The organism is Buttiauxella sp. B2 (genome assembly GCF_006376615.1).
GTDB lineage: Bacteria > Pseudomonadota > Gammaproteobacteria > Enterobacterales > Enterobacteriaceae > Buttiauxella.
Genome location: NZ_VEXQ01000020.1, coordinates 1 through 57,423, shown reverse-complemented (window position 1 = coordinate 57,423; position 57,423 = coordinate 1). Strand labels below are relative to the sequence as shown.

The 57,423-nt window shown below is 48.3% G+C and carries 55 protein-coding genes (1 of these 55 only partly in view); 40 read left to right on the top strand and 15 right to left on the bottom strand.

All coding sequences use genetic code 11. From position 1 onward, the window contains the following. Positions 1-213: the 5' portion of a peptidoglycan meso-diaminopimelic acid protein amidase gene (dpaA, locus tag FH968_RS18715; RefSeq protein ID WP_139882262.1), read on the bottom strand. The gene continues 525 nt to the left of window position 1, outside the view; the window shows 213 of its 738 coding nt (coding positions 1-213); the start codon lies at positions 211-213; the stop codon falls past the left edge of the window. Between the two features lie 484 nt (positions 214-697). On the opposite strand from dpaA, the gene FH968_RS18710 reads away from it, so the two are divergent. From FH968_RS18710 to dinB, 8 genes are all read left to right on the top strand, one after another. Further along, on the top strand, positions 698-2,041 hold the full coding sequence (locus tag FH968_RS18710; RefSeq protein ID WP_139882261.1) for a Na(+)-translocating NADH-quinone reductase subunit A: 1,344 nt from the start codon (positions 698-700) through the stop codon (positions 2,039-2,041). Positions 2,042-2,044: 3 nt separating this feature from the next. After that, positions 2,045-3,283, top strand: a complete 1,239-nt coding sequence (locus FH968_RS18705; RefSeq protein WP_139882260.1) for an NADH:ubiquinone reductase (Na(+)-transporting) subunit B — start codon at positions 2,045-2,047, stop codon at positions 3,281-3,283. Then, positions 3,276-4,070, top strand: coding sequence for a Na(+)-translocating NADH-quinone reductase subunit C (locus FH968_RS18700; protein WP_139882259.1), 795 nt, complete (start codon positions 3,276-3,278; stop codon positions 4,068-4,070). The genes FH968_RS18705 and FH968_RS18700 overlap by 8 nt, the downstream gene beginning before the upstream one ends. After that, a complete protein-coding gene (locus tag FH968_RS18695; protein ID WP_081908371.1) occupies positions 4,063-4,701 on the top strand; it encodes an NADH:ubiquinone reductase (Na(+)-transporting) subunit D in 639 nt (212 codons plus the stop codon). Before FH968_RS18700 ends, FH968_RS18695 begins: the two co-directional genes overlap by 8 nt. A gap of 6 nt (positions 4,702-4,707) precedes the next feature. After that, entirely contained in the window at positions 4,708-5,304 is a 597-nt protein-coding gene (gene nqrE, locus FH968_RS18690) for an NADH:ubiquinone reductase (Na(+)-transporting) subunit E (protein ID WP_139882258.1), read from the top strand. Positions 5,305-5,316: 12 nt separating this feature from the next. Continuing rightward, positions 5,317-6,540, top strand: a complete 1,224-nt coding sequence (gene nqrF, locus FH968_RS18685) for an NADH:ubiquinone reductase (Na(+)-transporting) subunit F (protein WP_139882257.1) — start codon at positions 5,317-5,319, stop codon at positions 6,538-6,540. Positions 6,541-6,551: 11 nt separating this feature from the next. Continuing rightward, entirely contained in the window at positions 6,552-6,776 is a 225-nt protein-coding gene (gene nqrM / locus FH968_RS18680) for a (Na+)-NQR maturation NqrM (protein WP_139882256.1), read from the top strand. A gap of 108 nt (positions 6,777-6,884) precedes the next feature. After that, a complete protein-coding gene (gene dinB, locus FH968_RS18675; protein ID WP_139882255.1) occupies positions 6,885-7,940 on the top strand; it encodes a DNA polymerase IV in 1,056 nt (351 codons plus the stop codon). A gap of 44 nt (positions 7,941-7,984) precedes the next feature. Here dinB and pepD read toward each other — a convergent pair whose 3' ends face one another. Continuing rightward, positions 7,985-9,442: a cytosol nonspecific dipeptidase gene (gene pepD / locus FH968_RS18670; RefSeq protein ID WP_139882254.1), complete on the bottom strand. Its 1,458-nt coding sequence runs from the start codon at positions 9,440-9,442 to the stop codon at positions 7,985-7,987. Positions 9,443-9,707: 265 nt separating this feature from the next. Here pepD and gpt point away from each other — a divergent pair, with 265 nt between their 5' ends. From gpt to crl, 3 genes are all read left to right on the top strand, one after another. Continuing rightward, positions 9,708-10,166, top strand: a complete 459-nt coding sequence (gene gpt, locus FH968_RS18665; RefSeq protein WP_139882253.1) for a xanthine phosphoribosyltransferase — start codon at positions 9,708-9,710, stop codon at positions 10,164-10,166. Positions 10,167-10,300: 134 nt separating this feature from the next. Continuing rightward, positions 10,301-11,548 (top strand): esterase FrsA, encoded by a 1,248-nt coding sequence (frsA, locus tag FH968_RS18660; protein WP_139882252.1) that lies wholly within the window; start codon positions 10,301-10,303, stop codon positions 11,546-11,548. Positions 11,549-11,605: 57 nt separating this feature from the next. Next, positions 11,606-12,007 (top strand): sigma factor-binding protein Crl, encoded by a 402-nt coding sequence (gene crl / locus FH968_RS18655; protein WP_139882251.1) that lies wholly within the window; start codon positions 11,606-11,608, stop codon positions 12,005-12,007. Positions 12,008-12,053: 46 nt separating this feature from the next. Here the strand turns inward: crl and ompC are convergent, their stop codons facing one another. Then, on the bottom strand, positions 12,054-13,154 hold the full coding sequence (ompC, locus tag FH968_RS18650; protein ID WP_139882250.1) for a porin OmpC: 1,101 nt from the start codon (positions 13,152-13,154) through the stop codon (positions 12,054-12,056). Between the two features lie 295 nt (positions 13,155-13,449). Between ompC and proB the strand changes: the two genes are divergently transcribed. Then, positions 13,450-14,553 (top strand): glutamate 5-kinase, encoded by a 1,104-nt coding sequence (gene proB / locus FH968_RS18645; protein ID WP_139882249.1) that lies wholly within the window; start codon positions 13,450-13,452, stop codon positions 14,551-14,553. 10 nt (positions 14,554-14,563) lie between these two features. Next, positions 14,564-15,817, top strand: coding sequence for a glutamate-5-semialdehyde dehydrogenase (gene proA / locus FH968_RS18640; protein WP_139882248.1), 1,254 nt, complete (start codon positions 14,564-14,566; stop codon positions 15,815-15,817). 158 nt (positions 15,818-15,975) lie between these two features. Here proA and ampH read toward each other — a convergent pair whose 3' ends face one another. Together ampH and FH968_RS18630 are read right to left on the bottom strand one after the other, a co-directional pair. Continuing rightward, positions 15,976-17,127 (bottom strand): D-alanyl-D-alanine-carboxypeptidase/endopeptidase AmpH, encoded by a 1,152-nt coding sequence (gene ampH, locus FH968_RS18635; RefSeq protein ID WP_223271341.1) that lies wholly within the window; start codon positions 17,125-17,127, stop codon positions 15,976-15,978. Positions 17,128-17,304: 177 nt separating this feature from the next. Continuing rightward, on the bottom strand, positions 17,305-17,592 hold the full coding sequence (locus FH968_RS18630) for a hypothetical protein (protein WP_139882246.1): 288 nt from the start codon (positions 17,590-17,592) through the stop codon (positions 17,305-17,307). Between the two features lie 431 nt (positions 17,593-18,023). Here FH968_RS18630 and lpxP point away from each other — a divergent pair, with 431 nt between their 5' ends. The 3 genes from lpxP to sbmA all read left to right on the top strand — a co-directional run bounded on the left by lpxP (position 18,024) and on the right by sbmA (position 20,844). Next, entirely contained in the window at positions 18,024-18,950 is a 927-nt protein-coding gene (lpxP, locus tag FH968_RS18625; RefSeq protein WP_139882245.1) for a kdo(2)-lipid IV(A) palmitoleoyltransferase, read from the top strand. A gap of 56 nt (positions 18,951-19,006) precedes the next feature. Next, on the top strand, positions 19,007-19,528 hold the full coding sequence (locus tag FH968_RS18620; protein WP_139882244.1) for an isochorismatase family protein: 522 nt from the start codon (positions 19,007-19,009) through the stop codon (positions 19,526-19,528). Positions 19,529-19,626: 98 nt separating this feature from the next. Further along, a complete protein-coding gene (sbmA, locus tag FH968_RS18615) occupies positions 19,627-20,844 on the top strand; it encodes a peptide antibiotic transporter SbmA (protein ID WP_139882243.1) in 1,218 nt (405 codons plus the stop codon). A gap of 38 nt (positions 20,845-20,882) precedes the next feature. Here the strand turns inward: sbmA and FH968_RS18610 are convergent, their stop codons facing one another. Genes FH968_RS18610 through FH968_RS18600 form a run of 3 tightly spaced genes read right to left on the bottom strand, consistent with a single transcriptional unit; the run spans position 20,883 to position 24,087 of the window. Next, on the bottom strand, positions 20,883-22,418 hold the full coding sequence (locus FH968_RS18610; protein WP_139882242.1) for a DHA2 family efflux MFS transporter permease subunit: 1,536 nt from the start codon (positions 22,416-22,418) through the stop codon (positions 20,883-20,885). Positions 22,419-22,428: 10 nt separating this feature from the next. Beyond that, positions 22,429-23,607 (bottom strand): efflux RND transporter periplasmic adaptor subunit, encoded by a 1,179-nt coding sequence (locus FH968_RS18605; RefSeq protein ID WP_139882241.1) that lies wholly within the window; start codon positions 23,605-23,607, stop codon positions 22,429-22,431. Between the two features lie 24 nt (positions 23,608-23,631). Next, positions 23,632-24,087: a MarR family transcriptional regulator gene (locus FH968_RS18600; protein ID WP_139882240.1), complete on the bottom strand. Its 456-nt coding sequence runs from the start codon at positions 24,085-24,087 to the stop codon at positions 23,632-23,634. A 386-nt stretch (positions 24,088-24,473) separates the two neighbouring features. Here FH968_RS18600 and FH968_RS18595 point away from each other — a divergent pair, with 386 nt between their 5' ends. After that, entirely contained in the window at positions 24,474-25,586 is a 1,113-nt protein-coding gene (locus FH968_RS18595) for a DUF1615 domain-containing protein (protein ID WP_139882239.1), read from the top strand. A gap of 54 nt (positions 25,587-25,640) precedes the next feature. Here the strand turns inward: FH968_RS18595 and FH968_RS18590 are convergent, their stop codons facing one another. Further along, positions 25,641-25,967 (bottom strand): DUF2755 family protein, encoded by a 327-nt coding sequence (locus FH968_RS18590; protein WP_370451534.1) that lies wholly within the window; start codon positions 25,965-25,967, stop codon positions 25,641-25,643. Between the two features lie 272 nt (positions 25,968-26,239). Here FH968_RS18590 and FH968_RS18585 point away from each other — a divergent pair, with 272 nt between their 5' ends. Further along, positions 26,240-26,470 carry a DUF2754 family protein gene (locus tag FH968_RS18585; protein WP_139882238.1) on the top strand — a complete coding sequence of 77 codons (231 nt, stop codon included), beginning with the start codon at positions 26,240-26,242 and terminating at the stop codon, positions 26,468-26,470. A 3-nt stretch (positions 26,471-26,473) separates the two neighbouring features. On the opposite strand, the gene ddlA is transcribed toward FH968_RS18585, so the two are convergent. Further along, positions 26,474-27,574, bottom strand: coding sequence for a D-alanine--D-alanine ligase (ddlA, locus tag FH968_RS18580; protein WP_139882237.1), 1,101 nt, complete (start codon positions 27,572-27,574; stop codon positions 26,474-26,476). A 363-nt stretch (positions 27,575-27,937) separates the two neighbouring features. On the opposite strand from ddlA, the gene FH968_RS18575 reads away from it, so the two are divergent. The 4 genes from FH968_RS18575 (at position 27,938) to adrA (ending at position 31,322) form a co-directional block, all read left to right on the top strand. Further along, positions 27,938-29,158, top strand: a complete 1,221-nt coding sequence (locus FH968_RS18575) for a multidrug efflux MFS transporter (protein WP_139882236.1) — start codon at positions 27,938-27,940, stop codon at positions 29,156-29,158. 178 nt (positions 29,159-29,336) lie between these two features. Next, positions 29,337-29,597: an anti-adapter protein IraP gene (gene iraP / locus FH968_RS18570; protein WP_139882235.1), complete on the top strand. Its 261-nt coding sequence runs from the start codon at positions 29,337-29,339 to the stop codon at positions 29,595-29,597. A 189-nt stretch (positions 29,598-29,786) separates the two neighbouring features. Further along, positions 29,787-30,104: a PsiF family protein gene (locus FH968_RS18565; protein WP_139882234.1), complete on the top strand. Its 318-nt coding sequence runs from the start codon at positions 29,787-29,789 to the stop codon at positions 30,102-30,104. A gap of 150 nt (positions 30,105-30,254) precedes the next feature. After that, complete coding sequence (gene adrA / locus FH968_RS18560) at positions 30,255-31,322, top strand: diguanylate cyclase AdrA (protein WP_255431563.1); 1,068 nt, start codon at positions 30,255-30,257, stop codon at positions 31,320-31,322. 34 nt (positions 31,323-31,356) lie between these two features. On the opposite strand, the gene proC is transcribed toward adrA, so the two are convergent. Then, positions 31,357-32,166, bottom strand: a complete 810-nt coding sequence (gene proC, locus FH968_RS18555; RefSeq protein WP_139882232.1) for a pyrroline-5-carboxylate reductase — start codon at positions 32,164-32,166, stop codon at positions 31,357-31,359. A gap of 158 nt (positions 32,167-32,324) precedes the next feature. On the opposite strand from proC, the gene FH968_RS18550 reads away from it, so the two are divergent. The 5 genes from FH968_RS18550 (at position 32,325) to ppnP (ending at position 34,991) form a co-directional block, all read left to right on the top strand. Beyond that, the gene (locus FH968_RS18550; protein ID WP_139882231.1) at positions 32,325-32,786 is read left to right on the top strand and encodes a YaiI/YqxD family protein; all 462 of its coding nucleotides are present in this window, start codon (positions 32,325-32,327) and stop codon (positions 32,784-32,786) included. A gap of 113 nt (positions 32,787-32,899) precedes the next feature. Further along, positions 32,900-33,424 carry a shikimate kinase AroL gene (gene aroL / locus FH968_RS18545; protein WP_139882230.1) on the top strand — a complete coding sequence of 175 codons (525 nt, stop codon included), beginning with the start codon at positions 32,900-32,902 and terminating at the stop codon, positions 33,422-33,424. Between the two features lie 44 nt (positions 33,425-33,468). Further along, positions 33,469-33,660: a YaiA family protein gene (locus FH968_RS18540; protein ID WP_139882229.1), complete on the top strand. Its 192-nt coding sequence runs from the start codon at positions 33,469-33,471 to the stop codon at positions 33,658-33,660. 279 nt (positions 33,661-33,939) lie between these two features. After that, a complete protein-coding gene (locus FH968_RS18535; protein ID WP_139882228.1) occupies positions 33,940-34,617 on the top strand; it encodes an AroM family protein in 678 nt (225 codons plus the stop codon). A gap of 80 nt (positions 34,618-34,697) precedes the next feature. Next, positions 34,698-34,991, top strand: a complete 294-nt coding sequence (gene ppnP, locus FH968_RS18530; protein ID WP_139882227.1) for a pyrimidine/purine nucleoside phosphorylase — start codon at positions 34,698-34,700, stop codon at positions 34,989-34,991. 42 nt (positions 34,992-35,033) lie between these two features. Here ppnP and rdgC read toward each other — a convergent pair whose 3' ends face one another. Continuing rightward, positions 35,034-35,945: a recombination-associated protein RdgC gene (gene rdgC, locus FH968_RS18525; protein ID WP_139882226.1), complete on the bottom strand. Its 912-nt coding sequence runs from the start codon at positions 35,943-35,945 to the stop codon at positions 35,034-35,036. 125 nt (positions 35,946-36,070) lie between these two features. Here rdgC and mak point away from each other — a divergent pair, with 125 nt between their 5' ends. Next, positions 36,071-36,982 (top strand): fructokinase, encoded by a 912-nt coding sequence (mak, locus tag FH968_RS18520; RefSeq protein ID WP_139882225.1) that lies wholly within the window; start codon positions 36,071-36,073, stop codon positions 36,980-36,982. Between the two features lie 64 nt (positions 36,983-37,046). Here the strand turns inward: mak and sbcC are convergent, their stop codons facing one another. Further along, a complete protein-coding gene (gene sbcC / locus FH968_RS18515) occupies positions 37,047-40,202 on the bottom strand; it encodes an exonuclease subunit SbcC (RefSeq protein ID WP_139882224.1) in 3,156 nt (1,051 codons plus the stop codon). After that, entirely contained in the window at positions 40,199-41,416 is a 1,218-nt protein-coding gene (gene sbcD / locus FH968_RS18510) for an exonuclease subunit SbcD (protein ID WP_139882223.1), read from the bottom strand. Before sbcD ends, sbcC begins: the two co-directional genes overlap by 4 nt. 188 nt (positions 41,417-41,604) lie before the next feature. Between sbcD and phoB the strand changes: the two genes are divergently transcribed. The 4 genes from phoB to proY all read left to right on the top strand — a co-directional run bounded on the left by phoB (position 41,605) and on the right by proY (position 46,809). Further along, entirely contained in the window at positions 41,605-42,294 is a 690-nt protein-coding gene (gene phoB, locus FH968_RS18505) for a phosphate response regulator transcription factor PhoB (RefSeq protein ID WP_139882222.1), read from the top strand. A gap of 22 nt (positions 42,295-42,316) precedes the next feature. Then, the gene (gene phoR, locus FH968_RS18500; protein ID WP_139882221.1) at positions 42,317-43,624 is read left to right on the top strand and encodes a phosphate regulon sensor histidine kinase PhoR; all 1,308 of its coding nucleotides are present in this window, start codon (positions 42,317-42,319) and stop codon (positions 43,622-43,624) included. Between the two features lie 408 nt (positions 43,625-44,032). Then, positions 44,033-45,355, top strand: a complete 1,323-nt coding sequence (brnQ, locus tag FH968_RS18495; protein ID WP_139882220.1) for a branched-chain amino acid transporter carrier protein BrnQ — start codon at positions 44,033-44,035, stop codon at positions 45,353-45,355. A gap of 71 nt (positions 45,356-45,426) precedes the next feature. Beyond that, positions 45,427-46,809, top strand: coding sequence for a proline-specific permease ProY (proY, locus tag FH968_RS18490; protein ID WP_139882219.1), 1,383 nt, complete (start codon positions 45,427-45,429; stop codon positions 46,807-46,809). 50 nt (positions 46,810-46,859) lie between these two features. Here proY and FH968_RS18485 read toward each other — a convergent pair whose 3' ends face one another. Next, positions 46,860-47,153, bottom strand: a complete 294-nt coding sequence (locus FH968_RS18485; RefSeq protein ID WP_139882218.1) for a YicS family protein — start codon at positions 47,151-47,153, stop codon at positions 46,860-46,862. A gap of 185 nt (positions 47,154-47,338) precedes the next feature. On the opposite strand from FH968_RS18485, the gene malZ reads away from it, so the two are divergent. The 8 genes from malZ (at position 47,339) to FH968_RS18445 (ending at position 56,846) form a co-directional block, all read left to right on the top strand. Continuing rightward, on the top strand, positions 47,339-49,156 hold the full coding sequence (gene malZ / locus FH968_RS18480) for a maltodextrin glucosidase (RefSeq protein ID WP_139882217.1): 1,818 nt from the start codon (positions 47,339-47,341) through the stop codon (positions 49,154-49,156). 841 nt (positions 49,157-49,997) lie between these two features. Then, on the top strand, positions 49,998-50,540 hold the full coding sequence (locus tag FH968_RS18475; protein WP_139882216.1) for a fimbrial protein: 543 nt from the start codon (positions 49,998-50,000) through the stop codon (positions 50,538-50,540). Positions 50,541-50,724: 184 nt separating this feature from the next. Continuing rightward, positions 50,725-51,366, top strand: coding sequence for a fimbria/pilus periplasmic chaperone (locus FH968_RS18470; protein WP_370451536.1), 642 nt, complete (start codon positions 50,725-50,727; stop codon positions 51,364-51,366). Positions 51,367-51,452: 86 nt separating this feature from the next. After that, positions 51,453-54,029 (top strand): fimbrial biogenesis usher protein, encoded by a 2,577-nt coding sequence (locus FH968_RS18465; protein WP_223271340.1) that lies wholly within the window; start codon positions 51,453-51,455, stop codon positions 54,027-54,029. Then, positions 54,029-55,063 carry a fimbrial protein gene (locus FH968_RS18460; protein ID WP_139882213.1) on the top strand — a complete coding sequence of 345 codons (1,035 nt, stop codon included), beginning with the start codon at positions 54,029-54,031 and terminating at the stop codon, positions 55,061-55,063. Before FH968_RS18465 ends, FH968_RS18460 begins: the two co-directional genes overlap by 1 nt. Positions 55,064-55,077: 14 nt before the next feature. Beyond that, positions 55,078-55,605, top strand: coding sequence for a fimbrial protein (locus FH968_RS18455; RefSeq protein ID WP_139882212.1), 528 nt, complete (start codon positions 55,078-55,080; stop codon positions 55,603-55,605). Between the two features lie 10 nt (positions 55,606-55,615). Beyond that, a complete protein-coding gene (locus FH968_RS18450) occupies positions 55,616-56,155 on the top strand; it encodes a fimbrial protein (protein ID WP_139882211.1) in 540 nt (179 codons plus the stop codon). Beyond that, entirely contained in the window at positions 56,148-56,846 is a 699-nt protein-coding gene (locus FH968_RS18445; RefSeq protein ID WP_139882210.1) for a fimbria/pilus periplasmic chaperone, read from the top strand. The genes FH968_RS18450 and FH968_RS18445 overlap by 8 nt, the downstream gene beginning before the upstream one ends. The last annotated feature ends 577 nt before the right edge of the window (positions 56,847-57,423 follow it).

The following is a 57,423-nucleotide window of genomic DNA, read 5'->3' as shown; positions in this document are numbered from 1 at the left end:
ATAGCTGTCGAGCAGTTGATACTGTTCGCCCATCTTCACATATAACTCTAGCGTGCGCTCTTCCTTAAATATCTGAATATAAACAGGAGAGCCCATAAGTTGTTGCTTGAATTCTTTACTGACAGGCGCGGCTGACGTGTTGCCGCTCAATAAGCTGGCAAACGACATGAACGGCATCAGAAGCATCGCAATAACGAGTGCGATCTTACGCATACTGCTTTATTCCTTGATAAAACTTATACCAAATGCCAGGACGGCAAAAAGAGACCCGAAATCAGAATACTCTGGATTAGGAGCGCTCACATTAGCATCGTTCTGAATTTTCGCAAGCTTGAATAGAAACGTTTTCAGACATATTTAGCAGTTAGGTAATATGTAAGCAAACCACAAGAGTCAGCTTTTTGCGTAACAGCTCGCATTGCTGCATATCACTGTGCTGATTTCTGCCACTTTTGAGGCCTAATGATGCTAAAATCCTCTGCGAATGTTGACCTGCGGATAAGAATGGAAACTTTCCTTAAGTCAGTTGTCCCGTTGTTCTGGGCGACTTAACTCTCCCTCTCGCAATAGTGAATGGATGCGTTTCCTTTTTTCATCTGCCTTATATGTCACATCGGTTGAACCGTGTTTCGACCCATCCGTTGTCGGCTACAGTTTTTGTCGGTATGTTTAAGCCAATTTTAAACGTGATAACCTTATGATAAAAATCAAAAAAGGTCTGGATTTGCCTATTGCCGGTCTGCCGGAACAGCAAATCCATGACGGTCCAGCGATACCTTTAGTGGCTCTACTCGGTGAAGAGTATGTCGGTATGCGTCCCTCCATGCTGGTGCAGGAAGGCGACAAGGTATTGAAAGGTCAGCCTCTCTTCGAAGATAAAACAAATCCAGGTGTGTTCTTTACCGCACCTGCAAGTGGAACGGTGGCTGCGATTAATCGTGGTGAACGTCGTGTACTGCAATCTCTGGTTATAGAGGTTCAAGGTGATGAGCAGGTCGTTTTCGAACGTTTTGCTCCGGAAAACCTTGCCAAGTTGGCACGTGAAACCGTTCAGGCGCAATTGTTGGCTTCTGGATTATGGACAGCGTTTCGTACACGGCCTTTCAGTAAAACTCCGCAACCTGCCAGTGTTCCTGCCGCTATTTTTGTCACGGCGATGGATACCAATCCACTGGCCGCCGATCCGCAACCGATTATTCGCGCACATCGCGAAATGTTTGATGCGGGCTTAATGTTGTTATCCCGACTGACCGACGGAAAAGTCCATGTTTGTCAGGCTGGTGGCGGTAAGTTGGGCGGCCATAGTGCAGGGCAAGTCGCTTTTAATGAATTCGCAGGCCCTCATCCTGCTGGCTTAGTGGGTACACACATCCATTTCCTGGAGCCAGTCAGCCTGCAAAAAACCGTATGGCACCTTAACTACCAAGATGTGATTGCCATCGGGAAACTGTTTGTTGAAGGTGAATTGTGGACTGAACGTGTCATTGCGTTAGCCGGACCACAGGTTAAAAAACCACGTCTAATTCGGACTCGTTTAGGCGCTTCGCTGGAAACGCTTACGGCGGGTGAACTCGAAGACGGTGAAAACCGTGTCATTTCTGGTTCCGTGCTAAGTGGAACAATTGCTGCCGGCCCACGGGCCTGGCTCGGTCGTTTCCATTTGCAGGTCACCGTTCTGAAAGAAGGGCGTGAAAAGGAATTGTTTGGTTGGGTAATGCCTGGCGCCGATAAATATTCGATTACGCGTACCACTATCGGTCACTTCCTGAAGCATAAATTATTTAACTTCTCAACAGATACCAATGGCGGTGAGCGCTCCATGGTGCCAATCGGCAACTATGAACGTGTTATGCCACTGGATATTCTGCCAACGATGTTATTGCGCGATTTACTGGCGGGAGACACAGACAGCGCTCAGGCGTTGGGATGTCTGGAGTTGGACGAAGAAGATTTGGCGCTTTGTACCTATGTTTGCCCTGGGAAATATGAGTATGGCCCGGTGCTACGCGAGGTATTAACCCGCATCGAGCAGGAAGGATAAGTCATGGGCTTGAAGCATTTATTTGAAAAACTAGAGCCGCACTTTACACAAGGCGGAAAGCTAGAAAAGTATTACCCGCTCTTTGAAGCGACGGCGACACTGTTTTACACGCCAGGCATCGTAACGCCTGGAGCCTCCCACGTTCGTGATGCAATCGATTTGAAACGCATGATGATCCTGGTGTGGTTTGCGGTGTTCCCAGCCATGTTCTGGGGCATGTACAACGTCGGTTTACAAACCATTCCTGCACTGAACAAAATGTACGCTGCAGAGCAGCTCCAGCAGGTTATTTCATCTGACTGGCACTATGTTGTGGCTCAGTGGCTAGGGGTGAACTTCACACCTGATGCTGGTTGGCTAAGCATGATGACCCTGGGAGCTGTTTTCTTCCTCCCTATCTATATCACTGTATTTTTGGTGGGTGGTTTCTGGGAAGTCTTGTTCGCCATCATCCGCAAACATGAAGTCAACGAAGGTTTCTTCGTTACCTCTATTTTGTTTGCGCTGGTAGTTCCTCCAACGTTGCCTTTGTGGCAAGCCGCACTTGGTATCACTTTCGGTGTGGTCATTGCTAAAGAGATCTTCGGCGGTACGGGTCGTAACTTCCTGAACCCTGCCTTGGCTGGCCGTGCATTTCTGTTCTTCGCATACCCGGCACAAATCTCTGGGGATTTAGTCTGGACTGCGGCTGATGGTTTTTCTGGCGCAACACCACTTTCCCAATGGGCGAACGGTGGAAGCGAAGGTTTGGTCAATGTTGGTACTGGCCAACCGGTCACCTGGATGGATGCTTTCCTTGGCAATATCCCGGGTTCTATCGGTGAAGTTTCAACACTGATGATCCTTATTGGTGGTGCGATTATCCTGTTTGGTCGTGTTGCTTCCTGGCGCATCGTTGCGGGTGTCTTGCTCGGTATGATTGCCACTGCGACCCTGTTTAACTTCATTGGTTCTGCAACAAATCCTCTGTTTGCAATGCCGTGGTATTGGCACCTGGTGCTGGGTGGTTTTGCCTTTGGCATGATGTTCATGGCTACAGACCCCGTTTCTGCCTCGTTTACCAATAAAGGTAAATGGTGGTACGGAGCACTCATCGGCGTGATGTGTGTATTGATTCGTGTTGTAAACCCGGCCTATCCAGAAGGGATGATGCTGGCGATTCTGTTCGCCAACCTCTTTGCACCATTGTTCGATTACCTGGTGGTGCAAGCCAATATTAAGCGGAGGAAGTCGCGTGGCTGAAGTAAAAAGTAACGATAGCATCGGCAGAACACTGCTGGTGGTGCTGGTGCTTTGCCTGGTGTGCTCAGTCGTGGTGGCGGGTTCAGCTGTTGGGCTTAAAGCTCGCCAGCAGGAGCAAAAAGCACTCGATAAGCAGCGCAATATCCTGGATGTTGCAGGCTTAGCAACACCTAAAATGACCGGTGAAGATGTCAAAGCAATCTATCAATCACGCATCACTCCGCGTTTGTTAGATCTTAAAAGTGGTGAGTTGCTGGATAAGGACTCGTCTAAATTTGACCAGGCAGCAGCACTGCGTGACCCTGAACAGAGCGTGACTCTTTCCTCAAGTGAAGACCGTGCCGGGATAAAATATCGCAGCAATATCGTCGAAATTTATCTGGTTCGTGATGAGCAAAACAAAGTGCAGGAAGTTGTATTGCCTGTGTATGGCAAAGGTTTGTGGTCGATGATGTATGCCTTTGTTTCCCTGCAAACTGATGGCCGGACGGTAAAAGGCATCACTTACTACGATCAGGGTGAAACCCCAGGTTTGGGTGGTGAAATTGAAAATCCAAACTGGCGCGCTCAGTGGATTGGCAAAAAGCTAATTGATGATAGCGGGAAGCCTGCAATCCGCGTTGTAAAAGGTGGTGCGCGTCAGGGAGATGAGTACGGGGTAGATGGTTTATCCGGTGCCACACTGACTGCAAACGGGGTACAACACACTTTTGATTTCTGGATGGGCGAGCTCGGTTTTGGACCCTTCCTGAAACATGTTCGTGAAGGAGCGCTCAACAATGGCTGATATTTCAGACATGAAAGAGGTTAAACGGGTACTGGTTAGCCCGTTGGTGGATAACAACCCAATTGCCTTGCAAATACTCGGTGTCTGCTCGGCGCTGGCGGTGACGACGAAACTGGAAACGGCCTTCGTAATGACTATTGCGGTGACCGTGGTAACAGCGTTTTCCAGCATGTTTATCTCAATGATCCGCAACCTGATTCCAAACAGTGTCCGAATCATCGTGCAGATGGCGATCATTGCTTCATTAGTTATCGTAGTTGATCAGATTCTGCGTGCTTACGCTTACGAAATTTCCAAGCAACTGTCGGTATTCGTTGGCTTGATCATTACTAACTGTATCGTAATGGGGCGTGCAGAAGCCTACGCCATGAAGTCACCGCCACTGGCAAGCTTTATGGATGGAATTGGTAATGGCTTGGGATATGGCGTAATTCTGCTGTTGGTTGGCTTCCTGCGTGAGCTTATCGGTAGTGGTAAATTGTTTGGTATCACGGTGTTAGAAACGGTACAGAACGGTGGCTGGTATCAGCCAAACGGGATGTTCCTGCTGGCACCGAGTGCGTTCTTTATTATCGGCCTGTTGATATGGGCCCTGCGCACGCTGAAGCCTGCGCAGCAGGAAAAGGACTAACTGACTATGGAACATATGATTAGTCTGTTTGTGCGTGCCGTGTTTATTGAAAACATGGCACTCGCGTTCTTCCTTGGCATGTGTACCTTCCTTGCAGTTTCCAAGAAGGTTTCTACTGCATTTGGTTTAGGTATCGCGGTTACCGTTGTTTTAGGGATTGCCGTTCCGGCGAATAACCTGGTTTATAACTTGGTGCTTCGTGACGGTGCGTTGGTAGAGGGGGTTGACCTTAGCTTCCTCAACTTTATCACCTTCATTGGTGTTATTGCCGCACTGGTACAAATCCTTGAAATGATCCTCGATCGTTTCTTCCCGGCACTTTACAACGCGTTGGGTATCTTCCTGCCGCTTATCACCGTTAACTGCGCAATTTTTGGTGGCGTGTCGTTCATGGTGCAGCGCGATTATAGCTTTGGCGAATCAATTGTTTACGGTGTGGGGTCCGGTGTGGGTTGGATGCTGGCAATTGTCGCGTTGGCAGGTATCCGCGAGAAAATGAAATATGCCAATGTGCCCGCAGGATTGCGAGGCTTAGGCATTACCTTTATCACCACTGGATTGATGGCACTGGGCTTTATGTCATTCTCCGGTGTGCAGCTATAAGGGCGAAAACGTATGGAAATTATTCTTGGCGTGGTGATGTTCACGCTGATTGTTTTGGCTCTGGCTCTATTGATTTTGTTTGCCAAGTCAAAGCTTGTGAACTCCGGCGATGTGCTGATTGAGATTAACAACGAAGCAGACAAACAGTTTCATGCTCCGGCGGGTGACAAGCTGCTCAATACGCTCTCAAACCAGGGGATTTTTATCTCCTCTGCTTGTGGTGGTGGTGGTTCGTGCGGGCAGTGCCGTGTGACGGTTAAAGAAGGTGGTGGCGATATTCTTCCTACCGAACTTTCGCATATCACCAAACGTGAAGCGAAAGAGGGCTGCCGTCTTGCCTGTCAGGTTGCAGTTAAGCAGGACATGAAAATTGAGCTGCCAGAAGAGATCTTTGGCGTCAAAAAATGGGAGTGTGAAGTTATCTCCAACGATAACAAAGCCACTTTCATTAAAGAGCTCAAACTGCGTATTCCTGATGGCGACGTGGTGCCGTTCCGTGCGGGTGGTTATATCCAGATTGAAAGCCCGCCTCATGAAGTTAACTACCAGGACTTTGATGTTCCGCAGGAATATCGAGGAGACTGGGATAAGTTTAATATCTTCCGTTTCAAGTCTGTGGTTAAAGAACCCTGCGTTCGTGCCTATTCCATGGCGAACTATCCGGATGAGAAAGGCATTATCATGCTGAACGTGCGTATTGCTACACCGCCACCGAATGTGCCGGATGCACCTCCTGGCATCATGTCCTCGTATATCTGGTCGCTGAAAGCGGGCGACAAAGTGACGATTTCGGGGCCGTTTGGTGAATTCTTTGCCAAAGATACGGACGCAGAAATGGTGTTCATTGGTGGAGGCGCAGGTATGGCTCCAATGCGTTCACACATCTTCGACCAGTTCAAACGCCTTCATAGCACGCGTAAAATCAGTTTCTGGTATGGCGCTCGATCTTTGCGTGAGATGTTCTATGAAGAAGAGTTTGAAAAACTGGCACAGGAAAACCCGAACTTTACGTTCAATGTGGCGCTTTCTGATCCACAGCCAGAAGATAACTGGACGGGTTATACTGGCTTCATTCACAACGTATTGTTGGAAAACTATCTTCGTAACCATCCAGCGCCAGAAGACTGTGAGTTCTATATGTGTGGACCACCGATGATGAATGCTGCCGTTATCAAAATGCTTAAAGACCTGGGTGTTGAGGATGAAAACATCATGCTTGACGACTTTGGCGGCTGACGGGAGCGCTTATGCTGACAGTATTTTTAGCCACTTTCGTTATTTTTCTTCTGGTGATATTGGGTATGTCACTGGGCTTTATCGTGAAGCGCAAAACGCTTCAGGGTAGCTGTGGTGGCATTGCTGCACTTGGCATGGAGAAAGTTTGTAATTGCCCTGAACCGTGCGATGCACGCAAAAAACGCATCGCGAAGGCTGAGCGGCAGGAAAAACTTCAGCAAAACCGCATCTTGTAAGACTCTAAAAACCTCCCGTATTGTCGGGAGGTTTTCTTTTCTGAATACTTTCCTCTCGCAATAATTTAACTGTATACTTATCCAGTAATGTAACTGGTGTGAACAAGTATGCGTAAAATCATTCATGTCGATATGGACTGTTTTTTTGCAGCTGTAGAGATGCGTGATAACCCGGCGTTGCAGGATGTCCCACTGGCAATTGGTGGCAGTGCACAACGCCGTGGTGTCATCAGTACCGCAAATTACCCGGCCCGGAAATTTGGTGTGCACAGTGCTATGTCGACTGCGATGGCCCTCAAACTGTGCCCGCACCTGACGCTTTTGCCAGGGCGCTTTGACGCATACAAAGAAGCTTCAAATCACATCCGTGAAATATTTAGCCGCTACACTACACTTATCGAGCCACTGTCATTGGATGAGGCCTATCTGGATGTCACCGATAGCCTGAACTGCCAGGGTTCTGCAACGCTAATGGCGAAGGAAATTCGTCAAATTATTTCAGATGAACTTAACCTCACCGCTTCAGCGGGTATCGCGCCGGTAAAATTTCTCGCCAAAATCGCTTCTGACCTTAATAAACCCAATGGGCAATTCGTGATAACTCCTGAGGAGATCCCTGCGTTTTTGCAAACCTTGCCACTTGGAAAAATTCCGGGTGTCGGCAAAGTCACCGCGGGAAAACTAGAAAGTTTAGGATTACGTACCTGTGCTGATGTGCAGAAGACAGATTTGGCCTCGTTACTTAAACGTTTTGGTAAATTCGGCCGCGTGTTGTGGGAGCGAAGCCTTGGAATCGACGAGCGTGAGATAAACAGCCAGCGGCAGCGAAAATCTGTTGGTGTTGAAAAAACGTTGGCAGAAGATATCCATGAATGGCAGGAGTGTGAGGACATCATTGAACAACTTTATTTCGAACTTGAAAGGCGCCTTAAAAAGGTAAGACCCGATTTGCTGATTGCCCGCCAGGGTATCAAGCTCAAGTTTAATGATTTCCAGCAAACCACTCAGGAACATGTCTGGCCACAGCTAAACAAAGCCGATTTAATCACAATGGCGAAGAAAACATGGGAAGAGCGCCGAGGGGGGCGAGGCGTAAGGCTGGTGGGGTTACATGTGAGTTTACTGGACCCACAGATGGAACGGCAGCTGGTTCTCGGCCTATAAAAAAACCCTCTCAATGAGAGGGTTTAGATAAAAACGTATCAGAATTACTTAGTTGGAATTGCTTTGAGCAACTCAGTCAGCAAGATCCAGTATTGACCCACGCTTTCAATATGAACTTGCTCATCAGGGGAGTGTGGACCCGTGATGGTCGGCCCAATGGAAACCATATCCATATCCGGATACGGTTTCTTAAACAGACCACATTCCAGACCCGCATGGATAACCATGATATTCGGTGTCTTATTGAACAGCTTCTGGTAGGTTTCGCGAACCAGATGCATGACCGGTGAGTTCGCATCCGGTTGCCAGCCAGGGTAGCTACCCTTGGCAACAGTTTGTGCACCAGCAAGTTGACCCAGCGCATTGAGCATGCCAACAACATAGTCTTTGCCGCTATCAATCAATGAGCGAATCAGGCAGATGATTTCTGCGCTTTCGTCAGCCATTGTGACCACACCTACGTTCAGTGACGTTTCCACAACGCCTTTCACAGCGTCGGAATTACGGATAACGCCATTTGGTGTTGCATTGAGCAGACCCAGGAAGGTGTCACGGCTTTTGGAGGTCAGCGCTTTTTTGTCAGTCGTTACAGATTCAACCAGAACAGTGATGTTTTTCTCGACCGCTGCCAGTTCATTTTTCAGAATCGACAGGAACTCATTAGCCAAAGATTTCAGCTGTGCAGCTTTGTCCGCAGGTACTGCCAGGGTAGCAAAACCTTCACGTGGAATAGCGTTACGCAGCGTGCCGCCGTTCAGATCAATAAGACGAGCATCCAGTTCTGCGACATGAGCGAACAGGAAACGAGCCAGTAATTTGTTAGCGTTGCCCAGACCCAGATGGATTTCACCACCAGAGTGGCCGCCTTTCAGACCTTTGATAGTCAGCTTATAGGTTTCGTAACCCGCAGGGATTGCTTCACGTTGCAATGGCAGCGTGGAGATAAAATCAATCCCGCCTGCACAACCCATATAGATCTCACCTTCTTCTTCGGAGTCGGTGTTAATCAAAATATCAGCTTGCAGCCAGCCAGCTTGCAGACCAAATGCACCGTCCATACCGGCTTCTTCAGTCATGGTCAGCAGAACTTCTAGCGGACCGTGGGATACGGAGTCATCAGCCAGTACTGCTAATGCAGATGCCATACCGATACCGTTATCAGCCCCCAGTGTTGTACCACGGGCTTTAATCCATTCACCGTCAATGTACGGTTGAATCGGGTCTTTGGTGAAATCATGTACAGTGTCGTTGTTTTTCTGCGGCACCATATCAAGGTGAGCTTGCAGGACGACCGCTTTACGGTTTTCCATGCCAGTGGTTGCAGGCTTACGGATCAGGATATTACCGACCTGATCGCGCTCAACATGCAGGCCTTTTTCTTTTGCCCAGGACAGAATATGTTCCGCGAGTTGTTCTTCATGATAAGAAGGGTGCGGAATAGAACAGATTTTGGCAAAAATATCCCACAGCGGTTGCGGAGATAATTGAGACAATTCAGACACGATAAGTCCCCTTGACATCGACTCTGCTTACAGTTTTGGCTCGCAGAGAACAGGATTGATCTTAATGAAATACAACACAAGCAAGCTGTGTGTGCTGGCTTGAGAATACCACTATAACTAAGGCTCTGACGACCTTAAGCACGTAAAATCACGGCGGATAGACCTGCAACGCTGGTTTTTAGTGCGCCAGATCTCTATAATCTCGCGCAACCAAAACCCCTTTGAACATTTTTAAGCCGTTAATAACTGGCTGGGATAATTTCACATGAGCGAAAAATACATCGTCACCTGGGACATGTTGCAGATTCACGCGCGTAAGCTGGCAAGCCGTCTGCTTCCTGCTGAACAGTGGAAAGGCATAATTGCCGTTAGCCGTGGCGGCCTGGTTCCTGGCGCACTGCTAGCACGTGAACTGGGGATTCGTCATGTTGATACCGTCTGTATCTCCAGCTACGACCACAACAATCAGCGTGAGCTGACCGTGATTAAACGTGCTGAAGGTGATGGTGAAGGCTTCATCGTTATTGATGACCTGGTGGATACCGGTGGCACCGCTGTTGCTATTCGTGAAATGTATCCAAAAGCGCATTTCGTCACTATTTTCGCTAAACCTGCTGGTCAGCCTTTGGTTGACGACTATGTCATTGATATCCCGCAGGATACCTGGATTGAACAGCCGTGGGATATGGGCGTTGTGTTTGTACCACCATTGGCAGGTCGTTAATAGCCCCATAAAGCTATTAGCGAAGTTGTAGAATTTGCATTGATTTACGCCCGGCCTGGCCGGGCGTTTGTGTTATTTGGGTGCCGACAGAGTACAATAGCCTCATTCCTGACGTTTGTATGGAGGCAGAAACGATGTCGCAAGCCAATCTTAGCGAAATCCTGTTTAAACCACGATTTAAGCATCCCGAAACTTCGACGCTAGTTCGTCGTGTTCAGCATCACGCTGCCCCTGCAATCCAATCCGCTCTGGACGGCGCAACAGTCCCTCATTGGTATCGTATGATAAACCGTCTGCTATGGGTCTGGCGGGGTGTCGACGCGCGCGAAATAATCGAAGTGCAGGCTCGAATTGCGGCAAACCCAGCTGAACGTACCAATGACGATCTGTTTGATACCGTCGTGGGTTACCGCAGCGGTAACTGGATCTATGAATGGTCAAAACAGGCAATGATGTGGCAGCAACGGGCCAATCAGGAAACGGACAAAGAAAAAAGCGGCAAGTATTGGTTACAGGCTGCCAATCTTTATAGCATCGCGGCCTACCCACATTTGAAAGGTGACCAACTTGCGGAACAAGCGCAGGTCCTGGCAAATCACGCATATGAAGAAGCCGCTCCTCGTCTTTTTGGTGGCTTACGAGAACTTGAATTTGCTATTCCGGGTGGTGGTGCGATAACCGGGTTTCTCCATCAGCCAAAAGAAGGTGAAGGTCCGTATCCAACCGTGCTGATTTGCGGTGGTCTGGATGCGTTACAAAGCGATTACTACACATTGTTTGAGAAGTATTTTGCGCCCGAAGGTATCGCGATGTTAACCATCGACATGCCATCGGTAGGCTTTTCTTCAAAATGGAAACTGACTCAGGATTCCAGTCTTTTACACCAACACGTATTGAAAGCGTTGCCAAACATTCCGTGGGTTGATCATACCCGCGTCGCGGCATTCGGATTCCGTTTTGGGGCAAATGTTGCAGTGCGACTGGGTTATATCGAAGCGCCTCGCTTAAAAGCAGTTGCGTGTCTTGGACCGATTGTTCATAGCTTATTGAGTGATGCATCACGTCAGGCGCAGGTGCCGGAGATGTATATTGATGTACTAGCGAGCCGCCTTGGAATGCATGATGCGTCTGATACTGCGTTACGTGTGGAACTGAACCGCTACTCGCTAAAAACCCAAGGGCTATTAGGGCGCCATTGCCCAACGCCAATGCTATCTGGCTATTGGGCAAACGATCCGTTCAGCCCGGAAGACGACTCTCGTTTAATAACTTCGTCATCTGCCGATGGTAAGTTGTTAACGATCCCGTTTAACCCGGTGTATCGCAATTTTGATAAAGCGCTGAAAGAAATTACCGGATGGATCAAGCAGAGATTACGTTAATGATTTGCTAAATTTCATCGGTTTGGTAAAACAGTTGCTTCACAACAGGAGATCGCAATGACGTTACCGAGTGGACACCCGAAAAGTAGATTGATTAAAAAATTTGCCTCGCTTGGCCCTTATATCCGGGAAGAGCAATGTGAAGATAACCGTTTCTTCTTCGATTGCCTGGCTGTGTGCGTCAATGTGAAGCCAGCGCCAGAGAAGCGTGAGTTCTGGGGTTGGTGGATGGAACTGGAAGCACAGGAAAAGCAATTCACCTATACCTATAAGTTTGGGTTGTTTGACAAAGATGGTAAATGGACTGCTACCGCGGCCAAAGACAAAGAAGTGGATGAAAGACTCGAGCAAACAATACGTGGTTTCCACGTGCGCTTGCGAGATTTATTAAGCACATTGGGTCTTGATTTAGTGCCAGCGGAAGATTTTGCGGATAAACCTGTGAAATTATCAGCGTAGAAATAAAAAGCCCCACCGGTTAAAGGTGGGGCTTTTCGTTTATGTATTAGAACTGATAAACAAGACCTAATGCGACAATATCATCGTTGTTCAGTTTAAGTGCGTTATTGTCGCTCAGTTGGTTAATTTTGTAATCAACAAAAGCTGACATGTTTTTGTTGAAATAATAAGTGGCAGCGACATCAATATATTTTACCAAATCAGCATCACCTACGCCTTCAATATCCTTGGCTTTTGACTGGACATAACCCAGTGATGGACGCAGACCAAAATCAAATTGATATTGTGCAATGACTTCAAATGCTTGGTTTTTATTGGCAAAACCACTAACGTTTTTATTTATACCATTAATTGATGCGGTGCCTGAAATTGGTGTCATATTACGTGTTTCGGCATACATAGCGGCCAGGTAAACGTTATTCGCATCGTATTTCACGCCGGTAGTCCATGCTTCGGCATTGTCACCTTTACCGATAGCCTGATTTTTTTGCGCCAGAGTACGGTTGGAGTTAGCGTAACCTGCACCCACGCTCAGGCCTGTATCTCCAATATCGTAATTGAGGGAGCTACCAAAACCGTCGCCATTTTGTTTACTTGTTGTACGGCCATCATTCTCATTCTTGCCCTGGTACTGCAATGACAACTTCAAGCCATCAACCAAGCCGAAGAAGGTATTATTGCGATATGTGGCTACACCGTTGGCTCGGCCTGTCATGAAGTTGTCTGTTTTGGTATAAGAGTCATCACCAAATTCAGGCATCATATCGGTGTAGGAGGCGATGTTATACAGCACGCCATAGTTACGCCCGTAGTCGAAGGAACCGATATCACCCGCTTTTAACCCAGCAAATGCCAGACGAGTTTTTGTTGTATTAGCATCACCTTCAATTTTGTTGGCGGCAACTTGATATTCCCACTGACCAAAACCAGTCAGTTGATCATTAATTTGTGTTTGGCCTTTAATACCCAGACGGACATAAGATTGGTCGCCATCTACAGAATTATTATCGCTCATGTAGTGTTCAGCTTTTACTTTTCCATAAAGGTCGAGTTTATTGCCATCTTTATTATAAATTTCCGCTGCCTGCGAAGAAGTTGATGACGCCATAAAACCCAATACCATTAATGCCAGTGTGCTTTTTTTCATTTTCTCATCCCAATGATGTAAACGCGCTAAAATTTAATCGGGAAATATCCCGTTAAAAAACGCAGAGAGTTTTATCGCCTTGAGATTAAAGTTTTATGACAGAGTAAGAGAAAGTTTAAATAAACGTAATAATTTGTATTTGTCATAAATATGTAAAAACTTACCGCTATTTTAATTGATCCTTTACGTGAAGTTAGCCGTTTTCCTTATCAGGGCAGTTGGCAAGCTGCTTCAGTCCTGTTACAACGTCATCTGGCATTTTAATTTTCCAATTTCGTTGAAACGGCAGAGAATCATGAGTGACAGCCAGACGCTGGTGGTAAAACTAGGCACTAGCGTATTAACCGGTGGCTCACGCCGCCTGAATAGGGCTCATATTGTTGAGCTGGTGCGTCAATGCGCACAACTTCATGCCTCCGGGCATCGTATCGTTATTGTAACCTCCGGGGCGATTGCCGCGGGGCGTGAGCATTTAGGATATCCCGAACTTCCCGCAACCATTGCCTCAAAGCAATTGTTGGCGGCAGTAGGGCAAAGCAGGTTGATCCAACTTTGGGAACAGTTGTTTTCTATATATGGCATTCATGTCGGGCAAATGTTGCTGACACGTGCAGATATGGAAGACCGTGAACGCTTCCTGAATGCGCGCGACACCTTACGAGCGCTACTGGATAACAGCATCGTACCTATAATCAATGAAAACGATGCCGTCGCGACCGCAGAAATCAAAGTCGGTGATAACGATAATCTTTCTGCTCTGGCCGCTATTTTGGCGGGTGCAGATAAACTGCTTTTGCTGACTGACCAACAAGGTCTGTTTACTGCTGATCCTCGCAACAATCCGGCCGCAGAATTGATTAAAGAAGTTCACGGTATTGATGATGCTCTGCGAGCTATCGCCGGTGACAGCGTTTCCGGTCTGGGAACAGGCGGTATGAGTACAAAATTGCAGGCCGCTGATGTTGCCTGTCGCGCTGGTATTGATGTTGTTATTGCCGCGGGCAGCAAGCCCGGTGTCATTGGCGACGTGATGGCGGGAACACCCGTTGGGACGCGTTTCCATGCGCAACAATCACCGTTAGAAAACCGCAAGCGTTGGATCTTTGGCGCACCTCCTGCCGGCGAAATCACCGTAGACGATGGGGCTCTTGCGGCAATTCTTGAACGCGGGAGCTCTTTACTGCCTAAAGGTATTAAAAGTGTGAAGGGTAACTTTTCTCGAGGGGAAGTTATCCGCATTCGCAGTCTTGAAGGACGTGACATCGCCCACGGGGTATGCCGTTATAACAGCGACGCTTTACGCCGTATAGCAGGCCATCACTCTCAAGAGATCGATGAAATCCTCGGCTATGAATATGGCCCGGTAGCTGTCCATCGCGACGACATGATAGTTAACTAAGGAGCTGGCAATGCTGGAACAAATGGGCAAAGCCGCTAAAGCGGCTTCTTATAAAATGGCACTGCTCTCCAGTCGCGAGAAAAATCGTGCGCTGGAACGAATCGCTGATTATCTGGAAGCGCAGGCCGTTGGTATTTTAGATGCCAATGAACAAGACTTGGCCGAAGCGAAAGAAAATGGCTTGAGCGAAGCCATGTTAGATCGCCTGAAACTTACACCTGCACGTTTAAAAAGCATCGCCGATGATGTTCGCCAGGTTTGCAATCTTGCTGATCCCGTTGGCCAGGTGATTGATGGCGGTGTGTTAGATAGTGGCTTACGCCTCGAACGCCGTCGCGTTCCACTAGGTGTAGTTGGGGTGATTTATGAAGCTCGCCCTAACGTCACAGTGGATGTTGCTTCGCTTTGTCTGAAAACAGGAAATGCAGCGATTCTGCGTGGCGGAAAAGAAACCTGGCGTACAAATGCAGCAACAGTAAAAGTTATTCAGCAAGCACTTACCGAATGTGGATTGCCCTCTGCTGCAGTTCAGGCTATTGAAAGCCCGGATCGCTCTCTGGTGAATGAGTTGCTGCGAATGGATCGCTATGTCGACATGCTTATCCCACGCGGGGGGGCTGGCTTACACAAACTTTGCCGTGAACAATCCACGATTCCGGTGATAACTGGTGGCATCGGCGTTTGCCATATCTTTGTTGATGAAAGTGCCGAGTTTACTCCGGCGCTTAAAATTATTGTTAACGCAAAAACACAGCGCCCAAGCACCTGTAACACAGTCGAAACATTGCTTGTACACGAAGGGATTTCCGATACTTTCTTACCTGTATTGAGCCAGCAAATGGCTGATTCCGGCGTAACGCTCCATGCGGATGAACGATCTTTAGTGCTGTTGCAAAATGGACCAGCGGAAGTGCTTCCTGTAAAAGCGGAAGATTACGATGACGAATGGTTGTCGCTGCATTTAAATGTGAAAGTTGTCAGAGATATTGATGACGCAATCGATCATATTCGTGAGCACGGGACTCAGCATTCAGATGCGATTCTGACGCGTACGCTAAGTCATGCGAATCGCTTTGTGAATGAAGTCGATTCTTCTGCTGTTTACGTGAATGCCTCAACACGCTTCACCGATGGCGGCCAGTTTGGCTTGGGTGCCGAAGTGGCCGTAAGTACGCAGAAACTTCATGCTCGCGGCCCAATGGGGCTTGAAGCGTTAACCACTTACAAATGGATCGGTTTCGGCGACGATACTATCCGCTCGTAGATTACCTATTTATCCAGTAGGGCGTGAGTTGAGTACTGACTCATGGGAATTTGATTTACGTTCGCGTACTGGTGCTATTAGCTTTGTACAGAAAAGAACTCAAATATCGAGTTCAGTAATTGAGGAAAGCAGGTCGAGGTATCGACCTGCTTCACTTATCAAGACGCCGGACTAGCTGAAGAGGTAAATCCACTTAGCTCCGAAACTAAATCATTAACACCATCACTCATATTCACAAAACGAGTTAACGGTGAGCGGGTGATTACGACAAAAACCCCCACATTGCTTTGCGGAACCATTGCCATATAAGTGATAAAACCACCTCCGCCACCTGTTTTCTGCACAATTCCCGGTTTGCCATTTTTAGGTGCCATGTAAACCCATCCAAGCCCTAAAGCATCTGCTTTTCCTGGAACATCCATACCAATGACTTTGGTTAGCTGCGTACGTTGATAAATCAGCGTTTGCATTCTATCGGCTTGAGTATTGCGGCGGTGGAAATCAGAGCTCAGGAATTGCTGCATCCAACGCATCATATCGTCTGGCGTGGAATACACTCCGCCACTTCCAATTGCGGCGAGCGTATTATCGCAAGGGCTGGCGCCTTTTTCTGCCACCATCAGGCGCTTACATTGATCAGGTGAAGGTGTGAACGTGGTGTCCTTCATGCCCAGTGGGCGGGTGATTTGTTCTTCGAACAATGCAGGATAGGGTTTACCTGCAGCCTGAGCCAGCGCATCAGCGAGCAAATCAAAAGCAAGATTTGAATATGAGGCAATGGTGCCAGGTGCACTTTTCAAACTTGCAGTGGCGAGCCAATTCCAGCGTTGATCATGCATAGGCCAGGTAAAGACTGTTCTATGAGCCGCACCGCCAGGCTGTTCGCGAGGTAATGCACTGGTATGCGTTGCAAGATTGACCAGAGTTATAGGGTTGCCGTTGTAAGTCGGAACTCTGGCTCCAGTTGGCGCATATTTACTTAATGGGTCGTTGAGCTGAACTTTGCCTTGATCTAACATTTTTACCAGCATTTCACTGGTCATTAGTTTGGTCAGTGAAGCAATGCGGATAACGGAATCAAGTTGTGGACGTACGTTATTACCGGGGCGGGTTTCACCAAAGCTTCTGAAAACGCGTTGATTGCCATCAATCACCACCATTGCCATACCTGTAGCACCGCTGCCGAAATAAATATGATTGGCATAGCGGTCTGCAATCTCTGAAGCAAAAACAGGATCGGGTGAAGTTTGTGCAAAGCTCAAAATTGGCAGCGCAGCAATAACGAACGCAGCAAGGCGCGGGAGACGAATTTTCAACGCGGGTAACCCATTAACGAAGTGGAGCGATATTTATCGTATTTATACTACTCTATGGCGCTGCGCAAACGTGGAAAATGAGGAATGTGATAAGAAAAAGCGTAACGCGGCATTTCAGTGATTTTTTTGCTCAGAAATGCACCACAGTTTGTGGCCGTGGTGCATCCCACACTAATTAGATTTCTGCGTATCTTTTTGCATTACGTCGTCTGTGTTGCCGCCTTTTTTCAGCATCTTGTCGTCGCTTTTATGCTCTTTACGCATCTCATGGCCAGTTTCGCAGCCTTTTTTCATTTCATTGCCTGCGACGCGGCAGTCATCAATAATGTGACCCGAATTATTGAGTTGTTCTTTTTCTGCCTGAGCACCGGATGTGCTGGTGGCTGGATTCTCGGCAAATGCACCGGCACTTGCGAACAGAAGCGTGCTGAACAGTAGGGTGAAGGTAAGTTTTTTCATTAAGCCAGATTCCTGAAGTGTGTAGGGAAATCCCAATAAGTATTAGTTCAGATATCAGTTTTCGACAGGCAAAAGGTTAAAAATCATTCATTCGAAACCGCAATTATTTCTGCGTGTTGTCGTTAACTCCAAACACGTAGTTAAATGAGATAAATTTGCCCGGGAAAAGTCAAAATCAGACTCGTATGGAGTGTTTTTTGCACTAAATAAGTGCGTGTCATCTTAATGCTGACGTAACGGAACGAAATACGTAAAAAAAATGACAACATCTATACATGGCTTGATCAGAAAATGCGTATCATCAGAGCAACTATTATTGCATTGTTGCAACTATTACCGCCGTGTGGCGTCTTAGAGGCAGCATCTCGCTGTACCGCTAATGATTTACTTCCTTATGCGATACATACTAATTACGCATACAGAAGCTGAGAATGTCTAGTAAACCTCGATTTCGAACAGAGCTCCTCCACCCTCGCTATTGGCTGACCTGGTTTGGTGTGGCTATTTTGTGGCTGTGGGTGCAATTACCATACCCCGTACTGCTGAAAATGGGCGACTCCATCGGTCGTGCATCAATGCATTTTCTTAAACGCCGGGTTTCCATTGCCCACCAGAATCTTAAGCTTTGCTTTCCCGATTATACTGATGAGCAAATAGAAACCCTCGTTAAGCAGAATTTCTCTTCACTTGGTATGGGGTTGATTGAAACCGGCATGGCTTGGTTTTGGTCCGATGAACGCGTTCGTAAATGGTTTGATGTCAGTGGCCTTGAACACATCACGGCAGCTTGCGATAAAGGTAAAGGTGTTCTGGCTGTCGGTGTGCATTTTATGTCGCTGGAGTTGGGCGGAAGGGTGATGGGACTTTGCCGTCCGATGATGGCAATGTATCGCCCGCATAACAATAAAGCGATGGAGTTTGTTCAGACCCGTGGGCGTTCACGCTCCAATAAGGCCATGTTGGACAGGCGCAACCTGAAAGGTATGGTGAAAGCTCTTAAATCCGGCGAAGCAGTATGGTTTGCGCCGGACCAGGATTACGGCCCTAAAGGCAGTTCATTTGCGTCATTTTTTGCTGTACAGCAGGCTGCGACAACCAACGGAACCTACACGATTGCCCGCCTGGCAAAACCGGCTATTCTGACTATCGTACTGATCCGCAAGACTGATGGTACGGGCTATCAATTGGTCATTGGGCCTGAGTTTAGTGATTACCCGCTTGATGATGAGCAGGCCGCTGCAGAATATGTGAACCGTAAAATTGAACACGAAATCATGCGTGCGCCAGAGCAGTATCTGTGGGTACATCGCCGATTTAAAACCCGGCCAGTTGGGGCTCCTAAACTTTATACTAGTTAGAGCCAAAACAGGTATGTGCTACGCTCCAGTTTCACTCGTTTATTGAGAGCGTAATCATGCCTGTCCAACGTGTACTGATGGTTATTGATATGCAAAATGGGGTGTTTGAAGCCCCTCGTATTAATCGGGAAATCTGCACGACACGTATTAACCAACTGATCAATACCGCCGATAAAGTCATTTTTATCCAGCACACAGAAAAAGGGTTGGAAAAGGGGACGGTGGCGTTTGAGCTCTTACCTGAATTGCTACAACCTATTGATTCGCTTTATGTCACCAAAACAGCTTGCGATGCGTTTTATCGTACTGAGCTTGATGAAGTGCTCAATCGCCACCAGATAAGCGAATTTGTGGTCTGCGGTTGTGCAACGGATTATTGCGTTGACGCTACTATTAAAAATGGGGCCAGCCGTGGTTATGCCATGACGGTCGCCTTAGACGCCCATACCACAGCAAATCGTCCGGCAGCTCTTGCTGAAGTGTTAATCGAGCATTACAACGATGTCTGGCGTAACTTTACGATTCCGGGAAATACCCTGCAGGTAAAATCTACCGCAGACATCCTGAGCGAGTGGTAAAGCAGCACTTAACCTTACATCTCTTGATACAACATTCAGTGAGCCTTATTGTGCCGGGATAGTTATAACAATAAGAGTGCGTTTTCAGGAGTGCTGTAATGTTTAAATCGTTTTTCCCACGCCCGACAGCTTTTTTTCTGTCGGCTTTTATTTGGGCGATGATCGCCGTTGTTTTCTGGCAGGCTGGTGGAGGCAACTGGATTGAGCATATCACTGGTGCGGCTGGCGAAGTGCCAATCAGCGCAGCCCGTTTTTGGTCGATGGGATATCTGGTGTTTTACGCCTATTACGCACTTTGCGTGGGGGTATTTGCACTATTCTGGTTTGTTTACAGCCCACATCGTTGGCAGTATTGGTCGATTCTCGGCTCCTCACTGATAATTTTCGTGACTTGGTTTTTGGTAGAAGTCGGTGTGGCGGTGAATGCGTGGTATGCCCCATTCTACGATTTAATCCAGACTGCGCTAAGTTCCCCGCATAAAGTCACTATTGAGCAGTTTTACCATGAAGTGGGCGTATTTCTCGGTATCGCATTAATTGCAGTCATTGTAGGTGTGATGAATAACTTCTTCGTCAGCCACTATGTGTTCCGCTGGCGTACCGCAATGAACGAATACTACATGGAAAACTGGCAGCTACTGCGCAATATCGAAGGCGCGGCACAGCGTGTGCAGGAAGACACCATGCGTTTCGCTTCGACCCTGGAAGATATGGGCGTTAGTTTCATTAACGCAATTATGACGTTAATTGCTTTCTTACCCGTTCTGGTAACTCTGTCTACCCATGTACCTGACTTACCGATCGTGGGACATATTCCCTACGGTCTGGTCATTGCGGCCATTATCTGGTCATTGTTGGGCACCGGTTTGCTGGCAGTGGTCGGGATTAAACTTCCTGGCCTTGAGTTCAAAAATCAGCGCGTAGAAGCGGCATATCGTAAAGAGCTGGTCTACGGTGAAGATGATCCTTCTCGTGCTGCTCCGCCGACAGTTAAAGAATTGTTCGATGGGGTGCGCAGGAACTATTTCCGTCTCTATTTCCATTACATGTACTTCAACATTGCTCGTATTCTCTACCTGCAAGTTGATAACGTGTTTGGACTGTTCTTGCTGTTCCCATCAATTGTGGCAGGAACCATTACGCTTGGTTTGATGACGCAAATTACCAACGTATTTGGTCAGGTACGCGGCTCATTCCAATATTTGATAAGCTCGTGGACAACACTTGTTGAGTTGATGTCTATCTACAAACGTCTGCGTAGTTTTGAACGCACGTTGCAGGATATTCCTGTGGAAGCGGTAAACGAGTCAGTCTAAATAAAAAAGCGGGTGAACTATGTCACCCGCTTTTAGCGTTAATGCCCAGCAGCCGGGGCGCCAGGTGCACCTGAACGAATAAAAGGTGGACGGGCAAACCAGATAATCACAATCAGCCCCATAAACCCCCATCCTAAAATCCAGAAGTAGTCGATGGTTGACATCATATACGCCTGCTGCTCGATAGTTTTATCGACAAACGCCAGATGTTGCTGCGTCACTCCACCCATTTTATCCAGATAATCTACAGCCGAAGGGTTATAAATCGACACGCTTTCCGTCAGATTGGCATGGTGGAAAACTTCACGGCGTGACCAAATCCAGGTTGTCAGTGACGAAGCAAACGAGCCTCCCAGAACACGGAAGAATGTCGCCAGACCTGAACCTTCCGCCACTTCAGCACCATGAAGATTCGACAGGACTATGGTGGTTAATGGCATAAAGAAGAACGCGACCCCAATTCCCATAAACATCTGTACTTCGGCAATAGTGCGGAAATCAACGTTAGTATTGAACTGCGCACGGAACAGGCAAGATGCACCCATAATCAGGAATGACATTGAAGCCAGAATTCGTAAATCAACTTTCCCGGCGTAACGGCCAACTATTGGGGTCAACAATAACGGCAGGAACCCCATCGGTGCGGCGGCAAGTCCTGCCCAGATAGCGGTGTAGCCCATCTGCGTTTGCAACCATTGTGGCAGGATAATATTGATGGCAAAGAACGCCGCATATCCCAGCATTAACGCCGTGGTGCCAATAGCAAAGTTACGCTCTTTAAACAGACGTAAGTTCACGATCGGATGGCGCTCACCCAACTCCCAGATAACAAAAGCCACCAAGCCAATCGCCGAAATCACGGACATGATGATAATTTCTGGCGAGGCGAACCAGTCGAGATCGTTGCCTTTATCCAGCACCACTTGCAGCAACCCAACACCGATAACCAGCAACCCGATGCCGATGTAGTCAATAGGTGCGGTGGTGGTGGTTTCTTCACGCCCACGCATTTGCGTCCAGACGGTAATAGCTGCAAAAATGCCGATGGGGACGTTGATATAAAAAATCCACGGCCAGGAGTAGTTATCGGTAATCCAGCCGCCGGTAATGGGCCCAACAATTGGCGCAACCACGGTCACCATTGAAAGTAATGCCAGAGCCATCCCACGCTTCATGGGCGGGAAGATGACCAGTAACAGCGTTTGGCACATCGGGAACATGGGACCGGCGAAAAAACCCTGCATGGCACGGAAGATTATCAACTCAGTCATGCTGTGGGCGAAGCCACACAGAAATGAAGTGAGGGTGAACATCACTACGGATCCGATAAACAGTTTTAACTGCCCAAATCTCCGCGTAAACCAGCCAGTAAGTGGCAGGGCAATGGCATTACACACCGCAAATGAAGTGATAACCCACGTGCCTTGATCCGCACTGACACCCAGGTTCCCGGCAATTGTCGGCAATGCGACGTTTGCAATGGTGGAGTCCAGCACTTGCATGAAAGTTGCCAGCGACAGCGCGAGCGTCGCGAGCAGCAGACTGGGTGGCGTATAAGCCGCCTTATCTTGCATAACGTCTCTCTTAACGGGCGCGTGAAGCTACCGTATTGCTGTTGTCATGAAGGATCCTGGCCACCAGTTTGTCTGCTGCTTCCAGCGAGTCTTGATAGACATCTGTGGTGAAACGTGGGGCGCTAACCGTTTGTTGCGGTAGCAAATGACCGTCAACGTTGCGGATATCCACACGTGCATTCATCGAAAGGCCAATACGCAATGGATGTTTCTGCATATCGTGCGCATCTAGCCTAATACGTACAGGTAAACGTTGAACGATTTTGATCCAGTTACCACTGGCATTTTGCGCGGGTAATAAAGAAAACGCACTACCGGTGCCGATACCCAAACTTTCAATCGTTCCGTGGTATTCAATTTTATCGCCATAGAGATCGGCATTCAGCATCACTTTTTGCCCAAGACGCATGGCATTCATTTGGCTTTCTTTGAAATTGGCATCAACCCACACTTCGTTTAGCGGCACGATGGCCAGCAGCGTGGTGCCTGAACTTACGCGCATTCCTAGTTGCACCGCGCGTTTGGCAACATAGCCGCTAACCGGTGCGACGATGGTGGTACGCGAGTTATCAAGATAACGCTGGCGAAGGGTTGCAACGGCGGTTTTAATTTCTGGATGGCTATCAATAACAGTGTCATCCACCATCGCAAGGTTGGTTCGCAATGCTTGCTGAGCAGCCACCAAATCGCTTTGTGCGCTGGTAACGGCATCGCGATAATGCGAGAGATCTTCAACGGCAATAGCACCGGTCGAGAAAATTTTCTGACGACGCGCATAATCATTTTGCGCAGTCTGTAAGGCAACCTGTTTTGCTGCAACTTGCGCACGATAATTATCCGCCGTGCTGTATAAACCGCGAACCTGGCGCACCGTATTGGCAAGATTGGCTTCAGCCTGTTGCAGCGCAATTTTGGTATCACTCGGATCCAGCAGCACTAACGGCTGGCCCTTTTCAACGAAATCACCTTCATCAGCCGTGACTTGAGTTACCGTGCCACCGATTTGCGGCGTGAGCGCTACCTGGTTGCCATTCACATAGGCATCATCGGTGGTTTCGTAGAAACGTGCGTACAGCAGATACCACGTAAGACATCCCGCAGCGATAAGTACCAGAATAATGATAAAAATAATAAAGTTACGTTTACGCTTACTGGTGCGTGGAACGTTTTCAGCAGATGTGTTTTCCATCTTATTTACGGCCTTTGTGAATACTTAGCGATGAGGGGCGGTGATCTCGTCCGGCAGCATTTTTGTAATTAGCTCTACCAGTAAACGGGATTCATCGGGGGTGAGTCTTGCAGTGAGATCGCCGATGATCGAGGACAGCGCCTCGTTCTGAAAGTGATCGCAGATAATCTGGCCTTTTTCTGTCAACGCCAAAACTACCTGCCGTTTATCCTGTGGATGAGGGTTGCGAACGATAAGATCGCGCTTAACCATGCGATCCACCATTCGACTCATAGCACCTGCATCCATCAATAAGTTTTTGCTGATTTCAACTGGACTGGTGAAACCTTTATAAATATTAATCAGCACTTTAAACTGTGCTGCGGTGATATCAGCGCCCGAAAAATACTGGCTGATAAGCTGATCTTTAAACTGGTTCGCTAAATGGATTAGCAAACCGAGATGAAATTTGTTGTCGATAATACCCGGATTGTTACTCATGATATTTGCCTGGTCAGTAATTACATATGAAATTACTGACCAGGCAATCAACTGTCAAGTTTATGTCAAGATAAACGCACTTTATGTCAGCGAGCCAGCCAGAGTTCCGCGGTTATTTCATTTCACTTTCCAGCTCTGAGTCTTCTCTTCCTACTGCGAAAGATCGCGATGCATCCAGCCGCTTATCAGATCGTTAATGGCCAGGCGGTCAGCAAAATATTGAGTATTCATGTTGTCACACCTTAATTTTTATGATTGCAATATAAATAATAACTATTGGGATTAATAATCATGCATCTAATTGTCAATCAGGGATTTTCCACTATCGCAGAGAGAGAAAAAATGGCAGGGTTGTTGCGTCTGATTTTTAAGAGAAAAGGGATGTTATGACGGCCACGATTTCCAGATCTCCACGTTCAGCTATCTGCCTGAGTTTCCTGGCAATGATGGTGCTTGCAGGCTGTGCGACTAAAACAACTACGGCACCGGTTTCTGAAACCACGAAACCCGTTGATGTTGAAAGTGTAGTGAAGCAGAAAATCCCTGCCAGCGTAAAAGACCGCAACAGTTGGGCAAAAGATTTAGCCACCACCTTTAAGAGCCAGGGTATTACGCCAAGCGAGGAAAATATCTGCTCGGTGCTGGCAGTGGCACAGCAAGAGTCCAATCTGGTTGCCGATCCGGCAGTGCCTAATTTGAGCAACATTGCCTGGAAAGAGATAGACCGTCGCGCTGAAAAAATGCATATCCCCGTGTTTCTGGTTCATACCGCGTTATTAATCAAATCGCCAAATGGTAAAAGTTACAGCGAACGTCTGGATAACGTAAAAACAGAAGGGCAGTTGAGCGCTATTTTTGATGATTTTATCGATATGGTGCCAATGGGGCAGAAACTCTTTGGCAATCTGAACCCGGTGCATACTGGTGGCCCGATGCAAGTCAGCATCGCTTTTGCAGAGCTTCATACCAGCGACTATCCGTGGAAGATGGAAGGTACTGTGCGCCAGGAAGTGTTCACACGACGCGGCGGGTTGTGGTTTGGCACATACCATTTGCTGAACTACCCGGCAAATTATACTCGTCCCTTATACCGTTTTGCTGATTTTAACGCCGGTTGGTACGCTAGCCGCAATGCGGCGTTCCAGAGTGCAGTCAGCAAGGCAACGGGCGTGAAACTCGCTCTGGATGGCGACTTAATTTTGTATAACACCGATAAACCTGGTAGTACCGAACTGGCGGTCAGAAAACTGGCAGATAAACTTGATATGAGTGAAAGCCAAATTCACCGCGCGTTGCAAAAAGGTGACAATATCGATTTCGAAAAAACCGAGTTGTATCAGCAAGTTTATGCAATAGCGGAAAAGAAAGCGGGCAAGAAATTGCCACGAGAAATGCTACCGGGCATTACATTAGAAAGCCCGAAAATTACCAGGAACCTGACAACTGCATGGTTTGCACAGCGGGTGGATGACAGACGTGCTGCTTGCATGAAACTTTGAAACGAGCAGGCAGATGATTGAGATCTATCTGCCTGCTTTCAGCTATTGCGCAAATCAGAAATGATGGCGATGGTGGAATTTCAGCGCCAGATTCATCACGCCTAGTAACGCGCAACCGGCGAGAAATGGCACCAAACCAAATACGGTGCTCACTGCAAATCCCATTTCAATGCGCGGGCGAGTAGCATCATTGCCTTGTGCCAGATGTTCAAGCACCCCAGGCGCATGAACCATCAAACTAAGAACTTGCGTACCGACCCAAAAGCAGAACAATATGAACACGGCGTAAGCCAAATTACTCCGGGTAGATCCCTCTGCTTTCGTTGTTGAAACAGTGGTTACTGCAGGAACAACCTGTTTCGACAAACTCATATCTGTCATCACGACCTCCCATGTAACAGTAAAGCGATTCAGGCTACGGCCTGATACTTCAATTGCGTGAGTTTGGCAGGTCATATTGATTGTCAATATCAGATTGTTGGTAATTTCTGATGCAGAATACTCCTGGTTTGTGAATATATGTTTGAGATCACATATCTGCAACTTAGGTTAAATTTTCACAACAATATCCTGCCAGACCCGTATTAACGTGCGGTTTCTCGTCGCGGGCTATGCCACAATAAGTTCTCTTTATTGTCCTGACGGATTGCACCATGTCTGCGAAAACATTGTCTTTAAAAATGCGCCGTGACTGGCATTATTACTCCGTAGCAATTGGCCTGATCTTTATTTTGAATGGTGTGATTGGTTTGTTGGGGTTTAAAACCGAAGGCTGGCAAAATTATGCTGTTGGTCTGGTGACGTGGGTAATTTGTTTCTGGCTTGCGGGATTTATTATTCGCCGTCGCCCGGAGTCTGAAGCCACGGAGACGGCGAAAGAGTAGTACCTAAGCGGTAATCGAACTTTTCAGGGCGCTATCCTGCTGGTGTCGCTCAAGAGCCAGTTTAATCAAACGAGTAATCAGCGTTTGATAATCTAGGCCACTTGCCTGCCAGAGTTTTGGATACATACTGATATTCGTGAAACCTGGCAGTGTATTGATTTCATTGATAATGACTTCATTGTCGGCTGTCAGGAATACGTCAACTCGCGCCATGCCACTGCATTCCAGCGTTTGATAAGCGCGCACTGCAATCTCACGAATTTTATCGTTAATCTCATCCGGGATAGCCGCAGGCACCACAACTTGTGCGCCTTTATCATCAATATATTTGGTATCGTAAGAATAAAAATCGCTACTCACTACGACTTCGCCGCAGGTGCTGGCTTGCGGCTCGTCATTTCCCAATACTGCGCACTCAATCTCACGGCCTTTAATACCGGTTTCCACCACGACTTTATGGTCAAACTCGAATGCCAAAGCAACGGCAATTGCATATTGTTGCTCGGTATTCACTTTGCTGACACCAACCGATGAACCTTGATTGGCCGGCTTAATAAACAGTGGTAAACCAAGTTTGGCTTCGACTTCGGCAAAACTGATTTTATTGCGATTCGCGCGGGTGAGAGTAATGAACGGAGCGATATTCAGCCCGGCATCACGTAGCAGGCGCTTAGTGACGTCTTTGTCCATACTGACGGCGGAACCCAGAACACCCGAGCCGACAAACGGCAGGTTCGCCATGCGTAGCATCCCTTGCAGGGAGCCATCTTCGCCTAACGTGCCATGAACGATGGGGAAAATAACATCTACAGGTGCTAAAAGCTGTGCAGAGGAGGATTCAATCAGTTGATTTTCTGTTTGGCCGGGTACCACAGCGACATTCGTCCCGGAACGGTTCAGGGCGATTAATGCCGGGTTTTCTGCGTTTAACAGATAGTTGGACGCATCATTGACGTGCCACTGGCCTTGTTTATCAATACCCAGCAACACCACTTCAAACTTCGATTTATCAATGGCGTCGACAATATTTTTCGCCGACTGAAGCGACACTTCGTGTTCTGCTGACTTGCCCCCAAACACGATACCGACCCGCAGTTTTACCATGCCCAAACCCATCCTTAATCAGTACAAAGGCGGACAACATACCACGCTCATACTGTGGATTCATGTGCTTCCTGCGGCTAAAACAGCTCAACTTCTATAATGATTATTCCGTAAACAATATCAGGTGATGGGATGGCGAACGGAGCGAGGATTTTGATTAGGATAACCATCATGGTTGCGGTTTGTTTGTGGATCTAAGAATGTTTGCCCCTTTTTTGGTCATACGCAGGGCCTGGAATATAATGTGACACACGCTAATCATTTTCATCTGGGAATGTTTGACTTCGGGCTTTGTCGATAAATTTTATTTGTATGATAAACTTCACAGTATTCCGCTTATCCCACTAATAAAGCGTGCACGGTATGGAATCCTGGAAGGTCAATATTATCTCGGTATGGTTCGGTTGCTTTTTTACCGGGTTAGCCATTAGCCAAATTCTTCCTTTTTTACCGCTCTATGTTGAACAGCTAGGCGTGACTTCTCATGAAGCGTTATCCATGTGGTCCGGTTTGACTTTCAGCGTGACGTTTTTGGTTTCAGCGATTGTCTCTCCGATGTGGGGAAGCCTTGCCGACAGAAAGGGCCGAAAATTGATGCTGTTACGCGCATCGTTCGGCATGGCGGTTGCTATTTTATTACAGGCATTTGCAACTAATGTCTGGCAACTCTTTATTCTACGAGCCCTAATGGGGCTAACCTCCGGCTATATTCCAAACGCGATGGCATTAGTGGCCTCTCAAGTGCCACGAGAACGTAGTGGTTGGGCATTAAGCACACTTTCTACCGCGCAAATCAGTGGCGTTATTGTTGGCCCACTATTGGGTGGATATATGGCTGACACCCTTGGTTTACAAATGGTGTTTTTTGTTACCGCAGCACTGTTAATGCTCAGTTTTTTAGTGACGTTATTACTGATAAAAGAGGGTGGGCGGCCCAATACCAGTAAGGCTGATCGTTTATCGGGCAAGGCAGTGTTTGCTTCCTTGCCTTATCCTAAATTAATGATAAGCCTGTTTGTAACGACCATGGTCATTCAACTTTGTAATGGTTCTGTGGGGCCAATACTTGTTCTATTTATCAAGCATCTTTCCCCTGAAAGTAACAACATCGCCTTTATTAGTGGTTTTATTGCGGCCGTACCTGGGATCTCTGCACTTATTTCAGCGCCGAGATTAGGTAAGCTGGGGGATAAAATCGGCACTGCCAGAGTATTAATGGCAACGCTAATTTTCTCAGTGATATTATTTTTTGTTATGTCGTGGGTAACATCACCATTGCAATTGGGGGTATTACGATTCTTACTCGGTTTTGCCGATGGTGCGATGCTACCAGCGGTTCAAACCTTACTGGTGAAATATTCCAGCGATCGGGTGATTGGGCGTATTTTTGGTTATAATCAATCGTTTATGTATCTTGGCAATGTTGTAGGTCCGTTAATAGGAGCCGGTGTTTCCGCGATGGCAGGTTATCGATGGGTATTTATTGCCACGGCGTTGGTGGTATTGCTGAATGTATGGCAGCTGGCGATTATGCTACGGCGAAAAAAACAGCAGGATGCTCAACAAAGACAGATTGCACCATAATATTCAGTCTTTATTCTAAATTGAGGGCTCTTAATTTTAGAGTTGAAATAACTATGGCGCAGTATTCTTGCACCTGGGCACATATTTAGCGGGTTATATAAAAATAGTCACATTACCCTCTAGGCAACATGAAATCAGAATGCTAACTTCATGTTTAAAATTCCTGGCGGTAATAACTATGCGAAACCTTATTTCTGAGTTACTGGCAAAACTCGCCGAAAAAGAAGAAGAGTCAAAAGAATTTGTCGCGCAGATTGAAACGCTGGAAATAGTGGTTATCGCCATGCTGAGAAAAATGGATCAGAGTGACCAACAGGCAATAATCACTAATATTGAAGATGCCTTAAAAGAGGCCGAGCCAAAAGAGACAGCAACGGCTCAAGATACCGCTCTCCTGAAGCAATATTTAGACAGAATGTTGACACAAATGCGTAATTGATTACATGCGTCACTATTTTTAAAACGGTTATTATTAGTAAGGTCAATTAAAATAAAATACTGCTGCACTACTTTTCCCTCTCCGTATTAACTCTTTTTTCATCTTTCCTTTGATTCTTTTCCCTGGGCAGTTCGCCTTTTTTCCAACCACGAACCAAAATTAAAGCACCACAATAAAAAGGATGGTGCTATGAAAACTGTATTCGTGATGGTGATATTGGCGGGGTGGGTTGGGTCTGCTGTGGCGGCAGATAAGGCAATGACACCACAGCAACAACGTATGACGACATGCAACCAAACAGCCACTTCGCAAACCCTGAAAGGGGATGCACGCAAAACCTACATGAGTAACTGTTTGAAAAATGGCCAGTCAGCTCCCGCAGATAAAAGCTTGACGCCGCAACAACAGAAAATGAAAGACTGTAATGCTGAAGCTGGCAAACAAACCTTGTCCGGCGACGCACGAAAAACTTTCATGAGTAATTGCCTGAAAAAACAAGCCAAATAGTTCAAATGGGTGAGTCGGTTCGCTGACTCACCCGAAAAATCATACTTCCCCCTAAACCAGACTTTCTATAATTACGGAAAATATTTCAGAATATTCCTAATTATCATGATAAATGATCACAGTTCTGGTAGATGGCTTCCAGGGGGCATTATGGATAGCTCAACGTACCTTAATGAAGACCGGCATCGCTCAGGGCGGCGATTTGCCCGCCGACTTTATGTACCCCGAATTATAGGGTTAGCGACAGGTTTTTTCTGTGTCTCATCTGTACTGGTTACGCAGCCGGTGTCGGGATGGTGGTGGTTGTTGCTGGTTGCTTATGGTTTTATCTGGCCTCACTTCGCATGGCAAACTGCCGATCGTTCATCTAACCCTGCACGCGCTGAAATCCGCAATTTAATGATTGATTCATTGATGGGGGGGGTCTGGATTGCTGTGATGGGAATGAATGCTCTGCCCTCAGCGTTAATAATGGCAATGCTGTGCATGAATAACGTCGGCTGTGGTGGGGTGAAGTTGTTCCTTAGCGGTTTGGGAGTCATTGTTCTGAGTTCTTTGTTGACGTTGAGTTTGCTCCACATCCCTCTTAATCTGCAAACCATGCCATCTCAGGTATGGATTTGTTTACCATTCTTGCTGGTTTACCCGACCTACTTTGGCCTGGTGAGTTACCGAACTGCGCTTAAACTATCCGAACATAAACGAAGGCTTATGCACATGAGCACCCGTGATGGCATGACTGGTGTGTATAACCGCCGTCATTGGGAGCATCTGCTTCATGGCGAATATGATAACTGCCAACGTTACCAACGAAATGCCACCTTGTTACTCATTGATATCGACCACTTTAAATCTATTAACGATTCATATGGTCACGATGTTGGGGATGAAGCCATTCTTGCAATAACCGAGCATTTACAACTGACGCTGCGTATCACCGATGTGATAGGTCGTTTTGGTGGTGATGAATTTGGCGTGATTATGTCAGGTACGCCGCAAGAAAGTGCGATACAGGCAATGGCACGTGTACGGGAATATCTTCAAGAGTTTCACCTACCGCACGCTCCGCTTATTTCGCTGCGCATAAGTGTGGGAGTGGCGGAGTTTGATAGCGGTATGGTGAACTATCGCGAATGGTTAAAAGCGGCTGATGTGGCATTGTATAAAGCCAAAAACCTGGGGCGTAGCCGTACAGAAGTTGCTGACATTGCAGCATAAAACCCTCTTCTTGTTACAGAAGAGGGTAGCAGAATTATGATTTACCCAAATGCTCAGACTTTTCCATACATTTCACCACGGCTTCCATCACAGCAGCTCTGAAACCTTTTTCTTCCAGAACCTTTACTGCTTCAATGGTTGTACCGCCGGGTGAACAGACCATATCTTTTAATTCACCAGGATGTTGGCCGGTTTCCAGCACCATTTTGGCTGAACCCATGACTGCCTGTGCGGCAAATTGATACGCTTGTTTACGCGGCATTCCACCCAGCACTGCGGCATCTGCCATAGCCTCGATAAACATAAACACATAAGCAGGTGCTGAACCGCTGACACCAACAACCGGATGAATCATGGTTTCAGACACCACTTCTGCAAGCCCGAAGCTGCGGAAAATATTAACCGCGTCAGCAATATCTTCTGAAGTGACCAGCGCATTTGGTGTAATCGAGGTCATCCCCGCATTCACCAGTGCTGGTGTGTTTGGCATCGCGCGGATAATTTTGCGATCGTGTCCAAGTGCTTTAGCCAGTGAATCCAGAGTGACGCCTGCGGCAATGGATATCACCACCGTATCTTTATCCAGGCTAGAGCTCACTTCGCCCAGTACTTTTAGCATCACATTCGGTTTTACGGCACCGAAAACAATATTGGCGATTTGTGCGACTTCCTGCGCGCTTTGTGCTGCGTTAACACCATATTGCTCGTGCAGGGCCTCTACTTTATCGGGTGACGGTGTGTAGACCCAGATGTTACCAGGAAGTACCTGTCCACTGGCTATCAGGCCACCGAGTATGGCTGTTCCCATGTTGCCGCAACCAATAAAACCAATCTTCTTATCCAAAGTCTCACTCCATCGTCTGAGTTGTGTGATTAGCATAGCTTAACCTCGGCCAGGCCTAAACAAAACAGCAAGCCGCCATACACCGGAAAGATAAAGTTTGAGATTCTGGAAAAGCACGGCAAGATCGTCACTATCCCCAACGACAATCAGGAGTCGTCATGCAAATCTGGGTGGATGCCGATGCGTGTCCAAAAGTAATAAAAGAAGTACTGTTTCGAGCCGCGGAGCGCGCGCAAATTATGGTAACGCTGGTTGCCAACCAAGGTCTGAAAACGCCACCTTCGCGTTTTATTCGTAGCCTACAAGTGGCAACGGGTTTTGATGTGGCCGATAACGAAATTGTACAACGTTGCGAAAAAGGTGACTTAGTGGTCACCGCCGACATTCCTTTGGCAGCCGACGTGCTGGAAAAAGGGGCTATTGCCTTAAATCCTCGCGGTGAGCTTTATACGCCTGCTACCATTCGCGAACGCCTGACTATGCGTGATTTTATGGATACATTAAGATCCAGTGGCGTACAAACCGGTGGGCCAGATAGCCTTAGCCAGCGTGACCGCCAGCTATTCGCCAATGAACTGGAAAAATGGCTGCTTGTCGCTAAACGTTCAAAATGCGCCTGATACCGATGTTATTCTATTCCACGTACTAGCTTGCTGGTATGATGACTTGCGTAACGATAAGCGTTATAGATTTTTTGACCCACGACTTGCGTACTGCTGAGGATTAGCCACTGATGACTCAACCCATTTTTTTAGTCGGCGCACGAGGTTGTGGCAAAACAACCGTAGGTGTTGCGTTAGCGCAGGCATTGGGCTGTAACTTTGTTGATACCGACCACTACCTATTAACCAGCACCAAAATGAGCGTTGCCGATATTGTTGCGCAAGAAGGCTGGGAAGGTTTTCGTCGTCGTGAATCCGGTGCGTTGCACAGTGTTACGGCACCTGGCACGGTTATCGCTACAGGTGGCGGCATGGTTCTGGCCGAAAGTAATCGCCAGTTTATGCGTGAGCATGGAGTGGTTATCTACCTGCGTGCCCCGGCACAAATTCTTGCCTCTCGTTTAGAAGCATTTCCGGAAGAAGGCCAACGCCCAACCCTTACGGGCAGACCGATTACCGATGAAATTGTTGAAGTTCTTGCTGCACGTGAAGCGCTTTACAACCAGGCTGCACACCATGTGGTTGATGCCACTCGTCCCCCGGCAGAAATTGTTGAGGCAGTGCTGAATGTATTGCATACGGCTAGAGCCAGCTGAATCCTGGCTATACTGAACGCTCATTCATTACCAAAGGAAGAGCGATGGCGAGCAATCCTCCATATCCTCGGGAAGCGCGTATTGTTGCCGTTGAAAAGGGTGCTACAGACAAAACTGTGACCTGGTATCAACTTCGTGCCGATCATCCCCATCCTGATACGTTGATTAGCGAGCATGAAACCGAACAAGAAGCGCTGGATGCAAAGCGGCGTTATGAAGATCCGCAAAAGACGTAAGTTCCCGGCAAGGATGCCATGTTAACCCCCTCATCTTTTAGCTAACTCAATGAGATGGTGATAAGTCACATCTTTCATTAAACACATTTTGTTAAAAATTCATTACCGTGATGTTGTACTAATGTCATTAACGTTTCGTTGAATATTCCGGCAGATGCTCTGCAATTATGCTGCTACGCTTTGTGGTTAATTATTGAGCGACCTTCAGCAGGGCATCATTCGTAGGAAGATACCAGCGCAGCAAAGAGGGGCTGATATGGGACAAGGGCGGAACGAAACATGAAACAAACATTGGCAATTATCACCATCGGCGTCGTCCCGGTCAGTGAAATACTGCCGCTACTCACAGATCATATTTCCGAAGAACAAATTAAAACTTTCAGCCTGTTAGGTAAACTTTCATATGATGAAGTGATGGCTGATTACAGCCCAGAGCCTGGCGAAGAACACCTACTTACACTTTTATCGGGCAACGTTTTGGCTGAGGTAGGAAAGCAAAAAGTAGAACGTGCTTTGCAGGCTGTCATTGAGGTGCTGGATAACCAGGGCTTTGATGTCATTTTATTGATGAGCACACATCGTTTATCCAATCTTTCGGTACGCAACGGTATTTTGCTGGAGCCAGAACGCATTATCCCGCCGCTGGTGGCCTCGATTGTCGATGGGCATCAGGTCGGCATCATTCTTCCCGTACCTGAAATGCTGAAATTGCAGAATAAAAAATGGCAACTGTTGGCAAGCGAACCCTTGTATGAACTGGCGAACCCAGTACATGGAACCGAGCAGGATTTAATCGATGCAGGGAAAAAACTGGTTGAGGATGGCGCTGATGTGTTGGTTCTTGACTGTCTGGGCTTCCACCAAAAACACCGCGATTTGTTGCAAAAATCGTTGGATATCCCGGTATTATTATCAAACGTGCTGATTGCTCGCCTGGCCTCCGAATTGCTCGCTTAACGGCGGGAAATAATTTGCGTGACAGGCTCTTGAGTTCCCCTTTATATTGTTTTTTCAACTATTTTTAAAAGGGCCTGGTCATGCTACAAAGTAATGAGTACTTTTCCGGTAAAGTAAAATCTATTGGGTTTACCAGCAGCAGCACTGGCCGCGCAAGTGTTGGCGTCATGGTTGAAGGTGAATACACTTTTGGTGCAGCACAACCAGAAGAAATGACGGTAATTAGCGGGGCATTACGCGTTTTACTGCCGGGTGAAACTGAGTGGAAAACGTATACTGCGGGCACCGTATTCCATGTTCCTGGGCACAGTGAATTCCATCTACAGGTAGCCGAGCCGACTTCCTACCTTTGTCGTTATTTGGCTGATAAATAATAGTTAATTCCCCTCTTCTCGGAAAAAGAAGAGGGGAAAGGCTTAGCGTTGAGCTTCGCCACCTAACGCTTCAACCAGATTGTTAATCAACGCTGCTAATTCGCCAGTCATCAAAATAAAATCTGCATCAAAGCGAGCACCGAAATCTTCACGGTCGATATCGTCATTCTGCTCACGCAACGTATCAGCAAATTTCAGTCGTTTAATCGAACCGTCATCAGCAATCAAAAACTGAATACGTTCTTGCCAGTCGAGAGCCAGTTTTGTGACAACCTTGTCGGCTTCGATATGAGCAGCAATCTCATCACACACCAGATCCTGCTGTTTGCAACGAATCACACCGCCACCTTCAAGAATGGCTTTTAATTCAGCTTCATCCATCAGTGCAAAGCCTGGAGGAACGTCGCCGGAGCGAACCCACTCGGTCAGCGTCAACTCGATGGGGGTCTCCAGCGCTAACGGCACAACCGGCAGCGACCCGAGGCTTTTACGCAGTAATGCCAGAGTGTCTTCGGCTTTTTTAGCGCTGGCACAATCCACCATGATCAAACCGTTTACCGTGTCGATCCACATCATGGTTTGGTTGAAACGACTGAAAGCGCGTGGCAACAAAGAGTGCAGCACTTCATCTTTCAGAGAATCTTTTTCGGTCTTTTTCAGCTTACGAGCCTGCTCGGCTTCAAGTTTGCTGATCTTCGCTTCCAGTTCTTGTTTAATCACTGGAGCCGGGAGAATTTTTTCTTCTTTACGGGCGCAAATCACAATCTGCCCGTTGGCAACATGGGTTAATGCATCGCTGTGCGAACCCATTGGCGACACCCAGCCAGTCTTCGCCATATCCTGGCTACCGCATGGGGTGAAAGTAAACGCGGCCAACTGTTTTTCCATGTCATCCGCTGAAAGCGTGATGTCACGGCTTAAACGGTAAACCATTAAATTTTTGAACCACAGCATGATTATTTCCCGGACGGTCAGTTAAACGCAGCGGGCATGATAACGAATCAGCCGCCGTGTTTCATTGCCTTTACGGGGTCGGACTTCTATTCTGTTGATAACACTAATTAAATGAGGGCATCGCTTTGCGCATTGGTATCGATTTAGGTGGAACTAAAACAGAAGTGATCGCTTTAGCGAATGACGGCAAACAACTTTTCCGCCATCGCTTACCGACACCCAAAAACGACTATCAGCAAACCATCGGCACGATTGTTGAGTTGGTGCGCCTGGCAGAAGCTGCCACTGGTGAGAAAGGTACGGTCGGCATCGGTATTCCTGGTTCAATTTCACCTTTTACCCGCATGGTAAAAAATGCCAACTCAACCTGGCTTAACGGCCAACCTTTCGATAAAGATTTGTGCGATGCGCTACAGCGCGAAGTCCGTCTGGCAAACGATGCTAACTGTCTGGCCGTTTCCGAAGCTATCGACGGTGCGGCAGCAGGGGCGGCGATTGTATTTGCAGTGATTATTGGCACTGGGTGCGGCTCTGGTATTGCCATTAACGGACGTAGTTTGATTGGCGGCAACGGCACTGCTGGGGAGTGGGGCCACAACCCATTACCGTGGATGGACGAAGACGAACTGCGCTTTCGTCAAGAAGTGCCTTGTTATTGCGGCAAACAAGGGTGCATTGAAACCTTTATTTCCGGAACCGGCTTTGGCACCGACTACCATCGTCTGAGTGGGAAACCACTGAAAGGCAATGAGATCATGCAGTTAGTCGAGAGCCAGGATCCTGTAGCGGAATTGGCGATCGCGCGTTATGAAATGCGTCTCGCGAAATCTCTGGCCCACATCGTCAACATTCTTGATCCTGATGTCATCGTATTGGGTGGCGGCATGAGCAACAACGAACGTTTGTACAAAACGGTGCCGCAACTGGTGAAACCGTGGGTCTTTGGCGGCGAGTTTGAAACGCCAATCCGCAAAGCAGTACACGGTGACTCCAGCGGTGTACGTGGTGCGGCGTGGTTATGGCCGCTTGAGAGATAATTTTCCACGCAACCTGGCCCTCGCCCCTTTATTGTGAAGGCCAGGTTTTACCCTCGACAAAAAATTACTCGACCGCAAACTCTTTTGCCAACCGACTAACACCCAATCCGTTGATCTTCTTCACCTTAATTTGAACCGGAATGCGTTCTTTCATCGCCTCGACATGGCTTATCACGCCAATGGTTTTACCGCTGGCATTCAATGTGTCGAGTGCATCCAGCGCGGTGTCTAGCGTTTCGGCATCCAACGTGCCAAAACCTTCATCAAGGAACAGTGAGTCGATACGCGTTTTATGGCTCACCAAATCGGAAAGTGCCAGCGCTAGTGCCAGGCTAACCAGGAAGCTCTCACCGCCAGAAAGTGTGCGCGTATCACGCACCGCATCGGCCTGCCACGTATCCACCACCTGCAATTCCAGCGCTTCACTGTCTTTGCGTTGCAGCAAATAACGACCATGTAAACGGTTGAGCTGGTTGTTCGCCAGCCACACCAGATTGTCGAGCGTCAGCCCTTGTGCAAATTTACGGAATTTATCGCCTTCTTTCGAGCCAATCAGGGCATTGAGATAGCCCCAATCTTCGACTTGTTGATGGCATTCAACAATCGCTTGCATCAGCCCTTGTTGGCGCTGACGGTTTTCCTCGTCATGGCGTAGCTGTTGCTGAATTTGCCCCTGCTGCGTGGTGTTCTCTCGCAGTCGTTGGTTGCATTGCGCCAGTTGTTCTTGCAGCAAACTCAGTTCAACATCCAGGGCCAACGTTTCCGGGCGCGCTGCACGGTGTTCTGTTAGCGCTTTTTCAGCTTGTTGGAAGAGAATAGTTTGCTGTTGATGTTGTTGCTCGAGCTGTTGTTTTTTTAGCTCGAGATGCTGGCGTTCATTTTCTTCCAGTAATGCGGCCTGGAATGTTTCCACGTCAGTGAACGGGCTGGCGGCCAGCGCATTCAGGAATCGCTCGTTTGCCTGAGCGACGCGAGTTTCTTCCTGCTGAAGCTGCTGTTGCAGTGTCTGCCACTGGCTTTCCAGCGCTATGCAATCACTATGCAGGCTATGCCAGTTCTGTAATGCCGATATTTGTTCACTTTCGGATAATGATGTCGGCTCGCTGCTGTCGTCAATTAACGCGCTGAGCACACTTTCCAGCGTGGTTAATTGCTGCTGTAAACGTGGAAGCTGTTCGTGGCGCAACTGCCATTGCTGCGATTCTTGTTGGCGCTCTGCAAGCCAGGTATTTTCCTCACCCGGAGCGGGATGTTGCAAACCGACATTTTCGAGTGCGGTGTTTAGTGCTGCGCGCTGGGAAGTTATCTGCGCGGCAAGTTTGCCGTATTGAGCTCGCGTTTGCGCAAGTTGCTCTTCCATAGCGATGCGCTGAGTGAGTTGATGCAATTGCTGTTCGCGTTGCTCTTCGCTTTCCAGCCATTGTTGAAGATCATCTTCTGGCGTCATGGCGAGTTGCAGACTGGCGCACAGTTGTTGCCAGCGTAAACGCAGTGCGGTTTCTTCCTCATCCAGTGCAGTGATTGCACCGATAAGGTTTTCACGTTGTTTGCGCTGGGAATCAAGCTGGCCTTTTATCGCAAAGCCTGCTTCCGCAAGGCTTGCCACCTCTTGTTTTAGCGCTGCAAGCCGTTGCTGGTTTTCACCTGGTTGTATCGCCTGGTAATCCGCCACCGCCGGATGTTGCGTGGAGCCGCACAGTGGACAGGGTTGATCGGGCTGCAAATGGGCGCGTTCAGCTTCCAGGCTGACTATGCGCAATTCCTGCTCACAGACTTTCTCCAGGTCACTCTCATGCTGGCGGCGTTCTTTATATTGCTGGCGTTTGAGTGCCAGTTCCGCATCGCCCTGAGCAATCAGTTTCTCAAGCGTGGCGAGGTCTTGTTGCTGCTGCGTTTTACGCTTGAGAAGTGATGAAAGCTGCGGTTGTAGCGTGGCAAGTTGCTGGCGCTGAGGGCGTGCGGCAATCGTCGCATGTAAATGAGCACTCACTTCGTCCGTATTTAGAGACAACTCTACAACTGGCAGCAGCCCCAGCTTTTTCTGGCAGGCTTCGATATCGCTCTGCAAGGTTTGAAGCTGAGATGTATCTCGTTGTTGTTGGCTGAAAGCCATGCGCCAGCCCGCCAACTCAGAACCCCATAGACGATAACTGTCATGAGTTTTGAGCCACTCCTGAAGCTGTGTGTTTTCTAGCGCCAGTTTTGCCGCCTGGCTTGCTGCTGCAAGTCGCGTTTGCTGACGACGGACGGTCGCCTGACGTAAGCGAGTATTCACTTCTTCAGTCTGGATGCGAATTTTTTGCAGCGTAGCCTGAAGTTCTTGTAGGCGTTGCCAGTCAGGGCGAAGTTTCTCCGCAGGCTGTGCGCGTGTCAGTTTTTCTAATAGCGGTGCCGCTTCTTCAATGGCTCGTGCTGCTGCATTCCGTGCCTGTTCGGTTTGCGAATGGTTCTGTGTCAGTTGCGAAAGCTGGCTTAACCATTGTTGATGCTGTTGGAGTTTAAGTTGTTCCGCGAGCTGTAATTTTTCTTCTGAAGTCAGTACCTGCAAACTCACAGAAAGCTGCTGGCGTTGCTCTTCACTCAACAGTGCGACACCAGCGGCCTGCGCTTGCAGGTTCTCAAGTTGGCTACGAACATTTTTATGGTTTTCGAACACTGCCGCAGAAACGGTGCCGTAAATTTCGGTGCCAGTCAGTTCTTCAAGCAATGAAGCGCGGTCATTGGCATCAGCATTTAAAAATGCGGCAAATTGGCCCTGGGAAAGCATCATCGAACGAGTAAAACGGTCGTAATCTAGCCCAGTTAATTTGGCGGTGATATCGAGTTTATCTTTAACTTTATCGGCAACTATTTTGCCACTGGCGACTTCGGCCAGTTCCACTCGAGGAGCTTGCAGATTCCCGTTTACCGCATTGCGCGCGCGGTTCTGGCTCCAGAATGCACGGTAGGCAACGCCTTTAACTTCAAACTCGACCTCCGCCAGACATTCGGCGGTGTCGCGCGTCATCAAATCATTCTGCGATTGGGAGACAGTATTGAGACGTGGGGTTTTGTGATAAAGCGCGAGGCAGATAGCATCCAGTAGTGTGGTTTTCCCGGCACCGGTTGGCCCGGTAATCGCAAACAAACCATTGCTGGCAAAGGGTTCGCTGGTGAAATCAATTTTCCATTCCCCTTTCAGGGAGTTCAGGTTTTTTAACCGCAGGCTGAGGATTTTCATGCTTGCTCCTCTGCGTCATGCAGGCTCGCCACCGTTTGGGCAAACAGGGTGCGCAAGCGTTGTGCGCGTTCTTGCGTGGTTTCTTCCTGAACCAGACGACGCTCGAAAACTTCTTCAACCGTCAGTTCACTCAATGTTTCTTTATGCTGCTGGGCGATAACACGTTCACGCTGCTCACGACTGCGGCGCAACAGCACCACTTCAACGGGCAGTGTTTCAGTGAGCTGTTGAATATGGCGCTGCGAATCATGCAGATATTCATCAGTGGCAATTTCAATATCCAGCCACACTTTGGGTTCAGCTGGTGCATCGCGCCATTGGGCAAGTTGTTGTTCAATTTCGCTCAGTGAACCTTTGATAACCGCCAAAGGCTGGCTGACTGGTACATTCAGCGCGGTAACTTCATGAAGTTTACCTTCAGTAAACTCAACCAGATAAACGCTTTTGGTCTTGCCCGTTTCGTCAAAGCTCAAAGGAATCGGGGAGCCGCTGTAACGGATATGTTCGGTGCCGCCAATTAATTGCGCACGGTGAATATGGCCAAGCGCAATATAATCAGCCTGGGGGAAATGTTGCGCCGGGAAGGCATCAAGCGTACCAATATAGATATCGCGTACCGCATCGCTTTTGGTCACACCGACCGTCGTTAAATGTCCGGTGGCGATAATCGGTAGCTTCGCATCAGCACGCAACTCGCAGGCTGCGTTGTAGCAATGCTGATAATGTTCGCTGATAGCTTCCATTAATGAACGCTGCTTTTCATGGCCGGATAATCCCGCCTGGCTGCTTTGAATATCACGCGGTCGCAGAAATGGAATCGGGCAGAGAATGGCACCCGGCTGGCCATTTTTGGTATTGAGCACGATTGCTTGCTGACTGACGTCATGACGCGCACTGGCAATAACATACGTGTTCAGGCATGCCAGCAGTTCGCGGGATTCGTTCAGGGTAGCGACAGAGTCATGATTTCCCGCCAGTATCACGAGGGAACACCCCGTCGCCTGGAGTTGTACCACAAAGCGGTTATACAGCTCGCGCGCGTAACTTGGTGGGGAACCGGTATCAAAAATATCTCCCGCGACAATTATGGCATCCACATCATGCTCGACTGCGGCTTTGAGCAACCATTCAAGAAAAGCCTGGTGCTCTGGCCCTCGGCTTTTGGTATAAAAATTTTGTCCAAGATGCCAATCTGATGTGTGAATAATGCGCATGACTTGTCCCGAGATTCAAAAACGTAGCCGCGATTATAAAACGGATACGGAATAACGGCATAACTCAGTGTCATAATTCAACGTGATGAGTCATCTGGCAGTCATGTATTTCATAAATCTGTCATAAATCTGACGCATAATGGCGCCGCATTGAAACAACAATAATTATTACTTGAGCAAGGCGAATCATGGCGAAGCGTATTTTAGTCGTAGAAGATGAAGCTCCAATCCGTGAAATGGTGAGCTTTGTGCTTGAGCAAAACGGTTTTCAGCCTGTAGAAGCGGAAGATTATGACAGTGCAGTCAATCTGCTTATCGAACCCTTCCCTGACTTGATATTGCTGGACTGGATGTTACCTGGCGGTTCCGGTATTCAGTTTATCAAGCACTTGAAACGTGAAGCGCTGACACGTGAAATACCGGTGATGATGCTGACTGCGCGTGGTGAAGAAGAAGACCGCGTGCGGGGCCTTGAAGTTGGGGCTGATGACTATATTACAAAACCGTTTTCCCCGAAGGAGTTGGTGGCACGCATTAAAGCTGTGATGCGTCGAATCTCTCCGATGGCGGTGGAAGAGGTGATTGAGATGCATGGTTTGAGTCTCGACCCCTCATCACATCGCGTGATGGCGGGTGAAAACCCATTGGATATGGGGCCAACAGAATTCAAATTGTTACACTTCTTTATGACGCATCCAGAGCGTGTGTATAGCCGTGAACAATTGCTTAATCATGTATGGGGCACCAATGTTTATGTCGAAGACCGAACAGTGGATGTACATATTCGACGGTTACGCAAAGCGCTCGAACACAGTGAACATGACAGAATGGTACAGACAGTACGCGGTACGGGTTATCGGTTCTCAACCCGCTTTTAATTCCTTGTCAGGAGAGTGATGCGTGCTGGAACGGTTGTCATGGAAAAGGCTTGTGCTGGAGCTTGTGCTCTGTTGCATTCCAGCCGCCATTTTAGGTCTTATTTTTGGCCATTTGCCTTGGTTTTTATTGCTGGCAGTCACTGGACTGCTGGTATGGCATTTCTGGAATTTACTGCGTTTGTCGTGGTGGCTGTGGGTTGATCGCAGCATGACACCACCGCCCGGACGCGGGAGTTGGGACCCGTTGTTGTACGGCCTTCACCAGATGCAGTTACGTAATAAAAAGCGCCGTAAAGAGCTGGGGAGTCTGATCAAACGCTTTCGCAGCGGTGCGGAGTCGTTGCCAGATGCTGTGGTTCTGACTACCGAAGAAGGGACAATCTTTTGGTGTAACGGTCTTGCTCAGCAGTTGTTGGGGTTGCGCTGGCCGGACGATAACGGGCAGAACATCCTTAACTTATTACGTTATCCAGAATTTACCCGCTATTTGTCGCAAAAAGATTTTTCTCGCCCTTTGACGCTGGTGCTCAACAACGGTCGCCATCTGGAGTTTCGCGTTATGCCCTACAGCGACGAACAGTGGCTGCTGGTGGCGCGAGATGTTACTCAGATGCACCAACTTGAAGGGGCTCGTCGTAACTTCTTTGCCAATGTAAGCCATGAATTGCGTACACCGCTGACCGTGTTGCAGGGTTATCTTGAGATGATGCAGGACCAGACGCTTGAAGGGCCGCTTCGTGAGAAAGCTCTCAGCACCATGCGTGAGCAAACCTCGCGCATGGAAGGGTTGGTTAAGCAACTTCTGACGTTATCAAAAATTGAAGCGGCTCCTGCGATGGTGCTCAATGAAAAGATTGATGTGCCATTGATGCTGCGTGTGGTGGAACGTGAAGCGCAGACCCTCAGCCAGCAAAGACATACACTTCAATTTGATATCGATCCCACTCTGAAAGTGTTTGGTAACGAAGAACAGCTACGTAGTGCTATCTCTAACCTCGTTTATAACGCGGTAAATCATACGCCAGAAGGCACGCATATTACGGTGTGCTGGAAGCGAGTTGCAGGCGGCGTGGGCTTTAGCGTTGCGGATAGTGGTCCAGGAATTTCAGCAGAACATATTCCGCGTCTGACCGAGCGTTTTTACCGGGTTGATAAGGCACGTTCACGGCAAACAGGCGGCAGTGGGTTGGGGCTTGCAATAGTGAAGCATGCTTTGAGCCATCACGATGCGCGTCTGAATATCGAAAGCCAGATGGGCAAAGGCTCGACGTTTTCCTTTGTGATGCCAGATCGCTTAATCGTCAGTGAGAAAGTGGTTCAGGCAGAGTAGTTTAATCACATTCGTAAAAATAACTTTCCACAGGTCAGAATTCTGGCCTGTGTTTTTTTTGTTCGTTTTTTAATAAAAAACTCTTAATTGTTTGTAATTTAACCGCACAAAAGACCATAATATTTTCTTATGAATAAACTAATCAACCAACTTTATCTCTAATTAAAGGATATCAATCTGGTTTATAGATCCCTTCTTGCCTTCAAACGCTATAAGCGTTTTAATTGCCGCCCTGTGATTAGTAGACCGACTGGATATGAGTGGTAATTCAAACAACTATTCTTCTCCACCGATCCCGGAAAGGATTTTCCGCTGTCGTTACTGCTTATCACCGCTTTTATGCTGCATTCATGGGCATGAAAATTTGAATACTTTCAACACAACACATCCACAGGCTGCAAATATTTTATGACCCATCATTTAAAATCTCGAGACATCCTCGCACTAGGGTTTATGACCTTTGCGCTGTTTGTCGGAGCAGGCAATATCATTTTCCCACCGATGGTGGGGTTACAAGCGGGTGAACACGTTTGGATTGCGTCACTCGGTTTCCTGGTGACGGCTGTTGGCCTGCCGGTTCTGACCATTGTTGCCATCGCTCGCGTAGGTGGTGGTATTGATAGCTTAAGTTCACCGATTGGCCGCCGTGCCGGTGTGCTGCTGGCAACCATTTGTTATCTGTCCGTTGGCCCGCTGTTTGCCACACCGCGTACAACTACCGTTTCTTTCGAAGTAGGGATTGCGCCGCTGGTGGGAAGTAGTGAACTGGCGCTGTTTATCTACAGCCTGGTTTATTTCGCCATTGTTATCGCCATTTCTCTTTATCCGGGCAAATTGCTGGATACCGTCGGGCATGTGCTGGCGCCAGTGAAAATTGTCGCGCTGCTGATTCTGGCAGCAGGCGCCATGCTTTGGCCTGCAGGTGGTATCAGTACGGCCACTGAGGCGTACCAAAATGCGGCGTTTTCCAACGGCTTTGTAAATGGGTATCTGACCATGGATACCCTTGCTTCGCTGGTGTTTGGCATTGTGATTGTTAACGCGGCGCGCTCGCGTGGCGTAACCGAATCCCGCCTGTTGACTCGCTATACCATCTGGGCTGGGCTGATTGCAGGTGTCGGATTAACACTGATTTACTTGGCTCTGTTCCGCCTGGGTTCAGACAGCGCGACGCTGGTTGCTGATCAGAATGCGAACGGTGCCGCGATTCTGCATGCTTATGTGGCACATACCTTCGGTAGTGCGGGAAGCTTCTTCCTGGCAGCCCTGATTTTCCTGGCTTGTATGGTTACGGCGATTGGCCTGACTTGTGCGTGTGCTGAGTTCTTCAGCCAGTATCTGCCGCTGTCTTATCGCTCACTGGTGTTTATTCTTGGCCTGTTCTCAATGGTGGTGTCTAACCTCGGATTGAGCCACTTAATTCAAGTTTCAATTCCGGTGCTGACGGCCATTTATCCGCCATGTATTGCGCTGGTTGTGCTGAGTTTCACCCGTCCGTGGTGGCATAACTCAACGCGTGTTATCGCACCGGCAATGTTCATCAGCACATTGTTCGGCATTATCGATGGTATTAAAGCCTCGGCAATAAGTGATATTTTGCCTGCGTGGACTTCGCGTTTACCGCTGTCTGACCAAGGCCTGGCCTGGGTTATTCCGACCCTCATCATGGTGGCTATTACCATCGTATGGGACCGCGCCGCAGGGCGACAGGTGGCTCACGCCGCCCACTAAAAATTTAAATTTTGTTTAACCACGGGGCTTTGCTCCGTGGTTTTTTTATTGTTAAGCAGGATGTGGAATTAATGGAAAACGCTAATAAACTCAAGCGCGGCTTGAGTACCCGGCACATACGCTTTATGGCGTTGGGCTCGGCAATTGGCACTGGGCTGTTTTATGGCTCGGCGGACGCAATCAAAATGGCTGGGCCAAGCGTATTGCTGGCTTACATCATCGGCGGGGTTGCCGCATATATCATTATGCGAGCGCTTGGCGAGATGTCGGTTCATAACCCTTCCGCCAGTTCATTCTCGCGTTATGCGCAAGATAACCTTGGCCCTTTGGCGGGTTATATCACTGGCTGGACCTACTGTTTTGAGATCTTGATTGTAGCGATTGCCGATGTCACCGCATTCGGCATCTACATGGGCGTCTGGTTCCCGGCAGTACCGCATTGGGTGTGGGTTTTGAGCGTTGTGCTGATAATCTGCGCCATCAATCTGATGAGCGTGAAAGTGTTTGGCGAACTGGAATTCTGGTTCTCATTCTTCAAAGTTGCCACCATCATCATCATGATTGCTGCCGGTATTGGCATCATCGTGTGGGGGATTGGTAACGGCGGCCAGGCGACGGGCATTCACAACTTGTGGACTAACGGTGGCTTCTTTAGCAACGGCTGGATAGGCATGATTATGTCGTTGCAGATGGTGATGTTTGCTTACGGTGGTATTGAAATCATAGGTATTACTGCCGGTGAAGCGAAAGACCCGCAGAAATCGATTCCACGCGCTATCAACTCAGTTCCATTACGTATTCTGGTGTTCTACGTGGGCACACTGTTTGTGATTATGTCGATTTATCCGTGGAACCAGGTGGGTACTGAAGGCAGTCCATTTGTGCTGACCTTCCAGCATATGGGCATTACGATCGCGGCAAGTATTCTTAACTTTGTGGTTATCACCGCGTCACTGTCCGCAATTAACAGCGATGTGTTTGGCGTTGGGCGCATGTTGCACGGCATGGCAGAACAGGGGAGTGCCCCGAAAGTATTCGCTAAAACTTCTCGTAATGGCATTCCTTGGGTCACAGTGTTGGTGATGTGCTGCGCACTATTACTGGCGGTGGTTCTGAATTACCTGATTCCAGAAAATGTATTCCTGGTGATTGCTTCGCTGGCGACGTTTGCCACGGTGTGGGTATGGATAATGATCCTGCTGTCGCAGATTGCTTTCCGTCGCAAACTCTCTCCTGAAGATACCAAAGCGCTGAAATTCCCGGTGCCGGGGGGCGTTGTAACCACGATGGTTGGGCTGGTCTTCCTGGTGTTTATCATCGCGTTAATTGGCTGGCATCCTGACACCCGCATCTCGTTGTATGTTGGTTGCGTGTGGATTGTCTTGCTGCTGGTTGGCTGGATGTTTAGACGCCGTCAAATCCTGACTGCAAGCGAAAGCAGCGGCGGGAATTAAACGTCGTAGGAAGGTGGACTCGCGTACGTAAGCAACATCCACCTTCTTGCTTACATTTCCGGGCATTCCACTTTGCTTATCGCATCCCAGTAGTTCTTCTCGTTGTTACGCTCCAGAGCAATTCTCGCCTCACGGATATAACCTTTGTTCTCCTCATTGGAGAGAATTTTATTCGCCAGTTCTTCATCGGTTATCTTTTTCTGCGGGTGGCAGGCCTTTTTTAGATCACTGACAATTTGCTGCTTATACTTGCCAAATTGCAAGGATTCGTAAGCTGAACTGGCCAGCGTATTGGCAGAGTAAAGCGCCAGAAAAAGCAGGGTAAGCGTTCGGGTAGTATTCATGGTGAATTCCTTTCATTAGAACGTGAATGTGAGAGTATTTTCACTATAGGTATCGCAAACTTATTAAGCAAACGTGTTCATTTTCTCCACCCCCGCTTTCCTCCCCCAATAAAAATAACAATGAGGAGTGATACGGGCTCACGCTGTGGCAAGGTGGCGTCAATTAATTTTCTGGGGATACGATTATGTTGAATGCCTGGCACCTTCCGGTGCCCCCTTTCATACAAACACGTAAAGACAAGTTGTACATCACGCTTTGGGTTTCTGGCGATGATTTACCGCAGCGTGTAGTTCTGCGTTACGAAAAAGATAACGAAGAAACCTCGGTACAGATGACTCGCCAGAAAGCGGCACCTGATGACTGTGTTGTGGCCTGGCGCGGTGTTATTGATTTATCTGAAGGGCAACCACGCCGCCGCTACAGCTTTAAATTGTTGTGGCTGGATAAACAGCGCTGGTTAACGCCACAAGGATTAGGGTCTATTCCTCCGGCACGGCTTGAGCAGTTTGCTGTTGATCTTCCTGATGATGGCCCGCAGTGGGTGCAGGATCAGATCTTCTATCAGATTTTCCCCGATCGTTTTGCGCGTAGCCAACAGCGAACTCCAGAGCAGGATCAGGTCTATTATCACCACGCAGCAAAACGCGACATTATTCTGCGTGACTGGAACGAACCGTTAGTTGCCGATGCAGGTGGATCCACGTTTTATGGTGGCGATCTGGATGGTATCAGTGAAAATCTTCCTTATCTGAAGACGTTGGGTGTGACTGCGCTATACCTCAATCCGATATTTACCGCGCCGAGCGTACATAAATACGATACTCAGGATTATCGTCACGTCGATGTGCAGTTTGGGGGCGATCATGCCTTTTTACGCCTGCTCAAAAAGACTCAACGCCAGGGTATGCGCCTGATGCTCGACGGTGTGTTTAACCACAGCGGCGATACTCATCAGTGGTTTGACCGGCAGCAAACGCATGGCGAAGGGGCGAGCTACAATCCGCAATCGCCATGGCGTGATTTTTACAGTTATAACGAAGACGGACACGCGCTCGACTGGCTCGGTTATTCCAGCCTGCCAAAACTGGACTACCAGTCTTCTACTTTGGTTGATGAAATTTATCAGGGTGAAGACAGTATCGTGCGCCACTGGCTGCGTGAACCGTGGGGTATCGACGGCTGGCGGCTGGATGTAGTGCATATGCTTGGGGAATCAGGCGGGGCGAAAAATAATCTCCAGCATGTCAGTGGTATTACCCGCTCTGCGAAAGAAACTAAGCCTGATGCCTATGTGTTGGGTGAGCATTTTGGCGATGCACGCCAGTGGTTGCAGGCTGATGCTGAAGATGCGGCGATGAACTACCGCGGCTTTACTTTCCCGTTATGGGGCTTCCTGGCTAACACCGATATTTCCTACGATCCGCAGCACATTGACGCACAAACCTGCATGGCGTGGATGGATGAATACCGTGCAGGCCTTTCTCATCAACAACAACTGCGTATGTTTAACCAGCTTGATAGCCATGACACGGCACGATTTAAGTCGATCCTTGGCAAAGATGCCGATCGCTTGCCGCTTGCCGTGGTATGGCTATATTGCTGGCCAGGTGTGCCGTGCGTTTATTACGGTGATGAAGTGGGGCTGGATGGCAATAACGATCCATTCTGCCGCAAACCTTTCCTGTGGAACCCTGCTGAGCAGGATCTTGGTTTGCTGGCGCTTTACCAGCGGTTAGGAAAGTTGCGCCACAAGAGCCGTGCTTTGCGCCAGGGTGGTTGCCAGGTGATTTATGCTAACGGTGATGTTGTGGTGTTTGCGCGCATTTATCAAAACGAGCGGGTGCTGGTGGCGATTAATCGTGGCGAACAAAGCGACATAACGTTGCCATGGAATCCACTGTTAAGCGGCATAACCTGGGCACAGCGTGAAGGTGATGCACAGCTCGTTAATCACCAGTTGTCACTGCCTGCAGTTTCCGTTTCCCTCTGGCATAACTTCTGATTCTGACGAGGGGGAACGGGTGCTATTTTTATTTCTCGTCCCCCATTCATACCATCCAGGCTAGATATTTCCTGCTCTTATGGTGCAGACCGCGCATTATGAATAATGGTTGGTGAAAATCATGCCAGCTATGGCGCGAAGATGGATGAGATGTTGGGCTATAAGGACAAGTTTGAGTTCTGGTTTAATATCGTCACACCATAAATAAATCCCCTGCGTCTTGCACATTCAGATTAGCTTTCTTTTTGTTCTTACTTCACTGCATAAAATAAAGTGCTTAATGCATAATAACTCTCGATATCTAACCGGACTCCAATAATTCTCTCTTCTCTTTTTGAACTCTATATCTGCAAAAAGGTATTGTGTCGCATGAATGAAATTAGAAATCATTCAATCAGCGAACTGGCGGGATTATTTTCAGTCTCAGAGGAAACAGTTTACCGAACATTTTTACATACCTGAGATGAATAGCCTGTACATATCTGAAAATATTATTACATCTGTGTGGGGAGAGGGGGCGTCAAAGCTTTTCACTGAAGAGCTAAGTGAGGGTGTCAATTTATTAAATATATAAAGCAGTAAATTTAAATTAGCTGATTATTCATTTTAATTCAAAGAATTGAGTGTAATTAATTAACCACAGATAAGGTTGGGGTATATTCGTCCTTGCCTCGGGCAAACATTATTGCGTAGTATTTATTGCGTAGGGACATAATGGAATTAGCGAGTTAAATTGTTCTTGCCCCTCCGTCCCACCATCCTATTAAGTGTTTCTCTGATTCGCCTATATAGAGTAACCAATAACCCGGGTGTCAAATATATTAATATTTAAGGATTTTTGATGAAATTTAATAAGATCGTTTACACAGCATTTACTGCAGCTTTATTTTCTACATGTGCAGCATATGCCGCACCAGTGACCGTATCAGGTGGCACTATTAATTTTGAAGGCCAGGTTGTTGATGCAGCGTGTTCCGTTGCGACCCAATCTGACAACCAGACAATTACTCTTGATCAGGTGAAGACAAGCAAGCTGGCAACTCCTGGGCAGGCTGCGGGTCAGCAACACCCGTTTAGCATCTCTCTTGAAGATTGTGACACCTCCGTAAGCGCAAATGCAGGCGTTACATTTAATGGTCAGGCTGATGCTGTTACCGCAACTGCTCTGGCGAATACCGCTGGCGCTGGCGCTGCCACCAACGTTGCACTGCAACTGTACGGTCCAGATGGCCAGGAGCTGAGCCTGGGCACTGCTTCTTCAACTGTCACTCTGACTGATGGCGAAAACGTTATCCCGTTCAGCGTTGACTATATCGCGACAGGTGCCGCGGCAACTGCCGGTTACGTTTCAAGTACTGCGACCTTCAACGTCAACTATTCCTGATTAATTGATGGTATCCCTCCGCGCATGCGCGGAGGTTTTTTTGGACCCGGCTAATGGAGGGCCAGGAATCAATTAAACACCTAATAAATAGAGAATGTCGATGAAGAGTAATAACAATATATTTAGCCAAATATTTTTGAGCCGGAAATTAATAACAACAATTTGCACCGGCAGTTTGCTGGCAATGGTAATGGTATCTTCTGCCAGTGCTGGGGGTATTACGCTTGGAACCACGCGAGTTATATATCCGCAGGGTGCCAAAGAAACCTCACTGTCTCTGACTAATACTTCCACCAGTAATGTCTATTTAATTCAGTCGTGGGTAGCAAACGCCAACGGCAGCAAATCAGCAGATTTTGTTGTGACGCCACCTCTGTTCACTATGAAACCGAAAAAAGAGAATACGCTGCGTATTATGTACACCGGTCCGGCTCTGCCCAGCGATCGGGAAAGCGTGTTTTACCTCAATAGCAAAGCCATTCCGTCTGTTGATAAAAATAGTCTGAAAGGCAATACGTTGCAGATTGCCACCCAGAGCGTCATTAAATTATTTGTGCGCCCAAAAAGCCTGCCATCAGCTTCAATCGATGCGCCAAAACACCTGACCTGTCACGTTGAAGGTGGTCGGGTGACGGTAAAAAATGCCTCTCCTTATTTCGTGACCTTGGTGCAGTTTTTTGTCGGTGGGCAGAAATTGCCGAACTCAATGGTCCCACCTAAAGGCTCGCTGTCAGTTGATGTTCCGGGCCATAAAAATGGTGCAGTCAGTTTCCAGACGGTCAACGACTACGGCGCAAATACCGTCAAACAGTCCTGCAACACCTGAAAATCCTCCGGCAACAAAAGGGATGTGAACGCCAGAACGCATCACCGATTATCGGTTATGCGGAAAGGAAAGGGGGGTCTATACCCGTGAAAAAACAATATTTTAAATTCGCATCCCTGGCGATTGCGATTGCTTCGGCTAACGGATATGCCGAAGAATACTTTAACCCGGCATTTTTATCAGGCGACCCTTCCGCAGTGGCTGATTTATCCCGCTTTGAAGGGGGCACCCAGGCTCCAGGAACATATCGTGTTGATGTTTATCTGAACGAAATTTTTCAGTCGAGAAAGGATATTCAATTCCTGGCGGCGAGCGCCCATCCCGGTGCCAGTGCAGATGATATTGGGCTGACGCCCTGTTTGACGCCCGCGATGCTCATTGCTATGGGCGTCAATATCGAAGGCCAACCTAAGCTTACGAAAACTGCTGCGGATAAATGTCTGGATATTGCGACTGCCATTGAAGGGGCAAGCGCACAACTTAACTTTGAGCAGTTGCGCCTTGATATCAGCGTGCCTCAGGCGATGATGAGAAACTCCGCCCGTGGCTATATTCCGCCCTCACAATGGGATGAAGGCATTAACGCGCTGCTGCTCAACTACAACTTTAGCGGCTCAAACAGCGTCGAACGTCATAGCGGTTCCAGCAAAGACTATTTTCTGGGTCTTAACAGCGGTCTGAATCTTGGCCCGTGGCGTCTGCGTGATGATTCCACCTGGAGTTACAACAACAGCGGCAAACACAGCAGAAACGACTGGCAACATATTAATACTTTGCTTGAGCGCGCCATTATTCCGTTACGCGCTGAACTGGTAATGGGCGACAGCACGACGCCATCCGAAGTTTTTGACAGCCTCGGTTTTCGCGGTGTGCAGTTGGCTTCCGATGACAACATGTTGCCGGACAGCCTGCGTGGTTTTGCTCCGACCATTCGCGGTATTGCCCGCAGCCATGCACGGGTCACCATCCGTCAAAATGGTTACACCATTTATCAAAGCTACGTGCCGCCTGGCGCGTTTGAAATCAACGACCTGTTCCCGACCTCATCTAGCGGTGATCTGGTCGTGGAAGTGAAAGAGACCGATGGCAGTATCAACGTCTATACCGTGCCTTACGCATCGGTGCCGGTGCTGCAACGTGAAGGGCACATCAAATATGCCGTCACCGCCGGGAAATATCGCAGTAATTCAGACAGGCAAAGCGATGTTAATTTTGCCCAGTCCACGCTTATCTGGGGATTACCAGCCGGATTTACCGCTTATGGCGGAACGCAACTGGCGGAAAACTACAACGCATTTGCTCTCGGAATGGGCGTGAATATCGGTACATTTGGGGCTTTATCGCTGGATGTCACCCAGGCAAACAGCACCCTGGCTGATGACAGCCAACACAGCGGTGCTTCTTTGCGATTTTTGTACGGCAAGTCCCTTAATAGCACCGGAACACACTTCCAGCTGATTGGTTATCGCTACTCAACTGAGGGGTTTTATACCCTCGAAGAGAGCACCTGGAAACAGATGAGCGGCTATGTCCACAGTTCGCAGGACGACACAAGCCAGCCCTCTGTAATCGACGATTACTACAATCTGCATAACAATAAGCGCGACAAAATTCAGATCAACATCTCACAACAGTTGGGAAAAAGCGGATCTATCTACATTAACGGCAGTCGACAGAGCTACTGGCAGACCGGTGAAGTGAACTCACTTTTGCAGACCGGCTACAGCGGCAATCTGTACGACATATCCTGGACGCTGAACTACAGCTACAACAAAATTCCTGGGCTTAAGGATGCAGATAATCGTGTGGCTCTGGGGATCTCCATTCCGCTCAGCCATTGGTTGGCTCCGGCGGGAGATGTAACCCAACAACAACACAATGCCTTCGCCACCTATAGCATCAGCAACGACACCCGCGGGCATACCACTCAAAATGCCGGGATAAGCGGTACGTTGCTCGAAGATGACAATCTGAATTACAACCTACAGCAGGGTTACCAGAACCAGAGCGGTGGTGCCAGCGGCTCTGCTGGCCTGGATTACGATGGCTCATGGGGTAGCGCCAGCGCGGGTTACAACTACAGCGACAACGGTGACTATCAGCAGGTTAACTACGGACTGAGCGGTTCCATTGTGGCGCACCGGAATGGTGTGACCCTGTCCCAACCGCTGGGCGAAACCAATGTGCTGATTGCCGCCCCTGGAGCCAGTGGCGTGAAAGTGGAAGATAACGCTGGGCTGCGTACCGACTGGCGGGGTTATGCCATCGTCCCTTATGCCACCACCTATCGTCGCAACCGGATGGCGCTGGATACCACATCGCTGCCGGATAACGTCGATCTGAATGACACCGTGGTCAACGTCGTTCCCACTCGGGGTGCGCTGGTGCGCGCCAGTTTTGACGCTCATGTCGGTGCCCGTGTCCTTCTGAGTCTGACCCATAACGGCAAAGTGGTCCCCTTCGGTGCCATGGTCACCAGCGCTGAAGAAAACAGCAGCATTGTGGGCGATGACGGGCAAGTTTATTTGTCCGGGCTGCCGCTGAAAGGCAAGTTGGCGGTGCGCTGGGGTGAAGGTGATGCGCGCCAGTGTGTGGTGAATTACCGCTTGCCTGACGATGCCGCCAGTAAAGCCATCAACAAACTAACGCGAGTGTGCCAGTAATGAATTATTTATCCTTTAAAAACCTGTGCCTGCTGGCGCTGATCCCGTTGCTGGTCAACAAAGTGTGGGCTTACACCTATACCTGTGGACCGAAATACGGTACGCCAACCGTGCTTAACGGTGATTTTGGCACAGTCAGCATCACTGACTCGGCCCAGAACACTGCGGGCCAGACTTTTGATAGTGCGGCAAAATGGAACACCGGCACCCAAATTCCGGTCAAATGTGATACCCCAAACTCACCATCAGGGCGTTATTTTAGCGCAACCTCTCCGCTGCCGGTCAGTTCTAACGATGGCACCCGCACCTGGTACCGGGTCAATGAGTATCTCGATACCGCCATTCAAATCGTTGTCAAAAGTTTGCGCTATATCCCTTTTACTAACGTCTATACGGCACAAGGTAACGATACTAATGGTCGTACGGAAATGACCGCTGGTTCTTCGGGCATTATCGACCTCAAAATCGTCAGGCCTTTTGTTGGTACCACCTCTTTTGACAACATTCATGTTGGCAGCGTGTATCTGATGCACAAAGGTTTTACCAGCCAAAGCCCGACCCCCATTGCCGAAATCTTTTTAAACGGCATTGTGTCCGTGCCGCAAAACTGCACGGTAAACGCCGGCACCATCATCAGCGTCAATCTGGGTACCGTATACGCCAGCGACTTGAAAACCCAGGGGGAAATGCCGGCTAACTATACACCGAAATCCTTCAATGTTCCCATCGAGTGTAACTATGGTGCCTCGCTTGCCAACCTGACCCTGCGCGTTGAAGGAACAGCATCTGCGAACAACAGCGATGCGCTACAGTCCGATAATCCGGACGTCGGCGTGGTCATCACCGATGGCAGCGGTGGCGTGCTGGCGCCAAACAATATGAACAATAACCTGCCGTTACAACTCAACCAGGTCGATGCGGATAACTATTCCACCACGGTTACCCTGGAAGCTTATCCGGTGAATACCACTGGCAACGTGCCCGCCGAGGGCACATTTACGACCCTCGCGCTGCTGCGCATCGACTTTGCCTGAGAGAGAACGCGATAATGAACAGGAAACATGTGCATTCCATCTCCCTTATTGGACTACTTGCTCTGGCAACCAACGCCTGCGCTGCGACCTATAACCTGCAAATGACCGGCACTATTCTCTCGAGAACCTGCGAGGTGGAGAGCCAAACGCAGACTGTTGATATCGGCCAGTTTGCCGCCACCAATTTTACTTCTACCGGCAGTGTCAGTGCGGCAAAAGCCTTTGATATTAAGCTGACCGGCTGTGGTTCTGCCGCCTCGGGCACACTGCTTGGTTTTTCAGGCACCAGTGATGCTGACAACCCGACGCTACTGGCGCTTACTGACACTGATGCCACTGGCGGTATGGCCACCGGCGTCGGTGTTGAGATCCTCGACAGCAATCAGCAGGCACTGGCAATTAACGATCCCTCACCCCACCTCTATGGTCTGACTCCAGGAGATAACAGCCTGGCTTTTTATTTGCGCTATAAATCCACTCAGGATGTGGTCATTCCCGGCAATGCCACGGCGGTGATGTATTTTGATTTGCAGTATCAATAAGGAGTTACCGATGACGCACTCTCTTTTGAGCCGTTTTGCTGCTCTATTTCTATTCGCTCTGTTCGCTCTGTGGGCGACAAGCAGCTCCGCGCACGACGGTTCGGTCAATATTACTGGCTCCATTGTTGATAAAACGTGTGCTGTCTCGGCGGATTCGAAAAGCTTGCTGGTGACGTTTGGCGACGTGAGCCGCAAGACTTTTGCCCGCGCCGGAGATGCCTCTCGTTATGAGCCTTTTGCCATTAATCTTGAGAAATGCGGTGCGGGTGCAAGCAATGTTACGGTGACTTTTACCGGCAACGCCGACAGCCGCGATCCTGCCCTGCTTGCGCTCACCGTTGTCGCTGGGGGAGCAACCGGTGTAGCTATCGCCATTTATGATAGTGAAAAAGAACAAATCCCCCTGGGGCAGCCAGGCGGAGGTAGCGATCTTGCTCCGAACCAGGCCAGCGTGACGCTGAATTTTTATGCCCGCTACCTGGCTAACGGTGGAACGGTCGCTTCTGGCCCGGCCAATTCATCTGCAACGTTTATGCTGAATTATGCGTAATTTAATCATTCTTCTCCTGATATGCCTGTCCTACATTTCGTGTGTGCAGGCGGGTGTGGTGATCGGCGGTACCCGCGTGGTGTATGGCGAAGGGCAAAACAGCGTCACGTTATCTTTACGTAACAACAGCCCCTTTGCCTGGTTGATTAACAGCAAAATATCGACTGGCGGCAGTTGGACGGGCGGAGAGTCTTCAGCAGAAAAAGCTCCGTTTGTAATAACTCCGCCGCTATTTACGCTGAAAGCCGGGCGAGAAAACGTTCTGCGGGTCATTTATACCGGTGCCGAACTGCCGCGTGACCGCGAAAGCCTGTTTACTCTGAATATTGCGACCATCCCGTCCGGGCAGGTCAAAGACGGCAGCCTGCAGGTTGCCGTACGTTCGCATTTAAAGCTCTTTTATCGCCCTAAGGGGTTACAAGGGGTGGCGCAAGACGCTTATCAGCAATTGCGCTGGTCAATGGCGGGTCATCAGCTCCTCGTCGAAAATCCGACGCCTTATTATGTGACGATATTTAAACTGCAGGTGAATGGCCAGGAGATTGGCAATGCCGGGATCGTTTCCCCGTTCAGCCAACGCAAGGTCAGCTCGTGCCCAAATGCAGAGCAGTGCGCCATTCGCTGGCAAGGGATCAATGATTATGGCCGGGTGATGCCGGTCCGCCGTAATGTGAAAGACTTGCGGCACTGACATCGTAAATGTTGGGAACCCGCGTTCCACGTGGCTTCCGCGTCATTTTCTCAGAAAATATGTCAGATAAATATTTAAGAAACACCCAGCCCATGGCGCCAAAAAAGCAGGCTATAAGCAGCCATATATAGATAATGAATAAAGCTCTAATTACATAATGTTTAATATCTGGCATCACTTGAACCTGAAATGTTACTACCTTGTCGATTAATGAACTTTTTCGGCTGTATTTTAATGTTGTTTAATTGTGGGTTTAAATAATTTTAATTTAATTTTTTATGAATTATTTTCATTGCTCAATATTCGTTACTTATTGTTTTTAATGGAGTTTAAAATAATTTAAAATAACATTATAAAATATTACATGTGTTGTTTTGATATGGTTAACTCAGAATATTTATATCGACGGCAATATATTTCCTGTCAGCTCGATTAACCGATATTTATTTTGAGACTATGATGAAAAATAACCCCTGTTCAGACGGCAGGCATTCTGTTGCCGTCAGAAAAAAAATTGTGACATTTATTTGTATCGGTCTGCAGCTGTTGCCACCGGTTTCCACGCTGGTGATGGCTT

What these genes read in the sequence shown, in the direction of transcription:
- phoB (WP_139882222.1), top strand. Translation starts at nt 41,605, where the DNA reads ATGGCGAAGCGTATTTTAGTCGTAGAAGATGAAGCTCCAATCCGTGAA.
- FH968_RS18705 (WP_139882260.1), top strand. Translation starts at nt 2,045, where the DNA reads ATGGGCTTGAAGCATTTATTTGAAAAACTAGAGCCGCACTTTACACAA.
- nqrE (WP_139882258.1), top strand. Translation starts at nt 4,708, where the DNA reads ATGGAACATATGATTAGTCTGTTTGTGCGTGCCGTGTTTATTGAAAAC.
- proA (WP_139882248.1), top strand. Translation starts at nt 14,564, where the DNA reads ATGCTGGAACAAATGGGCAAAGCCGCTAAAGCGGCTTCTTATAAAATG.
- FH968_RS18695 (WP_081908371.1), top strand. Translation starts at nt 4,063, where the DNA reads ATGGCTGATATTTCAGACATGAAAGAGGTTAAACGGGTACTGGTTAGC.
- FH968_RS18605 (WP_139882241.1), bottom strand. Translation starts at nt 23,607, where the DNA reads ATGGAAAACACATCTGCTGAAAACGTTCCACGCACCAGTAAGCGTAAA.
- FH968_RS18550 (WP_139882231.1), top strand. Translation starts at nt 32,325, where the DNA reads ATGCAAATCTGGGTGGATGCCGATGCGTGTCCAAAAGTAATAAAAGAA.
- FH968_RS18470 (WP_370451536.1), top strand. Translation starts at nt 50,725, where the DNA reads ATGGTAATGGTATCTTCTGCCAGTGCTGGGGGTATTACGCTTGGAACC.
- FH968_RS18565 (WP_139882234.1), top strand. Translation starts at nt 29,787, where the DNA reads ATGAAAACTGTATTCGTGATGGTGATATTGGCGGGGTGGGTTGGGTCT.
- FH968_RS18620 (WP_139882244.1), top strand. Translation starts at nt 19,007, where the DNA reads ATGCCTGTCCAACGTGTACTGATGGTTATTGATATGCAAAATGGGGTG.
- FH968_RS18595 (WP_139882239.1), top strand. Translation starts at nt 24,474, where the DNA reads ATGACGGCCACGATTTCCAGATCTCCACGTTCAGCTATCTGCCTGAGT.
- FH968_RS18610 (WP_139882242.1), bottom strand. Translation starts at nt 22,418, where the DNA reads ATGCAAGATAAGGCGGCTTATACGCCACCCAGTCTGCTGCTCGCGACG.
- rdgC (WP_139882226.1), bottom strand. Translation starts at nt 35,945, where the DNA reads ATGCTGTGGTTCAAAAATTTAATGGTTTACCGTTTAAGCCGTGACATC.
- sbcC (WP_139882224.1), bottom strand. Translation starts at nt 40,202, where the DNA reads ATGAAAATCCTCAGCCTGCGGTTAAAAAACCTGAACTCCCTGAAAGGG.
- ddlA (WP_139882237.1), bottom strand. Translation starts at nt 27,574, where the DNA reads ATGGTAAAACTGCGGGTCGGTATCGTGTTTGGGGGCAAGTCAGCAGAA.
- proY (WP_139882219.1), top strand. Translation starts at nt 45,427, where the DNA reads ATGGAAAACGCTAATAAACTCAAGCGCGGCTTGAGTACCCGGCACATA.
- FH968_RS18540 (WP_139882229.1), top strand. Translation starts at nt 33,469, where the DNA reads ATGGCGAGCAATCCTCCATATCCTCGGGAAGCGCGTATTGTTGCCGTT.
- lpxP (WP_139882245.1), top strand. Translation starts at nt 18,024, where the DNA reads ATGTCTAGTAAACCTCGATTTCGAACAGAGCTCCTCCACCCTCGCTAT.
- gpt (WP_139882253.1), top strand. Translation starts at nt 9,708, where the DNA reads ATGAGCGAAAAATACATCGTCACCTGGGACATGTTGCAGATTCACGCG.
- malZ (WP_139882217.1), top strand. Translation starts at nt 47,339, where the DNA reads ATGTTGAATGCCTGGCACCTTCCGGTGCCCCCTTTCATACAAACACGT.
- FH968_RS18445 (WP_139882210.1), top strand. Translation starts at nt 56,148, where the DNA reads ATGCGTAATTTAATCATTCTTCTCCTGATATGCCTGTCCTACATTTCG.
- FH968_RS18590 (WP_370451534.1), bottom strand. Translation starts at nt 25,967, where the DNA reads ATGACAGATATGAGTTTGTCGAAACAGGTTGTTCCTGCAGTAACCACT.
- nqrF (WP_139882257.1), top strand. Translation starts at nt 5,317, where the DNA reads ATGGAAATTATTCTTGGCGTGGTGATGTTCACGCTGATTGTTTTGGCT.
- ompC (WP_139882250.1), bottom strand. Translation starts at nt 13,154, where the DNA reads ATGAAAAAAAGCACACTGGCATTAATGGTATTGGGTTTTATGGCGTCA.
- iraP (WP_139882235.1), top strand. Translation starts at nt 29,337, where the DNA reads ATGCGAAACCTTATTTCTGAGTTACTGGCAAAACTCGCCGAAAAAGAA.
- dinB (WP_139882255.1), top strand. Translation starts at nt 6,885, where the DNA reads ATGCGTAAAATCATTCATGTCGATATGGACTGTTTTTTTGCAGCTGTA.
- FH968_RS18585 (WP_139882238.1), top strand. Translation starts at nt 26,240, where the DNA reads ATGTCTGCGAAAACATTGTCTTTAAAAATGCGCCGTGACTGGCATTAT.
- FH968_RS18475 (WP_139882216.1), top strand. Translation starts at nt 49,998, where the DNA reads ATGAAATTTAATAAGATCGTTTACACAGCATTTACTGCAGCTTTATTT.
- FH968_RS18450 (WP_139882211.1), top strand. Translation starts at nt 55,616, where the DNA reads ATGACGCACTCTCTTTTGAGCCGTTTTGCTGCTCTATTTCTATTCGCT.
- sbcD (WP_139882223.1), bottom strand. Translation starts at nt 41,416, where the DNA reads ATGCGCATTATTCACACATCAGATTGGCATCTTGGACAAAATTTTTAT.
- adrA (WP_255431563.1), top strand. Translation starts at nt 30,255, where the DNA reads ATGGATAGCTCAACGTACCTTAATGAAGACCGGCATCGCTCAGGGCGG.
- crl (WP_139882251.1), top strand. Translation starts at nt 11,606, where the DNA reads ATGACGTTACCGAGTGGACACCCGAAAAGTAGATTGATTAAAAAATTT.
- nqrM (WP_139882256.1), top strand. Translation starts at nt 6,552, where the DNA reads ATGCTGACAGTATTTTTAGCCACTTTCGTTATTTTTCTTCTGGTGATA.
- FH968_RS18460 (WP_139882213.1), top strand. Translation starts at nt 54,029, where the DNA reads ATGAATTATTTATCCTTTAAAAACCTGTGCCTGCTGGCGCTGATCCCG.
- FH968_RS18485 (WP_139882218.1), bottom strand. Translation starts at nt 47,153, where the DNA reads ATGAATACTACCCGAACGCTTACCCTGCTTTTTCTGGCGCTTTACTCT.
- FH968_RS18535 (WP_139882228.1), top strand. Translation starts at nt 33,940, where the DNA reads ATGAAACAAACATTGGCAATTATCACCATCGGCGTCGTCCCGGTCAGT.
- frsA (WP_139882252.1), top strand. Translation starts at nt 10,301, where the DNA reads ATGTCGCAAGCCAATCTTAGCGAAATCCTGTTTAAACCACGATTTAAG.
- FH968_RS18630 (WP_139882246.1), bottom strand. Translation starts at nt 17,592, where the DNA reads ATGAAAAAACTTACCTTCACCCTACTGTTCAGCACGCTTCTGTTCGCA.
- FH968_RS18600 (WP_139882240.1), bottom strand. Translation starts at nt 24,087, where the DNA reads ATGAGTAACAATCCGGGTATTATCGACAACAAATTTCATCTCGGTTTG.
- FH968_RS18575 (WP_139882236.1), top strand. Translation starts at nt 27,938, where the DNA reads ATGGAATCCTGGAAGGTCAATATTATCTCGGTATGGTTCGGTTGCTTT.
- sbmA (WP_139882243.1), top strand. Translation starts at nt 19,627, where the DNA reads ATGTTTAAATCGTTTTTCCCACGCCCGACAGCTTTTTTTCTGTCGGCT.
- proB (WP_139882249.1), top strand. Translation starts at nt 13,450, where the DNA reads ATGAGTGACAGCCAGACGCTGGTGGTAAAACTAGGCACTAGCGTATTA.
- aroL (WP_139882230.1), top strand. Translation starts at nt 32,900, where the DNA reads ATGACTCAACCCATTTTTTTAGTCGGCGCACGAGGTTGTGGCAAAACA.
- FH968_RS18455 (WP_139882212.1), top strand. Translation starts at nt 55,078, where the DNA reads ATGAACAGGAAACATGTGCATTCCATCTCCCTTATTGGACTACTTGCT.
- ppnP (WP_139882227.1), top strand. Translation starts at nt 34,698, where the DNA reads ATGCTACAAAGTAATGAGTACTTTTCCGGTAAAGTAAAATCTATTGGG.
- brnQ (WP_139882220.1), top strand. Translation starts at nt 44,033, where the DNA reads ATGACCCATCATTTAAAATCTCGAGACATCCTCGCACTAGGGTTTATG.
- FH968_RS18710 (WP_139882261.1), top strand. Translation starts at nt 698, where the DNA reads ATGATAAAAATCAAAAAAGGTCTGGATTTGCCTATTGCCGGTCTGCCG.